At 67.4% G+C, this 56,024-nt stretch carries 51 protein-coding genes and 2 pseudogenes; 32 read left to right on the top strand and 21 right to left on the bottom strand.

Translation table 11 applies throughout. From position 1 onward, the window contains the following. Positions 1–60 precede the first annotated feature (60 nt). Complete coding sequence (locus ABDZ36_RS11390; protein ID WP_211312076.1) at positions 61–1,524, top strand: DHH family phosphoesterase; 1,464 nt, start codon at positions 61–63, stop codon at positions 1,522–1,524. On the opposite strand, the gene ABDZ36_RS11385 is transcribed toward ABDZ36_RS11390, so the two are convergent. From ABDZ36_RS11385 to ABDZ36_RS11375, 3 genes are read right to left on the bottom strand one after another with little or no spacing between them, the layout of a single operon-like run. Next, a complete protein-coding gene (locus ABDZ36_RS11385) occupies positions 1,521–1,811 on the bottom strand; it encodes a PRC-barrel domain-containing protein (RefSeq protein ID WP_211312075.1) in 291 nt (96 codons plus the stop codon). The two genes, ABDZ36_RS11390 and ABDZ36_RS11385, sit on opposite strands and share 4 nt — an antisense overlap. Positions 1,812–1,836: 25 nt before the next feature. Next, a complete protein-coding gene (locus ABDZ36_RS11380; RefSeq protein WP_211312074.1) occupies positions 1,837–2,964 on the bottom strand; it encodes a pyridoxal phosphate-dependent aminotransferase in 1,128 nt (375 codons plus the stop codon). Positions 2,965–3,007: 43 nt separating this feature from the next. Continuing rightward, entirely contained in the window at positions 3,008–3,925 is a 918-nt protein-coding gene (locus ABDZ36_RS11375; protein WP_211312073.1) for a DUF7544 domain-containing protein, read from the bottom strand. Positions 3,926–4,023: 98 nt separating this feature from the next. On the opposite strand from ABDZ36_RS11375, the gene ABDZ36_RS11370 reads away from it, so the two are divergent. Continuing rightward, entirely contained in the window at positions 4,024–4,887 is an 864-nt protein-coding gene (locus tag ABDZ36_RS11370) for a ZIP family metal transporter (protein WP_211312072.1), read from the top strand. A 113-nt stretch (positions 4,888–5,000) separates the two neighbouring features. On the opposite strand, the gene ABDZ36_RS11365 is transcribed toward ABDZ36_RS11370, so the two are convergent. Further along, positions 5,001–6,557 carry a uracil-xanthine permease family protein gene (locus ABDZ36_RS11365; RefSeq protein ID WP_211312071.1) on the bottom strand — a complete coding sequence of 519 codons (1,557 nt, stop codon included), beginning with the start codon at positions 6,555–6,557 and terminating at the stop codon, positions 5,001–5,003. A 218-nt stretch (positions 6,558–6,775) separates the two neighbouring features. Between ABDZ36_RS11365 and ABDZ36_RS11360 the strand changes: the two genes are divergently transcribed. The 3 genes from ABDZ36_RS11360 to ABDZ36_RS11350 all read left to right on the top strand — a co-directional run bounded on the left by ABDZ36_RS11360 (position 6,776) and on the right by ABDZ36_RS11350 (position 8,897). Continuing rightward, positions 6,776–7,042 (top strand): hypothetical protein, encoded by a 267-nt coding sequence (locus tag ABDZ36_RS11360; RefSeq protein ID WP_211312070.1) that lies wholly within the window; start codon positions 6,776–6,778, stop codon positions 7,040–7,042. Positions 7,043–7,121: 79 nt separating this feature from the next. Continuing rightward, positions 7,122–8,228 carry an NADH:flavin oxidoreductase/NADH oxidase gene (locus tag ABDZ36_RS11355; RefSeq protein ID WP_211312069.1) on the top strand — a complete coding sequence of 369 codons (1,107 nt, stop codon included), beginning with the start codon at positions 7,122–7,124 and terminating at the stop codon, positions 8,226–8,228. A gap of 42 nt (positions 8,229–8,270) precedes the next feature. Then, a complete protein-coding gene (locus ABDZ36_RS11350) occupies positions 8,271–8,897 on the top strand; it encodes a DUF7547 family protein (protein WP_211312068.1) in 627 nt (208 codons plus the stop codon). A gap of 15 nt (positions 8,898–8,912) precedes the next feature. On the opposite strand, the gene ABDZ36_RS11345 is transcribed toward ABDZ36_RS11350, so the two are convergent. Beyond that, entirely contained in the window at positions 8,913–9,326 is a 414-nt protein-coding gene (locus ABDZ36_RS11345) for a Zn-ribbon domain-containing OB-fold protein (RefSeq protein WP_211312067.1), read from the bottom strand. After that, positions 9,323–10,477, bottom strand: a complete 1,155-nt coding sequence (locus ABDZ36_RS11340) for a thiolase family protein (protein WP_211312066.1) — start codon at positions 10,475–10,477, stop codon at positions 9,323–9,325. The genes ABDZ36_RS11345 and ABDZ36_RS11340 overlap by 4 nt, the downstream gene beginning before the upstream one ends. A gap of 156 nt (positions 10,478–10,633) precedes the next feature. On the opposite strand from ABDZ36_RS11340, the gene ABDZ36_RS11335 reads away from it, so the two are divergent. From ABDZ36_RS11335 to ABDZ36_RS11315, 5 genes are all read left to right on the top strand, one after another. Then, positions 10,634–11,314: an ArsR/SmtB family transcription factor gene (locus ABDZ36_RS11335; protein ID WP_211312065.1), complete on the top strand. Its 681-nt coding sequence runs from the start codon at positions 10,634–10,636 to the stop codon at positions 11,312–11,314. 59 nt (positions 11,315–11,373) lie between these two features. Then, positions 11,374–13,227 carry a DEAD/DEAH box helicase gene (locus ABDZ36_RS11330; RefSeq protein WP_343749318.1) on the top strand — a complete coding sequence of 618 codons (1,854 nt, stop codon included), beginning with the start codon at positions 11,374–11,376 and terminating at the stop codon, positions 13,225–13,227. A 231-nt stretch (positions 13,228–13,458) separates the two neighbouring features. Beyond that, complete coding sequence (locus tag ABDZ36_RS11325; protein ID WP_211312064.1) at positions 13,459–14,496, top strand: zinc-dependent alcohol dehydrogenase family protein; 1,038 nt, start codon at positions 13,459–13,461, stop codon at positions 14,494–14,496. Positions 14,497–14,656: 160 nt separating this feature from the next. Then, the gene (locus tag ABDZ36_RS11320; RefSeq protein ID WP_211312063.1) at positions 14,657–15,697 is read left to right on the top strand and encodes a PAS domain S-box protein; all 1,041 of its coding nucleotides are present in this window, start codon (positions 14,657–14,659) and stop codon (positions 15,695–15,697) included. Between the two features lie 7 nt (positions 15,698–15,704). Then, on the top strand, positions 15,705–16,424 hold the full coding sequence (locus ABDZ36_RS11315; protein WP_211312062.1) for a response regulator: 720 nt from the start codon (positions 15,705–15,707) through the stop codon (positions 16,422–16,424). 7 nt (positions 16,425–16,431) lie between these two features. On the opposite strand, the gene ABDZ36_RS11310 is transcribed toward ABDZ36_RS11315, so the two are convergent. Next, the gene (locus ABDZ36_RS11310; RefSeq protein ID WP_211312061.1) at positions 16,432–17,436 is read right to left on the bottom strand and encodes a glycosyltransferase; all 1,005 of its coding nucleotides are present in this window, start codon (positions 17,434–17,436) and stop codon (positions 16,432–16,434) included. A 361-nt stretch (positions 17,437–17,797) separates the two neighbouring features. On the opposite strand from ABDZ36_RS11310, the gene ABDZ36_RS11305 reads away from it, so the two are divergent. From ABDZ36_RS11305 to ABDZ36_RS11295, 3 genes are read left to right on the top strand one after another with little or no spacing between them, the layout of a single operon-like run. Further along, the gene (locus ABDZ36_RS11305) at positions 17,798–17,980 is read left to right on the top strand and encodes a hypothetical protein (protein WP_211312060.1); all 183 of its coding nucleotides are present in this window, start codon (positions 17,798–17,800) and stop codon (positions 17,978–17,980) included. Between the two features lie 31 nt (positions 17,981–18,011). Beyond that, positions 18,012–19,247 carry a bifunctional sugar-1-phosphate nucleotidylyltransferase/acetyltransferase gene (gene glmU, locus ABDZ36_RS11300; protein ID WP_211312059.1) on the top strand — a complete coding sequence of 412 codons (1,236 nt, stop codon included), beginning with the start codon at positions 18,012–18,014 and terminating at the stop codon, positions 19,245–19,247. Further along, positions 19,240–20,463, top strand: coding sequence for a glucosamine inositolphosphorylceramide transferase family protein (locus ABDZ36_RS11295; protein ID WP_211312058.1), 1,224 nt, complete (start codon positions 19,240–19,242; stop codon positions 20,461–20,463). Before glmU ends, ABDZ36_RS11295 begins: the two co-directional genes overlap by 8 nt. Here ABDZ36_RS11295 and ABDZ36_RS11290 read toward each other — a convergent pair. Continuing rightward, complete coding sequence (locus ABDZ36_RS11290) at positions 20,460–21,704, bottom strand: hypothetical protein (protein WP_211312057.1); 1,245 nt, start codon at positions 21,702–21,704, stop codon at positions 20,460–20,462. The genes ABDZ36_RS11295 and ABDZ36_RS11290 overlap by 4 nt on opposite strands. 6 nt (positions 21,705–21,710) lie before the next feature. Further along, entirely contained in the window at positions 21,711–22,505 is a 795-nt protein-coding gene (locus ABDZ36_RS11285) for a polysaccharide deacetylase family protein (protein ID WP_211312056.1), read from the bottom strand. 81 nt (positions 22,506–22,586) lie between these two features. Here ABDZ36_RS11285 and ABDZ36_RS11280 point away from each other — a divergent pair, with 81 nt between their 5' ends. The 3 genes from ABDZ36_RS11280 (at position 22,587) to ABDZ36_RS11270 (ending at position 25,643) form a co-directional block, all read left to right on the top strand. Beyond that, entirely contained in the window at positions 22,587–23,795 is a 1,209-nt protein-coding gene (locus ABDZ36_RS11280) for a glycosyltransferase family 4 protein (protein WP_211312055.1), read from the top strand. Further along, a complete protein-coding gene (locus ABDZ36_RS11275) occupies positions 23,792–24,802 on the top strand; it encodes a glycosyltransferase family 2 protein (protein WP_211312054.1) in 1,011 nt (336 codons plus the stop codon). The genes ABDZ36_RS11280 and ABDZ36_RS11275 overlap by 4 nt, the downstream gene beginning before the upstream one ends. An 82-nt stretch (positions 24,803–24,884) precedes the next feature. Continuing rightward, complete coding sequence (locus ABDZ36_RS11270; protein ID WP_343749317.1) at positions 24,885–25,643, top strand: glycosyltransferase family 2 protein; 759 nt, start codon at positions 24,885–24,887, stop codon at positions 25,641–25,643. Here the strand turns inward: ABDZ36_RS11270 and ABDZ36_RS11265 are convergent. Continuing rightward, positions 25,640–27,637 (bottom strand): hypothetical protein, encoded by a 1,998-nt coding sequence (locus tag ABDZ36_RS11265; RefSeq protein ID WP_211312053.1) that lies wholly within the window; start codon positions 27,635–27,637, stop codon positions 25,640–25,642. The two genes, ABDZ36_RS11270 and ABDZ36_RS11265, sit on opposite strands and share 4 nt — an antisense overlap. A gap of 120 nt (positions 27,638–27,757) precedes the next feature. Between ABDZ36_RS11265 and glmM the strand changes: the two genes are divergently transcribed. Beyond that, entirely contained in the window at positions 27,758–29,089 is a 1,332-nt protein-coding gene (gene glmM, locus ABDZ36_RS11260; RefSeq protein WP_211312052.1) for a phosphoglucosamine mutase, read from the top strand. Here the strand turns inward: glmM and ABDZ36_RS11255 are convergent. From ABDZ36_RS11255 to ABDZ36_RS11245, 3 genes are read right to left on the bottom strand one after another with little or no spacing between them, the layout of a single operon-like run. Beyond that, a complete protein-coding gene (locus ABDZ36_RS11255) occupies positions 29,086–29,805 on the bottom strand; it encodes a DUF7847 domain-containing protein (protein ID WP_211312051.1) in 720 nt (239 codons plus the stop codon). The two genes, glmM and ABDZ36_RS11255, sit on opposite strands and share 4 nt — an antisense overlap. A gap of 37 nt (positions 29,806–29,842) precedes the next feature. After that, positions 29,843–30,757: an NAD-dependent epimerase/dehydratase family protein gene (locus ABDZ36_RS11250; RefSeq protein ID WP_211312050.1), complete on the bottom strand. Its 915-nt coding sequence runs from the start codon at positions 30,755–30,757 to the stop codon at positions 29,843–29,845. 30 nt (positions 30,758–30,787) lie between these two features. Continuing rightward, positions 30,788–31,336, bottom strand: coding sequence for a metal-dependent hydrolase (locus tag ABDZ36_RS11245; protein WP_211312049.1), 549 nt, complete (start codon positions 31,334–31,336; stop codon positions 30,788–30,790). A 76-nt stretch (positions 31,337–31,412) separates the two neighbouring features. Between ABDZ36_RS11245 and ABDZ36_RS11240 the strand changes: the two genes are divergently transcribed. Continuing rightward, positions 31,413–31,745 carry a DUF8044 family membrane protein gene (locus ABDZ36_RS11240; RefSeq protein ID WP_211312048.1) on the top strand — a complete coding sequence of 111 codons (333 nt, stop codon included), beginning with the start codon at positions 31,413–31,415 and terminating at the stop codon, positions 31,743–31,745. On the opposite strand, the gene ABDZ36_RS11235 is transcribed toward ABDZ36_RS11240, so the two are convergent. Beyond that, complete coding sequence (locus ABDZ36_RS11235) at positions 31,736–32,371, bottom strand: DUF7982 domain-containing protein (protein WP_211312047.1); 636 nt, start codon at positions 32,369–32,371, stop codon at positions 31,736–31,738. The genes ABDZ36_RS11240 and ABDZ36_RS11235 overlap by 10 nt on opposite strands. A gap of 135 nt (positions 32,372–32,506) precedes the next feature. Between ABDZ36_RS11235 and ABDZ36_RS11230 the strand changes: the two genes are divergently transcribed. The 3 genes from ABDZ36_RS11230 to ABDZ36_RS11220 are packed head-to-tail and all read left to right on the top strand — an operon-like array spanning position 32,507 to position 36,845. Next, positions 32,507–33,571 (top strand): DUF1616 domain-containing protein, encoded by a 1,065-nt coding sequence (locus tag ABDZ36_RS11230; RefSeq protein WP_211312046.1) that lies wholly within the window; start codon positions 32,507–32,509, stop codon positions 33,569–33,571. After that, positions 33,568–35,334, top strand: coding sequence for a glycosyltransferase family 2 protein (locus tag ABDZ36_RS11225; RefSeq protein WP_211312045.1), 1,767 nt, complete (start codon positions 33,568–33,570; stop codon positions 35,332–35,334). Before ABDZ36_RS11230 ends, ABDZ36_RS11225 begins: the two co-directional genes overlap by 4 nt. Further along, on the top strand, positions 35,331–36,845 hold the full coding sequence (locus ABDZ36_RS11220; protein ID WP_211312044.1) for an oligosaccharide flippase family protein: 1,515 nt from the start codon (positions 35,331–35,333) through the stop codon (positions 36,843–36,845). The genes ABDZ36_RS11225 and ABDZ36_RS11220 overlap by 4 nt, the downstream gene beginning before the upstream one ends. A 134-nt stretch (positions 36,846–36,979) precedes the next feature. On the opposite strand, the gene ABDZ36_RS11215 is transcribed toward ABDZ36_RS11220, so the two are convergent. The 3 genes from ABDZ36_RS11215 to ggt all read right to left on the bottom strand — a co-directional run bounded on the left by ABDZ36_RS11215 (position 36,980) and on the right by ggt (position 40,259). Beyond that, entirely contained in the window at positions 36,980–37,672 is a 693-nt protein-coding gene (locus tag ABDZ36_RS11215; RefSeq protein ID WP_211312043.1) for a DDE-type integrase/transposase/recombinase, read from the bottom strand. An 88-nt stretch (positions 37,673–37,760) separates the two neighbouring features. Next, positions 37,761–38,378, bottom strand: coding sequence for an IS6 family transposase (locus ABDZ36_RS11210; protein WP_211312042.1), 618 nt, complete (start codon positions 38,376–38,378; stop codon positions 37,761–37,763). 282 nt (positions 38,379–38,660) lie between these two features. After that, on the bottom strand, positions 38,661–40,259 hold the full coding sequence (gene ggt / locus ABDZ36_RS11205; protein WP_211312041.1) for a gamma-glutamyltransferase: 1,599 nt from the start codon (positions 40,257–40,259) through the stop codon (positions 38,661–38,663). Between the two features lie 153 nt (positions 40,260–40,412). On the opposite strand from ggt, the gene ABDZ36_RS11200 reads away from it, so the two are divergent. From ABDZ36_RS11200 to ABDZ36_RS11180, 5 genes are all read left to right on the top strand, one after another. Further along, entirely contained in the window at positions 40,413–41,297 is an 885-nt protein-coding gene (locus tag ABDZ36_RS11200; RefSeq protein ID WP_211312040.1) for a ParA family protein, read from the top strand. Further along, on the top strand, positions 41,294–41,710 hold the full coding sequence (locus tag ABDZ36_RS11195) for a DUF7970 domain-containing protein (RefSeq protein WP_211312039.1): 417 nt from the start codon (positions 41,294–41,296) through the stop codon (positions 41,708–41,710). Before ABDZ36_RS11200 ends, ABDZ36_RS11195 begins: the two co-directional genes overlap by 4 nt. A gap of 108 nt (positions 41,711–41,818) precedes the next feature. Then, complete coding sequence (gene rdfA, locus ABDZ36_RS11190) at positions 41,819–42,436, top strand: rod-determining factor RdfA (RefSeq protein ID WP_211312038.1); 618 nt, start codon at positions 41,819–41,821, stop codon at positions 42,434–42,436. A gap of 43 nt (positions 42,437–42,479) precedes the next feature. Next, positions 42,480–44,441: an archaea-specific SMC-related protein gene (locus ABDZ36_RS11185; protein ID WP_211312037.1), complete on the top strand. Its 1,962-nt coding sequence runs from the start codon at positions 42,480–42,482 to the stop codon at positions 44,439–44,441. 358 nt (positions 44,442–44,799) lie between these two features. Then, complete coding sequence (locus ABDZ36_RS11180; protein ID WP_211312036.1) at positions 44,800–47,859, top strand: FAD-linked oxidase C-terminal domain-containing protein; 3,060 nt, start codon at positions 44,800–44,802, stop codon at positions 47,857–47,859. 62 nt (positions 47,860–47,921) lie between these two features. Here the strand turns inward: ABDZ36_RS11180 and ABDZ36_RS11175 are convergent, their stop codons facing one another. Together ABDZ36_RS11175 and ABDZ36_RS11170 are read right to left on the bottom strand one after the other, a co-directional pair. Next, entirely contained in the window at positions 47,922–49,292 is a 1,371-nt protein-coding gene (locus tag ABDZ36_RS11175; RefSeq protein WP_211312035.1) for an endo-1,4-beta-xylanase, read from the bottom strand. A gap of 136 nt (positions 49,293–49,428) precedes the next feature. Further along, a pseudogene (locus ABDZ36_RS11170) lies at positions 49,429–50,181 on the bottom strand (transposase domain-containing protein). 169 nt (positions 50,182–50,350) lie between these two features. On the opposite strand from ABDZ36_RS11170, the gene ABDZ36_RS11165 reads away from it, so the two are divergent. Then, positions 50,351–50,620 carry a hypothetical protein gene (locus tag ABDZ36_RS11165; RefSeq protein ID WP_211312034.1) on the top strand — a complete coding sequence of 90 codons (270 nt, stop codon included), beginning with the start codon at positions 50,351–50,353 and terminating at the stop codon, positions 50,618–50,620. On the opposite strand, the gene ABDZ36_RS11160 is transcribed toward ABDZ36_RS11165, so the two are convergent. Further along, positions 50,621–51,580 (bottom strand): 3-hydroxyacyl-CoA dehydrogenase family protein, encoded by a 960-nt coding sequence (locus ABDZ36_RS11160; RefSeq protein WP_211312033.1) that lies wholly within the window; start codon positions 51,578–51,580, stop codon positions 50,621–50,623. It lies immediately after the preceding gene. A 210-nt stretch (positions 51,581–51,790) separates the two neighbouring features. Here ABDZ36_RS11160 and ABDZ36_RS11155 point away from each other — a divergent pair, with 210 nt between their 5' ends. Continuing rightward, positions 51,791–52,129: a thiolase C-terminal domain-containing protein gene (locus tag ABDZ36_RS11155; protein ID WP_211312032.1), complete on the top strand. Its 339-nt coding sequence runs from the start codon at positions 51,791–51,793 to the stop codon at positions 52,127–52,129. A gap of 14 nt (positions 52,130–52,143) precedes the next feature. Here the strand turns inward: ABDZ36_RS11155 and ABDZ36_RS11150 are convergent. Further along, positions 52,144–52,266: pseudogene (locus ABDZ36_RS11150) on the bottom strand (IS5/IS1182 family transposase); the annotation flags it as partial. Positions 52,267–52,570: 304 nt separating this feature from the next. On the opposite strand from ABDZ36_RS11150, the gene ABDZ36_RS11145 reads away from it, so the two are divergent. The 4 genes from ABDZ36_RS11145 (at position 52,571) to ABDZ36_RS11130 (ending at position 55,880) form a co-directional block, all read left to right on the top strand. Then, positions 52,571–53,590 carry a tripartite tricarboxylate transporter substrate binding protein gene (locus tag ABDZ36_RS11145; protein ID WP_343749316.1) on the top strand — a complete coding sequence of 340 codons (1,020 nt, stop codon included), beginning with the start codon at positions 52,571–52,573 and terminating at the stop codon, positions 53,588–53,590. Positions 53,591–53,600: 10 nt separating this feature from the next. Further along, entirely contained in the window at positions 53,601–54,098 is a 498-nt protein-coding gene (locus tag ABDZ36_RS11140) for a tripartite tricarboxylate transporter TctB family protein (protein WP_211312031.1), read from the top strand. Next, positions 54,099–55,598 carry a tripartite tricarboxylate transporter permease gene (locus ABDZ36_RS11135; protein ID WP_211312030.1) on the top strand — a complete coding sequence of 500 codons (1,500 nt, stop codon included), beginning with the start codon at positions 54,099–54,101 and terminating at the stop codon, positions 55,596–55,598. Positions 55,599–55,736: 138 nt separating this feature from the next. Further along, entirely contained in the window at positions 55,737–55,880 is a 144-nt protein-coding gene (locus ABDZ36_RS11130) for a hypothetical protein (protein ID WP_211312029.1), read from the top strand. Positions 55,881–56,024: the final 144 nt, after the last annotated feature.

The following is a 56,024-nucleotide window of genomic DNA, read 5'->3' as shown; positions in this document are numbered from 1 at the left end:
GTTCCGGGCTTGCACCCGCTGTCGGGAGGGTTAAGTGACGCCGCGCGGTAGCGTTCGACCATGAGTAGCCGGGCTACGATCTCGTCCATGTCGACGTATGCGATCCTCGGTTGCGGGAGCGTCGGACACGCGGTCGCCGAGGAACTCGTCGAACGCGGGAAGGACGTGCTCATCGTCGATCGGGATGAGTCCCGGGTGGAGGCGCTGCGCGATCAGGACCTGAACGCACAGGCCGCGGACATCCGCGACGATGAAGTCGCCGAGCTCGTCGCCGACCGCGACGTCGTCCTCGTAATGGCCTCCGACGTCGAGGCCAACGAGGCCGCGGTGCAGAATATTCGCGAACGCGACGACGAACAGTTCCTCGTCGTCCGCGCGAGCGACCCGGTCTCAAGCGACGAACTCACCGACCTCGGTGCCGACGTCGTCATCAACCCCTCCTCCGTCATCGCGGACGCCGCGCTTCACGCCCTCGAATCTGGCGAGCTCGAGTACAAAGCCCGCGAGCTAGCGGAGGTCATCGAGGGGACCGACAACCGGTTCGCCATCGTCACCCACGACAACCCCGACCCGGACTCGATCGCCGCGGCGGCGGCGTTGCAGTCCATCGCCGACCATCTCGGCGTCACCGCGGACATCCTCTACTTCGGCGAGATCGGCCACCAGGAGAACCGGGCGTTCGTCAACCTCCTCGAGCTCGAGCTCACGCCCTACGACGACGTCGACATCGACGACTACGACACGATCGCGCTCGTCGACCCCGCAAAGGCCGGCGAGATGCAGGTCGAGGGGTCGATCGACATCTTCATCGACCACTACGAGGCCGACGACGAGGTCGACGCGGAGTTCGTCGACGTCCGCCCGAATGTGTCTGCGACCTCCACGATCCTCACGAAGTACATCCAGGAGTTCGACCTCTCCGTCTCCCAGGAGGTGGCGACGGCGCTCCTCTACGGGATCCGCGCGGAGACATTGGACTTCCGCCGCGAGACGACGCCCGCGGACCTGACGGCCGCGGCCTACCTCTATCCGTTTGCCGACCACGACGTCTTAGAGCAGGTCGAGTCGCCGAACATGAGCCCGGAGACCCTCGACGTGCTCGCCGAGGCGATCACGAACCGCGACGTCCAGGGGAGTCACCTCATCAGCGACGCGGGGTTCATCCGCGATCGCGACGCCTTATCGCAGGCCGCCCAACAGCTCCTCAATCTGGAGGGGATCACGACGACTGCCGTCTTCGGGATCGTCGACGACACCATCTATCTCGCCGCGCGCTCGAAGGACATCCGCATGAACATCGGCAAAGTCCTCCAGGACGCCTTCCACGACATCGGCGAGGCCGGCGGCCACTCGACGCAGGGCTCCGCCGAGATCCCGCTCGGGATCTTCACGGGGATCAAGACCTCGGAGGAGAACCGCGAGACACTGCTCGGGCTCACGAAGGAGGCCGTAAAGCGCAAGCTCTTCGACGCGATGGGCGTCGATCAGGAAACGACGTCCAGTACGCAGAACGGCGGCAGTTAAGCCAGTGCGGCGTCGGTTTCGTCGTCCGTTTTGAGGCGCTCGATGACGTCGTTGATGAGCACGACATCGCCGACGGCACGTACCCACCGGTATGGGACGATGACACCACGCCGGCCGGTGTCGTAGTCCGCGAACAGATCGGGGTTGAGCTCGCCGAGCGCGAGCCCGTTGACGACCTCGGCGTCGAGGTCGAGGCGGATGTCCTCGATCTCGCCGACGAAGACGCCGTTGTTCGAGTAGACCTCGCGGCCGACGAGCGTCGTGAGTTCCTGGGGTGTGTCGTCCATGTCCGCCCCGAAGGTGCGCCGCCTCTTAACTCTTGGAGCTATCGGGCGCGTCGAGGAGGCCCGCGAGGGTGCGAAGCGCGGCGTCCATGTCGGTCGGCGCGCGCCCGAGGCTGACGCGGAGGCGCGCGTCGTCGTCGAAGAACCGCCCGGGGACGAGCAGGAGGCCGTTCTCCCACGCGCGCTCGACGAGGTTGTCGGTGTCGACGTCCGTCGGTTCGAGGAAGGCGAACGTGCTGCCGTCGGCGACGAACCCCTCGATGTCGTCGCGTTCGGTGACGAACTCCGCGAGCAGGGCCGAGTTCTCCGCGAGCAGCGCGCGCTGGTCGGCCAGCAGGTCGTCGATGTGGTGGAACGCACGCATCGCGTACGCCCGCGAGACGTCGGCGACGCCGGGGACGTGGTGGGAGACCTCGCGGGCGCGCTTGACGAAGTCGGCGTCGGCGACGAGCCAGCCGATCCGCAGGTCGCCGAGACCGAGGAACTTCGTGAGCGATCCCGTGACGACGGTGTTCTCGATCCCGGCGGCCGTCGGCCCACCGAGCGCGCCGTCCTCGCGGCGCTGTCCGTCGGTGACGAACGGTGCGTACACCTCATCGACGAGGAGGCGCGCGTCGTAGTCGCCCGCGTGGGCGGCGACGTCGGCGAGCGTCTCGCGCTCGGCCAGTCGTCCGGAGGGATTGTGGCGGTTCGTAACGGTGACAAGGCGCGTGTCGGGCGTGAGCGCCTTCTCGATGCGCTCGGGGAGGAGACGGAAGTCGTCGGCGCGGAGGAAGCGATCGACCGCAGCGCCGAACGCCGCCGGCGTCCGCCGATGCGGTTCGTAGCCGGGCTTCTCGACGAGCGCGCGCAGGCGCTCGTCCTCGTGCTCGCCCGCCGGGTCGGCGTCGAGCGCGGCGGCGGTCGCGAGGAAGTTCGCGTGGCTCGCCCCGGCGGTCACGAGGACGCATTCGGGATCGACGCCGTACTGGCCCGCGATCTGCATCTCCAGGGTCGCACCGATCGGCGGGTCGGATCGCCCCTCCAGCAGTGGTGGAACGGTCGTCGGGCGCTCCTGCGTCTCGGTGACGCCGCGAAGCCCGGTCGACCCGAGGTCGTACATCGCGACGCCGGGGCGACCCTGCAGCCACTCGAGATAGTCGATGTGGGGAAACATACAGTCGGATTTCACGCCCGCCGCCCAAAGCCGTTGTCGCTCGCTACGCCGGGTAGGCGTACGGGACGTCGAGGCGATCGAGGACGAGCAGCGAGTGGGCGCGGAGATACGCGGTCGCGGGCCCACGGAGACACACGAGGTAGCAGGCGGTGCCGACGCCGGCGAGGGCGACCGCGACGAAACCGGCCGCTGTGCCGAGCTGCCCGCCGAAGACGGTCGCACCGTAGGCGAACGCGAACGGCAGGGCGAACGCGCCGGCGACGACGCTCCCCGCGACGACGTACGCGACGCCGAGACAGGCGCGCACGACGATGTAGATGCCGAACTCGCCGGGTACGGCGGCGAGTGCAGGCCAGAGGGTGCGCCACCCCGATCGGATGCCGTTCTCACCGTGCGCCATCAGCGGCACGACGAACGACGTCGTGATCGCCGAGGCGACGAGCGCGCCGACGATGAGGAAGCCGACGACGGGCACACAGATGACCGTGAGCAGCAGGGCGACGGCCGAGCCACTCCGGGCGGCGGCGAGCACGCCCGCGACGAACGCGCCGAGCGGGACGACGACGAGCGCGCCGAGACAGACCCGAAAGACGAAGAGTCGAGCCCCATCGCCGACGTGTGCGACGACGGATCGCCGGAGCCCATCGCCGCCCGACTCGACGAAGTCGACGAGGACGAACTCACAGACGGACGCGAGCAGCCCGAGCACGAGGACGACGGCGAGAACGACCCCGAGGAGCGCCAGCGTTCGCGGGGAGAACGGCGAAACGGGGGTCGTCGGGGGCTCCATGGCGTTCAGCGGGAGCATGACGACACCGACGCCGGGCGGTCTGACCGACGTCCCACCGGCAAAGACGGCGAGGAGCGTGAGTCGAAGCCAGACGCCCGCACGGACGGGGCGGAGCAGGTCGCGCGTCTCCGTGTACGCACGGCGGAGCGTCTCGACGGCGTACCACGACATACCCGGATCTGGATGCGACAGGGGAAAAAGACGACGACCATCGCGGCTCCGTCGGCGAGCGGGCAGCCCTAAGTCGCGGCGACGTCTACCGTTCGGTCATGGCCGGGATGGAGGGGCTCGCGTTCGTCTTCCTCGCGGGGCTCGTCACCGACCTCGCGACCGGTCTCGGCGCGCTGCCCTTCCTCGCCGTCGACGAGATCTCGGATCGCGCGACGGTCGCGCTCTGGGGCGTCGCTTCCGGGATCATGCTCGCCGCCTCGGTCTTCGGCCTCGCGCGCGAAGGGCTCGCCTACTCGTCCGGCGTCCCGGTCCTCCTCGTCGCGGGCGCGCTCGTCGGCGTCGTCCTCGTCGAAGTCTCGGATCGCCTGCTCGAACGACTCGATATCGGTGGCGACGACGCCGACGTCGACGGCGGCGCGATCAGCCCGGACGTCGATCCCGCGGCCATCGCCACGGGCGACCTCCGCACGCTCGTCCTCGTCCTCGGCGTGCTCACCGTCCACTCGTTCCCCGAGGGCGTCGCGGTCGGTGTCTCCTTCGCCGAGCTCGGCCTCGGCGGCGGTATCGACGTGCTCGGGCTCGCCGTCCCGCCGCTCGCCGTCCTCATGACCGTCGCGATCAGCGTCCACAACATCCCTGAAGGGCTCGCGGTCAGCATCCCGCTGAAGGCGATGGGCGTCGACGTCCGGCGGATGGTCGGTGCGGCGGTTTTCTCCAGTCTCCCGCAACCGATCGGGGCGGTGCTCGCCTTCGCGTTCGTCCGCGTCGCCCGCGCGTTCCTCCCCTTCGGCTTCGGCTTCGCCGGCGGCGCGATGATTTATCTCGTCCTCACCGAGTTCGTCCCCGACGCCCTCGAGGCCGGCGCGGACCTCCCGTATCGCGGCGTGCCGGCCTTCCTCGCGGGCGCGCTCGCCGGCGCGGCCGTAATGGTCCCGCTACTGTTCGTACATGTGGGACCGTAGACGCACGACAGACACGACCGCCGAGCGTGAGTGAAATCGGCGTCCACGCCGGGACATATCCGATGGCGAGGGAACGACGGCGAACACAGGAAGAAGGCGGGTAGCCGGTGCTCCTAATCGCCCTTCAGGTAGCGCTCGGTGGCGGAGTCGAAGGCGTCGTCGTTCTCGGTGAGCTGATCCCACTCGTCGAGGCCGCGCTCGGCACGGGTGCCCTCGACGGTGTTGTCGAGGACGAAGGCAACGAGGCCGCCAACGGCCATCCCAGTGCCACCGACGACGTAGACGGTGTCGGAGACGACTTTGAGGCCGAGGAAGGGCCCGAGGATCGGCGTGCTCGCCATGCCCTGCTGGAAGGCGATCGCGCTCTCGATGTTGCCCATGTAGGCCGGGATGGCGAGGCCGCAGAACAGGGCGAGGCCGACGATGAAGACGTTGCGAGAGCTATCGAGGTCGACGTGTTTGAGGTTCGAGAGGCCGACGGCGGCGATCTGGCCGAACATCGCGATGTAGAGACCGCCGACGATCGGGTCGGGGATGGTGGTGATGAGCGCGCCGAAGTAGCCGATGAAGCCGACGAACAGCATGAGGACGGCACCGATCTGGATGACGTAGCGCGAAGCGACGCCGGTCAGCCCGATCGCGCCGATGTTCTCCGAGTAGGACGTCGAGCCGTTGCCGGTGCCCATGATGCCCGCGAAGACCGTGGCGAGGCCCTCGGTCCCGATGCCGTGGTCGATGCGGCGCGCGGAGGGCGCGCGCTCGCCGGCGAGGCGCGCGACGGCGTGGTAGTCGCCAAAGGACTCGATCATGGAGGCGACGACGCCCGCGAACATCCCGACGATGAAGGACGTCTGGAAGGTCGGCATCCCCCACTGGAGGGGCATCGGGACCTGCACGAGGCTGGCGTTCGCGACGGTCGAGAGGTCGACGAACGCGGCCGACCCGCTCGGGATGATCCCGACGACGGAGAGGACGGTGGCGATCGCCCACGCACCGACGATCCCGAGCAGCACCGGGTAGAGCCGGAAGACGCGATGCGAGCGATCGAGATACTGGCTGAAGAGAACGATGAGGACGACGGTGAGCCCGACGAGCCACCACGCCTGGTTCGCCATCGTGACCTGGGGAGAACTGAACAGCGAGAGTCCGATGAGCGCGATGGTGGGCGCGATGACGATCGGGGAGAGGTACTGTTTGAGCCACCCCATGACGCCGAAGTAGCCGACGGCCATCTCGACGATCCCGCCGACGATGATCGCGCCCTGTAAGGCCACGATCGCTTGCTGCCACTGTCCCGGCCCGGTGCCGACGAACCCGATGATGGCGATGGCGGGCGCGAGCATCGAGAATGTCGCCCCCTGGACGATCGGATAGCGGTTCCCGACGATCGTCTGGAGTAGCGTGCCGACCCCCGAGACGACGAAGAACGTCCCGATGTAGAGCGGTTGCCACCTCGAGGGCATCCCCATCGCGCCGGCGAGGGCGAGCGGGACGGCGATGTTCGCGCCGACCATCGTGAGGTAGTGCTGAAGGCCGAGGAGCACCGACTCCCCGGTCGGTGGCTTCTCGTCGACCCCGTACTCGACGTCGCCGGATCGTTCGACCGACTCGGTCCCGGGTTCGCCCGCCAACCCCTCTGGCGGCGCGTCCGGGTGCGTGTCTCCTGCCATGTGTGCGTACCACCACATCGGTACCTGCGCCGCCGCTTAAGCGTGTTGTGTCGACGGACGAGACACCGTTCCTTCGGTCGTCCGCTGCGTCCCTCCGCCGTGTCCGACTCCATCGTCCGTTCTTCTCCAAAGACGCACAGATCGGGCGCGTCGAGGGGGCGACTAGTGATCGACACTCGGCCGTAAGGCCGTAGTGGACGCGCTCTCTCCTTTGGAGCATGAGCGACGACATCGATGTCGAGGTGGAAGTCGAAGTGGAGATCGACCGGGACGAACTCGAAGTCGAGCTCGGCTCCTCCAGCGAGGCCGAAGCCGAACTCGACGTCGCGGGCGCGGAGGTCGAGGTCGAAATCGAGGTCGAGCGACACGGTGACTCCGGTGACGAGGACGATGACGTCGAGGAGAGCGACGCCGAGGGCGGTGACGACGACGGCGATGCTGACGACGACACGGATCCCGTCGAGGCCCATCTCGACGACGCGTAGCGCGGCCCACCAGCGCGGGTCTCGGCAAACGGCCCCGCGTCCACTACCCCTTTTCGGGGCGCGCGGTTATCCCCGCGTGATGACGCACCTCTTCGACTCTCTCACGCTCCGCGAGACGGAGATTCCGAACCGAATCACCGTCTCCCCGATGTGTCAGTACTCCGTCGAGGACCGCGACGGCCTCGCGACGCCGTGGCACCACGTCCACCTCGGATCGCGCGCCGTCGGCGGTGCCGGCCTCGTCCTCTCCGAGGCGACCGCCGTCGAACCCCGCGGGCGCATCACGCCCGAAGACCTCGGTATCTGGAGCGAGGAGCACGCGGACGCGCTGAAGGAGACGACCGACTTCGTCAAGAGCCAGGGCGCGGTGCCCGGCATCCAACTCGCCCACGCCGGCCGGAAGGCCTCCAAGACCCGTCCGTGGGAGGGTAGTGAGCCCCTCCAGCCCGACGAGGGCGGCTGGGAGGTCGTCGGCCCGAGCGACGAGCCGTGGCCGTACGAGGCGGAAGCCCCGCCGACGAAGGCGATGGATGCCGACGACATCGACGACGTCGTCGAGGCCTTCCGCGAGGGTGCCAAGCACGCCCTCGACGCCGGCTTCGAGGTTGCCGAGGTCCACGGCGCGCACGGCTACCTCCTCCACGAGTTCCTCTCGCCCGTCACCAACGACCGCGACGACGAGTACGGCGGCAGCTTCGAGAACCGCGCGCGCCTCATCCGCGAGGTCACCGAAGCCGTCCGCGAGGTCTGGCCCGACGAGAAGCCCGTGCTCGTCCGCCTTTCCGGGACCGACTGGATCGACGACGAGGAATCGTGGACGGTCGAGCAGTCCGCGCGCCTCGCCGACGTCCTCCACGAAGCCGGCGCGGACCTCATCGACGTCTCCTCCGGCGGCATCAGTCCCGCCTCCTTCCCCGACTGGGCCGGCCCGAACTATCAGCTCGCGCTCGCTGAGCACGTCCGCAAGAACGCCGAGAGCGATATTCGGGTGGGGACCGTCGGCGGGGTCACCACGCCCGAGCAGGGCGAGGCAATCGTCCGCAACGATCGCGCGGACCTCGTCATCATCGGTCGCGAGTTCCTCCGCGACCCGTACTTCGCCCTCCACGCCGCCTACGAACTCGGCTACGAGGACGAGATCGACGTGCCGAATCAGTACCTTCGCGGGTTCCACGAGCGGCTCTGAGGCGGCGGTAACGCTATCCGTTCGGCCGTCCCGCCTACGCGTATGACCGACGACACCGCCGATGACCTCGCGGCGCGCGTCGACGCCCTCGAAGATGCCGTCGCGGACCTCCGCGTGGCGCGGGACCGGCGCGGCGGGCGCGCTCCGCGACGCGGCCCTTTCTCCTTCCCGCGCCCGCCGACGCCCCGCGAGTTCGTCCGCTTCGCCGTCGACGACGCGATCCCGGCGACCATCGCGCTCCTCGAGGCACAGATCCGCGCGCTCGAGGCGTTGCGCGCCGCGCTCCGGCTCGTCGAACCGGGACGCGAGAACGCGAAACCACCCGCCGGCCGCGAGACACTCGATCGACTTGACGCCGCGCTGACGGACCTCCGCGACGCCGTCTCTGGCGACGCGCTCCCGGAGAACGGCGCGGCCCGCGACCTGCTTGAAGACGCGCGTGCACTCACCGCCGACCTCGAAGCCGAAGTCGAGGCGGCGCGCGAACCGCGTCGAGAACGGGAAGCCGGTGAGACAGCCGGGATCGCGGTCGACGACGCGGACGACGCGTCAGAGGAGCGCGAACGGCGCACCGAGCGCGTCGAGGACGAACTCGATCAGCTCCGCGACGAGTACGACGCGGACGACGAGGCCGATGCGTCGGATGGTTCGGGTGGGGACGACGCGTAGTCAGTCCGTCCCGAGTCAGTCCTCCTCGACGGGCTCGAACCGATACCCGTCCCACGTCTGACTCTCGGGTTCGCGAATGCCCGCCTCAGGGTCGCGGAGTTCCTCGCAGTAGACGGGCGTCATCGCGTCGCCGCTCTCGACGTCGCCGGTGGTGAGTTGGCCGAGCGCGCGCACCGTCTCGCCGTCGACGGTGGTGAGTTGGCCGAGCGCGCGCACCGTCTCGCCGTCGACGGCGAACTCGACGATGCCGAGGTGGTTCGGCTCGCGAACGCCCGGCGGCGTCGCGGTGCTCGTCGTCCATGTGACGAGCGTCCCGGTTTCGTTTTCGAGGTCGACGGTCTCGGTCTGTGCTGCGCCACACTCCGGGCAGACGGTGTGGCCGGGATACGTCATGTGGCCGTTCTCACAGCGGTAGGCGTCGAAGCTCATTTTGCGGCCTCCACGATCGTCGTCGTGACGCAGTTCCCGAAGCCGCCGACGTTGCAGGCGAGGCCGACGTCCGCCGCGACCTGTCGTGCGTCCGCTTCGCCCGTGACCTGCCGGTGGATCTCGTACACCTGTGCGACGCCGCTCGCGCCGAGCGGGTGGCCCTTCGACTTGAGACCCCCGGAGGTGTTGATCGGGAGTGCGCCGTCGCGTGCCGTGACGCCCTCATCGGCCGCCGTCCATCCCTCGCCCTTCTCGAAGAAGCCGAGGTCCTCCAGCTGGAGGACTTCGAGGATCGTGAACATGTCGTGGAGTTCCGCGACGTCGACGTCGTCGGGGCCGAGCCCGCTCATCTCATAGGCGTCCGCGGAGGAGTCGACGACGCCACCCATGACGGTCGGGTCGTCGCGCTCGTGGACGACGTGGGTGTCCGTCGCGCCGCCGATACCCGAAATTACCGAGTAGTTGTCAGTGTACTCAGCGGCCACGGATTCGGGGCAGAAGAGGAGCGCGGCGCTCCCGTCCGTGATCGGGCAGAAGTCGTAGAGGCGCAGCGGATCGGCGACGATCGGCGACTCCAACACCGTCCCCTCATCGACCTCCTTGCGGAACTGCGCGTGTGGGTTGTCGACGCCGTTTTCGTGGTTCTTGACAGCGACCTTGGCGAGCGACTCGCGGGGCGCGTCGTACTGCTCTAAATAGTGCCGGGCGGTCATCCCCGCGAAGCTCGGGAGCGTGACGCCGTGCTTGTACTCTGCCGGATGCGTCAGCGAGGCGATGACGTCCGTCGCCTCCGCCGTACTCCGGTGGGTCATCTTCTCGCCGCCGACGAGCATCGTCAACTCGCTCGCGCCCGACGCGACGGACTGCCAGGCGGCGTAGACGCCCGCGCCGCCGGATGCGCTCGTCTGATCGACGCGCTGGGTGTAGGCACCGAGCGCGCCGAGGTCGTGCGCGAGGGCGTTCGGGATCCCGGTCTGACCCTCGAACTCGCCGCTGGCCATGTTCGAGACGTAGAGGTGGTCCAACTCGTCGGCGTCGATGCCCGCGTCAGCGAGGCAGGCCTCGCCCGCCTCCGCGAGTAACTCGCGGACCCAAGCGTCGCGCTGCCCGAACTGGGTCATCGACGCGCCGATGACGGCTACCCGGTCCATGCCCGAACGGTCGGGGACGTGGGTCTTAGGGGTTCGGTTCCATCCTGCCTCCCATCGGCGGTGTCGGTCGATGCGTCCCGTGCACTCCGCGAGCCGGACCGCCTGCCACGTCCCGACGCGAAGCTATTTGTCCCCCGCGTGCCGTCAGTTCCGACGATGGGTAGCCTGTTCCCGTTCCGCACCGACGTCGAGGCGGACGCGGGGAACCCCCGACTCGTCGGGATCGACGAGGATGCCGCGGACGAGGTGTTCGACGCCCTCGGCTCGCGTACCGCCCGGCGCATCCTCACCGCGATCTATGACGACCCCCGCCCTGCCTCCGACCTCGCGGACGACGTCGACACCTCCCTCCAGAACGCGCGGTATCACCTCGACAACCTCAGCGATGCCGGCCTCGTGACGGTGGCCGACACCTGGTACTCGGAGCGCGGCACCGAGATGAAGGTGTACGCGCCCGCGAACGACGCCGTCGTCGTCTTCGCCGGCGACAACGACCAGAAGACGGGCGCGTTCGACGCCCTCAAACGGTTCCTGGGCGGCGTCGTCGCCGTCGGCATCGCCGCGCTCGTCGTGCAAGCCCTCCTCGCGCCCGGCTCGCTCCTCCCGACGTTCGGGTCCGCGGGCAGCGAGACATCGCCCGCGACGACGCCGAGCGACGGGGGCGGCTTCAGCACGATGGACGTCCAGCGCTCGACCACGACGACCACCACGACTGATGGCGGCCACGGCTTGCTCGCTCTCCTCGCGGAGCCCGGCGTCGCGTTCTTCCTCGGCGGGCTCTGCGTCCTCCTTGTCGTCACGACGCTCTGGTACGTTCGGACGCGTCGGCGCGGCTGACTGGTCCGCCCGCGGCGACGACGCAAACCGTTTCAACGCGAGTCGCCTACCGCGAGGTAGTGAGCGACGAAGCCGATCCGACACTCTCCCTCGATGCCTTCTACGACGCCCTGGAGTCCGTCGGCCGCCCGATCGTGACAGCCGGCCGCCTCGCGAGCGTCCTCGGCTGGACGCAGGCAGAGGCGAGCGACGCGCTCGACGCGCTCGCCGAGGCGGACGCGGCCGTCCAGCGCGTCGACGTCTCGAACGATCCCGTCGTGTGGTTCCCGACCGACTGGGCGCACACGACGGAGCGCGAGCGCGTCGTCGTCTTCCCCGAGCACCGCGAGGTCGTCGTCGACCAGCCCTCGCAGTTCACGCGCGCGCAACTCGCGCAGTTCGCGACGCTCACCGACACGACCGGCGAGAACGCCTATCGCTACCGGGTGCGCGAGGAGGACATCTGGGGCGCGCCCCACGACGACGTCGAGGCGTTGCAGCGCACGCTCCGACAGGCGCTCGGCGATCGCTACCCCACGTTGGAGGAGTTCGTTACCGACCAGTGGCGTCGCGCCCGCCAGTTCCGCCTCTACACGCACGACGAGGGGTACGTCGTCCTCGAGGCCTCCTCCCCGGAGATGATGGGGAACGTCGCGGAACAACACCTCTCGGAGGGGACGATCCGCGCGCCGATCACCGACACGGAGGCGTGGGTCGCCGCGGAGGCCGTCGCGACCGTCAAGCGCGACCTCTACGAGGCGGGCTACCCCGTGCAGGACGACCGGACGCTCGACGAGGGTACCGAAATCGACCTCGACCTCCGCCTCTCGCTGCGCGACTACCAGCGCGGCTGGGTCAAGCGCTTCGTCGAGTCGGGGTCGGGCGTGCTCGTCGGCCCGCCGGGGAGCGGCAAGACCGTCGCCGCGCTCGGCGTCATGGACGAGATCGGCCGCGAGACGCTGATCCTCGTCCCCGGCCGCGAGCTCGTCGGCCAGTGGCGCGACAGCATCCTCGAATACACGACGCTCGGACAGGCCGACGTCGCCGAGTACCACGGCGGCGTGAAGGAGATCGGGCCCGTGACGATCGCGACGTACTCCTCGGCGGGGATGGAGCGCCACCGCCGGCTCTTCGACGAGAAGCGCTGGGGGCTCGTCGTCTACGACGAGGCACACCACATTCCCGGCGACGTCTTCCGCCGTACGGCGGACTTGCAGGCATCAGCGCGCCTGGGGCTGTCAGCGACCCCAGTACGGGGCGACGACCGCGAGGCGGACATCTACACGCTCATCGGGCCGCCGATCGGCACGGACTGGGAGGCGCTCTTCGAGGCGGGCTTCGTCCAGGAGCCCGAAGTCGAGATCCGCTTCGTCCCGTGGGCCGACGACGAGCACCGCTACGAGTACGCGAGCGCGGACGGCCACGAGCGCCGGATGCTCGCCGCGTCCAACCCCGCGAAGGTCGATGAGGTGCGCGCGATCCTGGAGGCGCACCCGCAGGCGAAGACGCTCGTCTTCGTGGACTACCTCGATCAGGGCGAGGCGCTCGCGGACGCGCTGTCGCTCCCGTTCGTCAGCGGCGACACCCCGCACTCCCGGCGCGAGCGCATCTTCCACGAGTTCCGCGCGGGCGAGCGTGACGTCCTCCTCGTCTCACGCGTCGCCGACGAGGGGATCGACCTTCCGGACGCCGAGCTGGCCATCGTCGCCTCGGGACTCGGAGGGTCGCGCCGGCAGGGCGCACAGCGCGCGGGGCGGACGATGCGGCCGGCGGGGCGCGCGCTCGTCTACGTGCTCGCCACGCGCGGTACTGAGGAGGAGGACTTCGCGCGGAACCAGACGCGCCACCTTGCGGAGAAGGGCGCGCGGGTCAGGGAGGCGGACGCGGAGGCGAACGATAGTGAGCCTCCGCGGAACGGCGAGCGGGAGCGATAGCGACACGCGAGCGACGCGGAGACGCACGCGGATGCGAGCGCTAGCGAGCATCCGCGGAACGAGCGAGCGGGAGCGATAGCGACCCGTGAGCAGCGCTAGCGAGTCTCCGCGGAACGGCGAGCGGGAGCGATAGCGACACGCGAGCGACGCGGAGGCGAGCGGGAGGCCGCCTTCGCGGCGTCGTCCGCCGGGGCGGGTGGCTTTTTGCCCCGGCCGGGTGATCCCTCGCACATGGACGCAGCCGTCTACCACGGCGAAGGCGACATCCGCGTGGAGGAAGTACCCGATCCCGAGATCGAGGAGCCGACGGACGCGATCGTGCGCATCACGCACACGGCGGTCTGTGGCTCCGACCTCTGGTTCTACCGGGGCGAGCGCGACTACCCGACGCCGGGGCGCGTCGGCCACGAACCGATGGGCGTCGTCGAGGCCGTCGGGGACGACGTGACGCACTTGCGGCCGGGCGATCGCGTGCTCTCGCCGTTCGCGATCTCCTGTGGCGAGTGCGAGTTCTGTCGGAAGGGGCTCTACACGTCCTGCGTCGAGGACGAGGGGTGGGGCGGCGAGCACGACGGCGCACAGGGCGAGAAGGTCCGCGCACCCTACGCGGACGGGACGCTCGTCCGGATCCCGGAACGCTACGCGGACGACGAGGATGTCCTCGAATCCCTCCTCCCGCTGACGGACGTCATGTGCACGGGCCACCACGCGGCCGTGAGCGCGGGCGTCGAGGCGGGTGACACGGCGATCGTCGTCGGCGACGGCGCGGTCGGGCTCTGCGGCGTGCTCGCGGCCAAGCGCCTCGGGGCGGAGCGCATCGTCGCGATGGGCCACCACGAGAATCGGTTGGAAATCGCCGAGGAGTTCGGCGCGACGGAGACGGTCGCGGCGCGCGGCGAGGCGGCGATCGAGCGGGCGCGCGAGCTCACGTACGGCGGGGCGAATCACGTCCTAGAGTGCGTCGGCGCGGAGTCCTCGATGGACACGGCGTTCGCGGTCGCACGTCCCGGCGGCACCGTCGGCTTCGTCGGCGTTCCGATGGGCGTCGACGAGGCGGCGTTCCTCGATGATGCGTTCGGGAAGAACGTCGCGCTCCGCGGCGGCGTCGCGCCCGTCCGGCAGTACATCGACGACCTGATGGCCGACGTCCTGCAGGGGACGCTCGACCCGTCGCCGATCTTCACCAAAACTGTCGATCTCGACGGCGTGCCGGAGGGGTATCGCGCGATGGACGAACGCGACGCCGTCAAGGTTATGGTGAAGGTCTGACCGACGACAGCGTCGCGACCACAAATTCACGCCCTAAAGGGCAGGATTCTCTCGCGACCACAATAGCTATCCGCGTGACGGTCGAAACGTATCGGTAGCTAGTCCGTCCATGTCATCATCAGGACCGCCGTTCGACGCTGAAGACTCCGTAAACTCGTCCGTGTTCGACGAGAGCGGCAACGTCGAACCGGGCGTCCTCGATAAGGACTTCTTCGAGGTGTTGGTGGAGAACGGCTCGGACGCCATCGTCTCCATCGACGAGCAGAGTCGAATCCTCTTCGCGAACCGATCGGTGGAGCGGGTTTTCGGCTACGAACCCGACGAGCTCGTCGGCGAGCCGCTGACGACGATCATGCCCGAGCGCTTCCGCGACGCGCACCATGCCGCGATCGAGGCGTACCTCAGGACGGGCGAACGCACGCTCGACTGGCAGAACGTCGAACTGCCCGCCCAGCACAAGGATGGCCACGAGGTCCAACTCTCGATCACCTTCGAGGAGCACCGCTACGAGGGGCAGCGGGTCTTCTCGGGAATCATGCGCGACGTCACGGAGCGCGTCGAACGCGAGAACGAACTCCAACGCCAGAACGAGCAGCTGGAGCGCTTCGCCTCCATCGTCAGCCACGATCTGCGCGATCCGCTCCAGACGGCGAAGGCCGATGTCGCCATCCTCGACTCCCAGTACGAGAACGAACCGCTCCTCGACGAACTCGACGACACGCTCGACCGGATGGACGAACTCATCGAGGATGTCCTGACGCTCGCCAAGCAGGGCAAGAGTATCGGCGACACCGCCCGCGTCCCGCTCGAACGCGTCGTCGAGGACGCGTGGGCCACCGCGGGTACCGACGAGGCGACGCTCGACATCGAAGGTAACCTGCTCGCCGTGAAGGCCGACCGCGAGCGCTTCGAGACGCTCCTCCAGAACCTCTTCCGAAACGCCGTCGAGCACGTCGGCGACGACGTGACGGTCCGTGTCGGCCTGCTCAGCGGCGGGTTCTACGTCGAGGACGACGGTCCCGGCTTCCCCGAGGACGCCATGGACGACCTCTTCGAGTACGGCTTTACGACGAGCGACGCCGGAACCGGGTTCGGCCTCTCGATCGTCGAGCAGATCGCCGACGCCCACGGTTGGTCGGTCGAGGCGATGAACGGCGAAGACGGGGCTCGCTTCGAGTTCCGCGATGTGGTGATGTCCTGATCCGACAATGTGTACTGCAGACTATCAGTCCCCGTGTAGTGACGCTCGCATCCTGACCGACGGCGGTATCGACGCCAGTACCGATGATGGTACTGACGCCGGTACCGACGCCGATACCGACGCCGGCGAGAAGCCGGTCGTCCTCGTCGTCGACGACGAGGAGCGCATCCCGCAGGCGTTCGCGCTCTGGCTCGGCGACGACTACGACGTCCGAACCGCGACTGACGGCGAGGAGGCCATCGAGCGCCTCGATGACGCCGTCGACGTCGTCCTTCTCGACCGGCAGATGCCGGGGCTCTCCGGCGACGAGGTCCTCGATCGCATCCGCGAGGGGGGGTACGGCTGTCGCGTGGCGATGGTTACGGGGGTCGACCCGGACTTCGACATCGTCGACATGCCGTTCGACGACTACCTCACGAAGCCGGTCGGCCGCGAAAAGCTGCGGGAGACGGTCGATCGCCTGCTCTCCATCGACAACTACGACGAGGCTGTCCAGACGTATTTCGCGCTATCGAAAAAGCGCGCGACCCTGGAGGCCGAGAAGACCCGCTCGGAACTCGAGGAGAGTGACGACTACGCGGCCCTTCTCGACGAGCTCGACGAACAGGAAGCGCGGATGAACGGGCTACTGGGACAGATGAACCCCGACCAGCTCGACACGCTCTTTCGCGACCTCTCCGTCGATGCGGGACCCGATTCCGGAACGCCCGGCTCCGCCGACCCCTGACGGCTTTCTACCGTCGACACGACGCGACGAGGCCTTCGGCGAACCCCACGCCGTACGCGACGTACTGCACGATGAGGAGCAGCGGTGCGAGAAGTGCGAGTGGCGTCCGTCGCTCGCGGGCGACGGCGCGCGCCACGGACACCGCGACTGGGAGGAAAGCGAGGAGCGCGAGCGGGACGTAGCGCGGTCCGCAGCGGAGATCGCGGAGCGCGGCCGCACCACCGCCGAGGAGCGCGAGCGTCGGGAGCGGCGAGTACCACCGGACGAGTCGGCGGTGGCGACACTGGATCCGCGCCATCGCGTCGCCGTAGCTGCGGCTCTTGTGCGCGAACGCCCGGAGCGTCGGCGAGAGATGGTGACGAACGACGATCGTGGGGTCGTAGCAGAACCGATAGCCGTCGCGGGCGAGACGGTAGTGGAACTCGGCGTCCTCGCCGACGTTGACGGTGTCGTCGTAGCGATACTCGTCGAAGATGGCGCGGCGATAGCAGACGTTGCAGGCAGCGACCGAGCGCACGAGACGAACGTCGTCGATGGCGCGCGACTGCGGGCTGCCGCCGGAGCCGAACGCGGTGCGCTGAAAGCTCCCCACGACGCAGGCGAACACCGGGTCGTCCTCGAAGGCGACGTTCGGGCCGCCGACGCCGGCGATATCGGGGTCGTCCGCGTACGCGTCGAGGCGCGCGACGTGGTCGACGAGCCACGTCGGCGGCACGCGACAGTCCGAGTCGGTGAACGCGACGTAGTCGCTCTTGGTCGCCTCGATCCCGCGGTTCCGACACGCGCCGATCCCCGCGCCGTCCGCGACGACGAGGCGGGCGTCGAACCCGGCAACGACGTCGCACGTCGCGTCTGTTGAGCCGCCGTCGACGACGACAACCTCGTACCGGTCGTCGGGGTAGGTCTGTCGGTCGAGCGACGCGAGCGTCTCCGCGACGGTGTCGGCCGAGTCGTACGTCACGACGATCACGCTCACGGTCGGGTCGGCCGACGCCGGGTCGCGTTCCGTCATCACCTGACGCTACGTCGCTTGCCGGAATAACTGTGCGGGGGCCACCAGACTCACGACGCATGTCGACTGTATCGACGAGCGCGCTCGGGGCAGATCCCGCCGCCGGACAGCGATCGGTCACACAGTACCGGTCGTCTCAGGGTGTATAGCCGATATGTGGCGATATACTCGCTCCGTCGGCGCGAGGGGACGTTTGTGTCGCGCCCCTCGCAGACACGTCTATATCGACGGCCGTCGAATAGATGGTGATGAACGGAGACAGCGAACCGACTGACGAACTCACCAGGCGCGATTGGCTGAAGCTCGCCGGCGTCGCGTCCGTTACCCCGCTCGTTGGCCCCGCGACGGGGGCGCGAGCGCCATGGACGTCGGATCGGTCGCGTACGGCTACGGTGGCGGTGCAGTCCGCGTCGCACCGGCGTTCCTTGGCGGGCTCGGGCACGCGGCGGCGGCCGTCTCGCTCCCCACCCCGGTCGCGCACTGGACGCTCGACGAGGATGGCGGACGGGCCATTCGCGACGCCGCCGGTACCGCGGTCGGATAAGCTAATGTGGCCCTCGCCCGACGGATGAGATATGCAGACAGTCGTCCTCGCCGCGGGTCGCGGCACTCGGATGCGGCCGTTGACCGACCGCCGACTGAAGCCGATGCTCCCCGTCGCGGGTCGACCGCTCGTCGCACACACCGTCGAGGCCGCCGCCGAGGCGGGCGCGTCGCGCGTCGTCCTCGTCGTCCAACCCGACGACGACTCCGTGAGCGACTACTTCGGCGACGAGCACGCGGGCGTCGAACTGGCGTACGCGACACAGACCGAGCAGCGCGGTACCGCGGACGCCGTGCGCGCGGCCGCCCCGAAGCTTGCTGATGCGCCGTTCGTCGTGCTGAACGGCGACGCGCTCTACGACCACGATTCGCTCGCGGCACTCTACGAGCGCGCGCCCGCCGTCGGCGCGTTTCGAGTGGCCGATCCGACGCAGTACGGTGTCCTCCTCACCGACGAGGCGGGCGAGCGCGTCACGGGCGTCGTCGAGAAGCCCGCCGATCCGCCGAGCGATCTCGTGAACACGGGCGCGTACGCCCTGCCGGCCGAGGCGAAGCGGTGGCTCGACGTCGGCGAATCCGAGCGTGGCGAGCTCGAGTTCACGGACGTCCTCGCGCAGGCCTGCGAGGCGTTTCCCGTGAGCCCGGTCGCCTTCGAGCGGTGGCTCGACGTCGGGCGGCCGTGGGAGCTGCTTGAAGCGAACGAGTGGAAGCTCGACGAACTCGATGGCCGCGTGGACGGCGACGTCCACGCCGACGCCGACCTCGCAGGTGACGTGGTCGTGGAGGCCGGCGCGACAGTCCGCTCGGGCGTCGTGATCGAGGGGCCCGCCTACATCGACGCGGGCGCGACCGTCGGGCCGAACGCCTACGTTTGCGGTGCGACGTACGTCGGCCCCGAGGCGAAGGTCGGGCACGCCGTCGAGGTGAAGAACAGCGTCCTGATGGCGGACGCGCACGCCGGCCACCTCGCGTACGTCGGCGACAGCGTGCTCGGGCGCGCGACGAACCTCGGGGCGGGCACGAAGGTCGCGAACCTCCGCCACGACGGGAACGCGGTCAAAATGCTCGTCAAGGGTGACGTCGTCTCGACCGGCCGGCGGAAGCTCGGCGTCGTGCTCGGCGACGGCGCGAAGACGGGGATCAACACGAGCCTGAACGCGGGCGTGAAACTCCCGACCGAGGGCGCGACCCGGCCCGGCGAGACGGTGCTGTTCGATCCCGAGAGCGAGAAGGGTCGCCGCGAACGCGGCGCGCGCGGCGATGAGTGAGGGCGACGGCGGGGGCGGACGGGTGGGTGGGAGCGGCCGAGATAGGGGGGTCGGACGAGATGGTGGGAGCGGGGGAGAGAGCCGGGACGGCCCAGACGGCGCGCCCGCGCCCCATCCTCGGGGTCGTCACTCCCCCGGCGACGCGCTGCGCGCCCTGCGCACCGCGCTCGGGGCGTCGCCGGTCGTCGGAAACGTCGCGTGGCGACTCGGCGAGGTGCTCCACCACATGCACACGGAGACCCAATCCGGCACCGTCGACCCCGACCGGATCACGGGCCGCTACGACGGTCCGGACGCCCCGACGTACCCGCGCGGGGGGCCGGAGAGGGACCCGCTCGATCCGGAGCCCGCGCCGGGCGTCACGAACCCGGTGCTGACGGTCGCGGACGTGACGGACGTCGAGGGCGCACACTGCGTCGCCGATCCGTTCCTGCTCCCCCAGGGGGACACCTGGCACCTGTTCTTCGAGGTGTACGCCCACTACCGCCGCCCGACGGCCGTCATCGCGCACGCGACGAGCCCCGACGGGGCCGACTGGACGTACGACGGCGTCGTCCTCGAAACCCAACACCACCTCTCCTACCCGTACGTCTTCCGGTGGGACGGCACGCACTACATGGTCCCCGACGCGTGGTCGAAGGACCCCGCGGCCCCCGCGCCCGTGATGCTCTACCGGGCGCGCGACTTCCCGCGCGAGTGGGAACCCGTCGCCGAGATCATCAGCCCGCCCGCGGGCGCGGACCGCCACGACTGCACGCTCGTCCGGTGGGAGGGACGCTGGTGGGCGCTCTGTGGCGACGGCCGCAATCTCTACGCGTACCACGCGCCGTCGCTCGACACGGCGGAGTGGACGCCACACGCCGCGAACCCCGTGGTCGAGGGCCGTCCCGCGGGCGCGCGACCAGGCGGCCGGCCGATCGTCCACGACGACCGGATCCTCGCCTTCTACCAGGACGGGACCGATCATTACGGCGGGCAGGTGCGCGCCTACGAGATCACCGAACTGACGCCTGAGACGTATCGCGATCGCGAGGCGACGCGCTCGCCGGTCGTGACGGCGAACGGGGAGCGATTCGGGTGGATCTCGGGGTTCACCCACCAGTTCGATCCGTGGGACGACGGCGAGGGGTGGTGGTGTGCGGTGGACGGCAACCCGGGGCTCGGCTGGCAGGTGACGGGGGATCACCACTGGGCGATCGGGATGTACCGGGCTTAGGCGAGTCCGGTACCGGCGTCGCCGAGGACGCGCAGTCGCCCCCCGTTTGCGACGCCCGACGCGACGCTCACGTCGGCCCGAGAGCCGTAGTACCACGAGCGCGAGTCGCTCGCGCCGGGCCCGGTGACGCGGACGACGTTCTCGGTGACGGTCCCCCGGGTCGTGCCGGGTGCGACGAGGTGTTTGTTCGCGAAGCCGCTCGCGAGCTCGTAGACAGATGGGACTCGTCCGGCGTCGACGACGACGTCCCCGACGTGTGTGACGCCCGGTCCGGCGAGGCGGACGAGCGCTGCCGGGACGCTCGGCTGTGACTCGGGCTCCCAGTGGAGGCGGCCCGCGTGGAGCCGGCCGTCCGTCTGCTCGACGAGCGTCCCCGCGGTGCCACCGACGGACACGTCCTCGATCGTAAGTTCGCCGCCGGCCTGCCGCAGGATGGTCGTCGGCGCGCCGCTCGCGTTCGCGTTCGGGTACGCGATGACGGTCCCAAAGTGGTTCGCGGGCCCGTAGCCGGAGCGCCAGTCGAGCAGCGCGCCGGCCGCGCCCGCGTCGCAGTCGTCCGCGCGGAGGAAGTCGTAGCGACACTGGAAGGGCCCGACGCCCGCCTCGACGCGGAGAACGCTGTTCCCCCACTGGCGACAGTAGAGCCGGCCGACGTGGACGTCCGCGGGGTCGTCCGCGGGATCGTCGGTCGCATCGACGTAGTGGATCGCGACGCCGGTGGTCTTGCGGACGCCCGGCCCGCGCAACTCGAAGCCGTCGAGCGCGACGCGCTGGACGGACTCGGCGCGATCGAAGCGCACGCCGTCCGTTTCGGCCGTCCGGATGTGGAGGACGGAGACGCCCATACCGAATCCGTAGACCCCCGTGTTCGGATAGGGGCGGATCGGTCCGACCTCCGTGACCGTCGTCGGCGGGAGGTAGACGCTCCCGCCGCCGATCGCGCCCACGGCATCGAGGGCGTCCTGTACAGGCGTGCTCGACGCCGCGGGGTCGAACGCCGCACTGCCGATGCCCGCGGCCATCGCGACGACGTGTCCGTCGCGCAGCGCCGCGAACGCGCCGTCGTCGATCGGCGCGCCCTCAGCCATGGATTCGTCCCCACCGTCGGCGTCGGTTCCGGTGCCGTCCACGCCGAATAGCGACGCACACCCGGCAGTCGAGCCCACGAGCGCAGCGGCGAGCGAGGCGCGGAGGACGGAGCGCCGTCGGGGGCCGCCGGCGTCGGTTCGTTCGGGACACACTACCGCCTACGTCTCCGCCCGCGCCGATAACCCTTCGCCCCGGACGGCGCGCCGGAGTCGCTCGGCTGTCTCGGTGAGTTCCCAGCGGACGACCGAGAGGGGCCGCCCGCCGTCGATCCGCGGGATCAGCGCGGGATCGGTTTGCCGCCCGACGAGGCCTTCACCGGCCGTCGCGTAGTCGTGTGACGCGCGGACGGCGTCGACGGCCGCGGGCGAGTGATCGCCGTACGGGTAGCAAAAGCGCGTCACGTCGCACCCGAAGCGCGCTTCGAGTGCGTCCCGCGCCCCGCTGACCTCCTCGTGGATTGCGTCCGGGTCGAGGCGATCGAGGTGGGCGTGCGTGCGCGTGTGATTCCCGACAGTGACGAGGTCGTCGGCGAGGAGCCCGTCGATCTCCTCGGCATCGAGATACGGGACGCCGTGTCCGCTCCGGCCGCCGATCCGATCGGCGATGACGAACACCGTCGCGGGCGCGTCGAACTCGCGGAGAATCGGGAGCGCGTCCGCACGGAAGTTCCGATAGCCGTCGTCGAAGGTGAGCGCGACGCGCGGCGACGTCCCCGCCTCGAGCACCGTGGGGAGGTCGACGAAATCGTAGCGCGTATCGAGCCACGCGAGTTGGTCGCGGAACGCCGCCGTGCTGAACCGCCGGCCGTCGGTGTTCCCCTCGCGCCCACCCACCGAGTGATACATCAACACGGCGTTGCGCGTCGCGGGCGTACAGACCTTCGCCCGCGCGTCCGCCTTCGCACACCCCCGCCACGCGACCCGTTTCGCCGCCGCGAGTACGTCCCCGAACATAGGTCCCGAACGCTCCCACCCGATTAATCGTTTTCTCCCGGTCGCCGGAAACGTTAACCCTCGTCTGAGCGACTTACGGATATGTTTGGGGACGACTCGTCGGCCGACTACCGCGCGCTCGCCGTCGCCGCCGAACACCCGAGCCACGTCCATCAGGTCCGGACGCCGTTCAACCACCGCTCGCTCGACGCGCTCTGCGAGGCCGGTGTCGACCTCGATGTCGTCTCACCCTCGCCGATCGCACCGCCCGTCGGGCCGTACTCGGAGTACAAACACGTCCCGCGGACCGAACGCTGGGGGCGCTATCGCGTCCACTACCCGCGCTACCTTTACGCGCTCCCGAAGTCGCGCTTCTACCACGTCTCGGGGAACTCGATGCGCCGTCGGCTCGCGACATTCGTCCCGGAGACCTTCGAGACGCCCCACGACGTCGTCCACACCTGCGGCGTCTATCTCGACGGCTACGGCGCGCTCGACTACTGTCGCGAACACGACGTCCCGCTCGTCGCGATGACGCACGCCGGCGACCTGCGCAACTACGACGCGTTCAGCGACGCGGTACAGGCGAGGATCCGCGAGACGATCGACTACGCGAGCACGGTGCTCACCGTGAGTGACGAACTCGCTGGCGTCGCGCGGCGCTTCGCGCCCGCCTCGAAAGTGGAGACCGTCCCCATCGGCGAGGACCCCGCGAAGTTCCCGACCGACCGGCGCGACGCGATCCGTACCGAACTCGGCCTCGACCCCGACACGCGAGTCCTCCTGTTCGTCGGGCGCTTCGAGGACGCGAAGGGCGTCCGTGAGCTCGTCACGGCGCTGAACCAACTGGAGCGGGACGATGTCTATCTCGCCGCGATCGGCCACGACGGCGACCTGCGCTGGTGGTTCGTGGACGAACTCGGTGAGATGCACCACGGGACGCACGCCTTCTGGCGGCTGGACCCCGTCGCGGTGCGCCGCTGGCACGTCGCTGCGGACCTCCTCGTCCACCCGAGCCACACCGAGGCCCGGCCGACGGTGATGTACGAGGCGATGGCGGCGAAGACACCGATCCTCGGCACGACGGTCGGCGGCGTCCCCGAGATGGTCGCGGACGGCGAGACGGGCATCCTCGTCCCGCCGCGCGACGCGGACGCGCTCCACGACGCCCTCGACGCTCTGCTCGACTCGCCCGACGGCCTGCGCGCGATGGGCGCGCGCGGCCACGAGCGCCTCCTCGCCAACGACTGGACGTGGGAACGACACGCCGAGCGCCTCCGCGAGGTCCACCGCGAGGCGATCGATGGATGAACGACGGGACGGACGCGGCGACGGACGAGGCCGGCACCGACGCGGCACCGACGCGCGACGCGGCGACCACGCCGACGGATGCACAGACAGCCAGCGGCGAGACGCCGCGCGTCAGCGTCGTGATCCCTGCCTACCGGCGCGCGGACGTCCTGCCGCGCGCGATCGACAGCGCGCTCGCGCAGACGATGGGCGACCTCGAAGTGATCGTCGTGGACGACGGCTCCCCGGACGACACCGAGGCGGTCGTCCGCGCATACGACGATCCGCGGGTCCGCTCCGTCGCCCACGAGACGAACCGGGGCGTGAGTGCTGCGCGCAACACTGGGATTGACGCCGCCCGCGGCGACTACGTCGCGTTTCTCGACTCCGACGACGAGTGGCTTCCGCGGAAACTCGAACGCCAACTCGCCACGCTCGACGAGCGCGGCGAGGGCTGGATCGGCGTCTACTGCGACTACGCGACCGTCGGGGGCGGCCTCGGCGCGCGCCTCGCCGCGCTCGTCTCCGCACGCGTCTTCCGCGCCGACGCACCCCGTGAGGGCGGGCGCGAACTTGCCGCATCACTCCTCTCGATGCGCGTCTTCATGGGGCCCGGCTCGACACTGCTCGTCGCGCGCGATGTGCTTCGCGGGATCGCCTTCGACGAGGGGCTCGCCATCTACGAGGACTGGGACCTCGTGTTGCGCCTCCTCGCGCGGGGGAACCTCGCGTTCGTCGACGAACCGCTCGCGGTCGTCCACGACACCGGCGACGCACCCGCGGACGCCTACGCCCGCAACGACCGGCGGTATCTGGAGCGAAACGCCGACCTCGTCGCCGACCTCGAAGCGCGCGGCATCGACGTCCGACGCATCCACCGCATGGGGCTCGTCGGACACTACCTCGGCGAGGGACGCTTTCGCGACGCCCTCGCATATCTCGATCCGAGCGTCCTCGCCCGCCCCGGCGACCTCCTGCGCCTCGCGTGGTGGACGTGCGGCGCGCTGTGGGCGACGCGCCGGCCGTAATCCATCGACGCGCCCTGCATCACCGACGCGTCGGGTGCGAGCGACTAAGTAGCGTCCCGCCGTCCTCTCCGTCGACTAAGCCGTGTCCGACTACCCACCGGTTTCCGTTGTGATCCCGTACAGCGAACGCTACACCCCGGAGTGGATGCTCGCGGAGGCGACGGACTCCGTCGACGCGCAGGTTGTCGAAACGGAGACGCTCGTCATCGAGGGGGCGGACGGCCCGGCCGCGGCGCGCAACCGAGGCCTCGAACGCGCCACGCATCGCCACGTCGCGTTCCTCGACGCCGACGACACGTGGCACGACGACAAGCTCGAGCGCCAACTCGACGCGATGGCCGCGGCGGACGTCGGTCTCTGTGTCGAGGGCGAGCCCCGCACGATGGACGACTTCGTCTACGACGTCTTCGTCGGTGATCTCACCTCTCTCATGTCCTCTGTCCTCGTCGACACCGAGCGCGTCGCGGCGCGCTTCGACGCCGACCTCGAACGCGGCGAGGACCTCCTCTATATTTTGGAGGCCGCGACGGCGGCCGGCGTCTGCCTGCGTCCCGATCTGTTCACGCGTCGTCACCACCCCGAAAGCGTCACCGCGAGCGGGATGGACGTCGAGGCCTCTCTCGCCCACTCGAAGCGCTTCGCCTACCGCGTGAGCGAGCGCGTCCCCGAGGCCCACCCCTACGTGTCGATCTACTACACCCAACTGTACACGGATATCGGACGCTCGCACGCCGCTGCGGGCGACGACGCGCGCGCTCGTGACTACTACCTCCGCGCGCTCCGGATCAACCCCCACCCGTACACGCTCGCGGCGCTCGCTCGGACGTACCTCCCCGGTTAGCCCGGTCGACCGGCCGTCGGAACGGTGCCGTTGCCGAACAGCGCGCTCCCTTCGCGCGTTTCGAGGACGCGGACGCCGTCGCTACTGAAGACGACGTCGTGGGTCGCGACGGCGTGCTGATAGCGCTCCTCCGAAACCGTGTACCACTGGAGCTGCGCGGAGATCGCCACGTCTCTCTCGGCGGTCGGAACGAAGTGGCGCGTCCACGCGTCGCGGACGACGATGTGTTCGGCGGAAGTGGTGACGCCGTGCGGGGTGACGCGCAGTGCGCCCGCACGCGCCTGGGGGCCGGGGACGGACGCGAGCGCGCGCCGTGTCGCGATGTCCGAGGCCGCGGGCTCGTCCACTCGCAGGAGGTAGTCCGCGACGTCGCCGATCGCCGCGTACTCGCTGTCGCTCATCGCCACCTGTGCGGTGCGCTGCTCGACGTAGACGGGCGGACCGTCGAGGTCGTCCGCACTCGATCTGGTGAACGCGCCCGCGGTGCCGAACGCCGCGACGAGGACGACCGTGGCGACGAGGACGACACGATAGCGCGCGCTGCCGCGTAACAGACGCGCGAGCCCGAGACCGAAGGGGAGGACGGCGAGCAGGACGACGACGAACTGGAGGCGTTCACCCTGCGGGAGCGTCACCGGGAGCGGGAGGAGGACGACGGCGAGGACGAACGCGGCGGCGAGGACGCTCGCCCCGTTGGCGTACGACTCGACGCGGTCGAGGAACTCGTAGCCGCCGAGGAGAAGGAGCCCGGTGGCGAGCGTCGCGTAGACGCCGACCGGCGTGGCCAGCCACGCGAGCGCGCGCCCGATCGAGTCGTCGGGAAGCGTCACGCCGTAGCTGAAGACGACCGACGACGCCGCGTTCACGGTGTCGCCGAGCACCTGCGCGGCGATGGAGACGATGGCGTAGAGCATCAGGCTCGGCGAGTAGACGAGGTAGGCGAAGAGACAGCAGAGACCGAGGACGATCGGGAACGTCCACCGGAGGCGCGCCCATCCCCACGATTCCGTCGCGAGGGCGTCCCATCCGAGGCGGCCCGCGAGGACGCCGCGGAGGAGGGCGACGCCCGCGACGGCGAAGAGGACGCCGACGAGCAGGACGTACGTGAGGTGGTGTGCGAGGACGAGCACCGCGACGAGGACGACTGCGTAGACAGCGTGTTCGCGCCGCCGCGCGGTGTGGCGGGCGGCGCGGCGCGCGAGGACGGCGTAGAAGCCGACGGCGAGGAGCGCGAGCGCGAACGACTGCGGGAAGAAGTAGAGCGCGTCGTACGCCGGGAGATCGAGGATCGTGAACGCCGCGGCGACGCAGAGCGCGGTGCGACGATCGTCGAGCAGGCGGACGCCGACGAGGTACGTCACGGGGACGAGCGCCGCGTACGTGAGGACGCCGGTGAGGACGATCGCTTCGTACGGTGCGAAGCCAGTGACGAACGTGATCGCGCCGGTGAACACGTGGAAGACGGGGAAGAGGTCGTAGCCGTAGGGGAGCAACGCGCTTTGCCCCGTCGCGAGCAGACGATTGAGCGCGTCGACGTGCGCGAAGACGTCCGTCCCGCCGAAGTAGAACCCGGTCGTGAGGTATTTCGCGACGACGGGAACGGCGAAGACGGCCGTGAGCGCGAGCAGCGTTGATCCGGCTTCGGGATCGCCGGCGAGTTGGTCGGCGACGAGCGCGTACGCGACGAGAAGGAACGCCGTGACGGGGAGGAGGCGCGCGCCGAGTTCGATCGTGGCGGCGATCGCTCCCAACCCACAGAGGACGACGAGTTTCGACGCGACGGAGGCGGAAAGGAGCGCGTCCCGATTGCCGGGGTCGCCCCGCGTCGCGGCGTAGGCGGCGAGCGCGATTCCAGCACCGACGAGCGCATACGTCGATCTGATGGCCGTCGGCGGCTTCAGCACGCCCGTCGCGGCGAGCGCGAGTAGGAGACCGCCAACCCCGCAGCACGCGAGGACGGCGAGCGCCAGCACGGCGCGACGGCGCGTCAGCATACCACGACCCACCGCGGGCGGGCGCAAAACCCTGCCGGTGGTCGCCGATCGGTGCGACGCCGCACTCGCCCTCGTCGGCGCGTCGGGAAGCCTTAGGGTCCGGGGTTCCGTCACCCCGGCATGGAGCGACGGAGCTACTTCGGGACGAGCGGGATCCGTGGGCGCGTCGGCGACGACGTCACGGCCGACCTCGCGCTACACGTCGGGCGCGCGCTCGCGGCCAAGGCGGAGACGGTCGTCGTCGGGCGCGACCCGCGGCCGAGCGGGACGATGCTGGTAGACGCGCTCGCCGCCGGCCTCGCCGAGTGCGGTTGCGATGTCGTCGACATCGGGCCGGCCGCGACGCCCACGGTCGCGCGGGCCGTCGCGTGGCGCGACGCGGACGCCGGCGTCGCCGTCACGGCCTCGCACAACCCACCCGCGTACAACGGGCTGAAATGCTGGCAACCTTCGGGACAAGCCTTCGACGGCGCGATGCAGGACGAGATCGTCGAGCGCCTCGTCGCCGAGTCGGACGACCTCGCCGCGTGGGACGAGACGGGTGCGCGCCGCGAGTGGGTGAGCGCGCGCGAGCGCCACGCCGAGGCCATTACGTCGTCCGTCGACGTCGACCCCGAGGACGCCCCGAACGTCGTCGTCGACCTCGGCAACGGCGCGGGCGGCGTGAGCGTTGACGCGCTCACCGCGCTCGGCTGCGACGTCGAGACGCTGAACGCCCAGCCGGACGGGCGCTTCCCCGGCCGGCCGAGCGAGCCCACGGCGGCGAACTGCGAGTCGCTCTGCGACCTCGTCGCGGCGACGGACGCCGACCTCGGGCTCGCGCACGACGGCGACGCCGACCGAATGATGGCCGTCACGGGTGACGGGACGTTCGTCTCCGGCGACGCCCTGCTCGCCGTCTTCGCTACGGCGCTCGCCGACGCGGGCGACCGAGTCGCCGTCCCCGTCGACACCAGCATGCTCGTCGCCGACGCGCTCGCCGACGTGGGTGCGGATGTCGTCTACACCGAGGTCGGCGACGTGTACGTGGCCGAGCGCGCCGTCGCCGACGACGTGGCCTTCGGCGGCGAACCGAGCGGCGCGTGGATCTTCCCCGACGACACCCTCTGCCCGGACGGGCCGCTCGCCGCCGCGAATCTCGTCGAACTCGTCGCGAACGGCCCCGGGCTCGCCGAGCGCATCGACGCCTTCCCGTCGTACCCGATCCGGCGGACGAGCCGCGACGTCGCGGATAAGACGGCGGTCATGGAGCATCTCCACGACACCGTACGCGACGCGTACGACGACGTCGACACGCTCGACGGCGTTCGCGTCGATCTCGGCGACGCGTGGTTCCTCCTCCGGCCGAGCGGAACGGAGCCGATCATTCGCGTCACCGCTGAAGCCCGCGACGCCGAGCGCGCGGACGAGGTCTTCGCGGAGGCACGAGGGCTCCTCGACGAGGCGGCCTAGCGCTCATCGGCGACGCGCGCGTTCGGTGCCACGTCATCCGTGTCGCCAGCCGTGCCGTCAGCGCCGGCCGCGTCGTCGGTGCGGAACAGCCCGAACATGACAGCGTCGGACGCGGCGACAACCGGCCCCGTGAGGAGCGTCGAGGCCGCACTCGCGACCCGCAGTGCCGGCTGGAGAGCGGTCGGGTCGGTCAGGGAGGTGGCGGGCACCATCGAGAGGACGACGGCACCGCCGACCGCGAGGCCGACGAGCGAGACGACGAGCCAGACGCCGAAGACGGTCCATGTGTGCCCTTCAGTCAGATCGAAGCTCCGGCTCAGCGCCGCTATCGGGCCGCTGTCTTCGAGCATCACTGTCGCGGCGACGAGCCGGAGACGGAGCGTGAGGTAGATCCCCGGGAGAACGAGGAAGAGGTAGCCGATCACGACTCCGATCCCGGCGACGATGCCCGCGACGAGGACCAAGAGGAGGCGAACGCCGAGCGAGTTCGACGCGTCGCTGCCGTCGAGACCGAGCGTGCGGGCCGCGAGTACGATCGCGAGGCCGAGGACGATGATGGAGCCGAAATTGCCGAGCGTGCTCGACAACGCGGTAACGAGTGCGAGCACGACGTAGATGGCGACGATACCGGGCGAGTCGCGGAGGACGCCGAGCGCTGCACGGAGGATGTCGAGCGCGCCCGCGTCGTCGTCGGGGAGGGAGGCGGTCGAGGACATGACGGCCCTACCGGGCGGCGCGACAAAGCCGCTGTGGCTATCCGAGCAGGTCGTCGAGGCCGTCGGCGAGCGATGTCTCCGCCTCGAACCCCAGTTCTTCGGCCGCCTTCGAGACGGCCGCCACGCTCGCGCGGATGTCGCCCGTGCGGGCGTCGCCGTACACGATGTCGGCGTCTGGCGCAACCCGATCGCGGATCAGTGCGGCGAGTTCACGGATCTCGACGGCGCGCCCCGTTCCGGCGTTGTACGCCGTCCCGGTGCGTTCGGTCGTCGCGGCGGCGAGGTTCGCGCGGACGATGTCCGAGACGTGAACGAAGTCCCGCGTCTGCGTGCCGTCGCCCTGCACCGTGATCGGGCCGCCCGCCCGCGCCTGCTCGACGAATTTCGTGATGACGCCGCTGTACGGGCCGCCGCGCTGCCCGGGCCCGTAGACGTTGAAGTAGCGCAGCGCGACCGTCTCGACGCCGTAGAGGTCCGCATATAGCCGACAGTAGTGGTCAGCGGCGAGCTTCTCCAGCCCGTAGGGCGAGCTCGGCTCCTTCGGGGTGGACTCGTCGATCGGCACCGTCTCGGGCGCGCCGTAGATCGCCGCGCTGGAGGCGAAGACGACGCGCGCGTCCGCCTCGCGGGCGGTCTCAAGCACGCCGAGCGTCGCGTCGACGTTCACCGCGTGCGTCGTCTCCGGCTCGTCGACGGAGCGCTCCACGCTGACGATCGCGGCCTCGTGGAAGACAACGTCGACGCCGCGCATCGCCTCCTCGACGACCGAATCGTCGCGGACGTCGCCGTCGATGACCGTCGCGTCGTCGGGGACGCGTTCACGCGCGCCAGTAGAGAAATCGTCGAGGACGCGGACCGTCGCGCCGCGCTCGCAGAGCGTCCGCGCGAGGTGGCCACCGATGAACCCCGCGCCGCCGGTCACGAGCGCCGTCGCCTCGGACAGTGGTATCATACAGCACGTTCGCCGCCGGCGGGCAAATCCTTATCGACGCCGTCGATCCGGACGCGCCCCCTCGACGTGCCCCGCACGCCATACGTGGTAGCAGAAGACGGCCCCGAGGAGCGCGCCGACGGCGAGCTGGACCGCGAACGCCCGGGAGAACTGCGCGCCGAGCGCGGCGGCGATGAGTTCGCCGAGGTTCCGCGGCTCCACGTACGGCGGCGGCGTCAGCGGCCACAGGAGGAAGCCGAGTTCGCCGTAGTCGCCGGCGAGGAACGGCCCGACGGCGTCGAGCGCGAGGTGCGAGAGGACGCCGAACCCGAACGCGAAGCCGGCTTCCCGGCGCGCGCGACGCCGACAGACGACGGCGACGACCAGGAGGAGGGGGAGGACGAAGACGAGCGAGTGGGCGAGCGAGCGCCCGGAGGGGAGGACGCCGACTACCCACGCGAGCGGCTTATCAATTAGGTCGGGGAGCTGCGTGCCGACCACGAGTGCGCCGAGCGTGAGCCGATCCGCGCGCCACCACGCCCGCGGACGGACGACGAGGTAGGCGACGTACGCGAGTCCGAGATGTGCCCACGGCCACATATACGGTCCACTACGACAGCCGCCGACATAACGCGTGTCATTGTCGACATGACGCGTGGTATCGTCGACAGAACGCGTGCCATCGGGTATTAAGCCGTCCGCGGCCGTCGTCTCGATCATGCCGACGCTGCGACAGCGCCGCCTCGTTCGTCAACACGCCGCGCTGACGCTCGCCGCGCTGCTCGCGCTCGCGCTCGGCGACGCCCTCACGCTCCCCGTGGCGGTCGTCGCGTCGCTACTCGCGCTCCTCCTCGCTGCCGAATTCACCGCGCCCGTGTACGCCCGGCCACCGTGGCGCGCGCGTCTCCGCTGGGTCCTCCTGCTCGGCGCGCTCCTCGTCGTCATCCTCGGCGTGACGCACGTCGCGGCGGTCGTCCGAACGCTCGATCCGGCACTCGCCTACTCGTAGCGGTACGTCAGCCGGACGCCATCGCCCCCCTCGTTCGCGGCGTCGACGATCATCGGCCTGTCGTGGGCTCGAGCAAGCCCAACCGCGAGTAGCGACGCGATCGGCGCGTCCACCGCGGTCGGGTCGCCCACCGCGTCCGTCACGACGACGGCCGCAACTCCATCTGTCTCGACCGGCCGGACGTCCATCGCGAGCTCGAAGCGGCCGGTCGCGACGTCGGCGAGGCGCGCCGTGACGGTGTCGGGAGCCGTCGCCCCATCGAGCGGATCGCGATCGAGCGACGCGAGCAGGTGCGCGCCGACGGGATCGAGTGGTACATCTTCGATGTGGAGGCGGACGCCGTCGGTCGTCGGGACGTACCGTCGCGTCGCGTCCTCGTCGATGTGCGCCTCGATGTCGGCGCTCCGCGCTGCCTGTATCGCGGCCGGAACCGAGCGCGGGGTCGCGTCGCCGGCCGTGAGCACGATGTCGAGGACGCCCGCGACGATCGCGACGCCGCCGATCGCGAGCACGTCCGTTCGCCACCCGCCCGTCGGCGGCCGGAACGCCGGCAGGTCGAGCGCGACGGTGAGACAGCAGACGCCGATTAGCGCCGCGAGCGCGCCGCGCCGATACCGGCCGCTCACCGCCCATCTCCCCCGCGCCCGCGTTCGTTCGTGTTCCGTCGCCGGGTCACGCCTCGACGCAACGGCGGCCGACGATTTAGCTGTTTGTAGGTGCGACCGGCGGATTTTTGCTCGCCGGCGTCGACATCTCCGGATATGCCAGCGCGACGCGTGCGAGCAGCCGACTCTGATCTCCTCGCGGTCCTCGTCGCGACGCTCGTTCTCGTCGCGCTCGCCTTCGTCCCTGCGCTCGCGCCGCTCCGTCCCCTCGCGCTCCCAGCCCTTCTCGTTGCGCCCGGCTACGCGTTCGTCGCGGCGTGCTACCCGAGTCGCGCTCCCGCCGATGAATCCACGCCCGAGGGGCCGGACGATCCGCGCCTGTCGACGCTCGGCCGACTCGCCCTCTCGCTCGCCGGCAGCGTCGCCGTCGTCGCTGCGGTCGGCCTCCCGCTGGCGCTTCTCGGTCGCTTCGCCGCCCGCCCGGTCGTCGCGGGCATCGGCGCGCTCGTCGCCGCCCTCCTCGTCGTCGCCTGGGCCCGCCGCCGTCGCCAGGTGAACGCGTTCGGCGTCGATCCTGCCGCCGCGCGCTCGCGTGTCGCATCTTGGAGCCACGGAACCAGCACCGACGCCGTACTCACCGTTGCGTGCGTCGTCGCGCTCGTCGTGACCGGTGGTGTCGTCTACGCCGACACGACCGCCACGAACGCCGATCCGGCGAGCGCAGCGCTCCTCGGGCCCGTGAACGACAGCGCGAGTACCGATACGGGGACGCTCACTGTTGGGACGACGACCACGTATCGCGTCGCGGTTTCGAGCCCCGGGACGCGATCCGTGAACGCCACCGTCGTTCCGGTCGTCGAGACGTACGGGCCGAACGCGACCAACGGCACGACGCTCCCGGCACCGACCGAACGGCGTGTCCTGACGGGGCAGACACGGATCGTCGATGCGAACGCGACCGCGGCGATTGACGTACCCGTCCGGCCGACCGAGCGCGCGCCGAACGCACGCCTCGTCTTCCTCGTCTATCGCGACGACGTCCCGGCGGAGCCGACGATTGGGACCGCCGCAAGCGAACTCCACCGGTGGGTCGCCATCGACGCCGCCGATGCGGGGACCGATGTCGAAAACGCGACCGGCGACGCGCCGGACACAGGGAATGCGACCGGCGACGCACCCGCCACCGCGGCTGCGTCGCTCGCGGGGGTGCCCGCGGTATGACAGCCCCGACCACGGCCGACGTAACGCTCGAAAAAACGGTCGTCATCGAGGGATTCACCCACCCGGTCGTCCGCCTCGCCGTCCGATCGACGGCTGAAGACGCGCTCGTCACCCGGCTCGTCGATCGACTCCCCGCCGATCGGCCACTCGCCGTCACGTCCAGCGAGACTGGCCTCGTCGGGGGTCGACTCGAAGCCACCGTCGCGCTCGCGCCGGGCGGGACGGCCGCGTTCTACTACGGTCTCGGTGGCGACGCCGACAGGGACGCCCTCGATGGGGACACGTTGCCCGCCCCCGAGGTCGCACACGTTGGCGCGTTCGCCGGCACCGACCTCGACCCCGCACTCCGCTGGCGCGGGCCCGACGACGATTGGCTCGCGCTCGCACTCGTCGATCCCGCGGACGCCGATATCGTGAGTGATCCGAGCGCAATCGAGGGCCTCGTCGTCGACGGGTTCCACGCCGAGCGTGACACGACCGCGGCCCCCGCCCTCGGCGTCGTCGCTACCGGCGACCATGCCGATGCCGTCTATCGGACGATCCTCCGGGCGCACGCGCACGGCCTCGACGTCTATCTCACGGCCGACGACACTGATTCGGAGACCGTCCGCCTCGCCGCACGCCTCGGTGCGATCGTCGTTGCTCCACCAGACCCAACCGACGAGATCCCCGAACATGCCCGAGAGCGTGCGCTCGCCGCCGCAGCCCGCGCCGCCGGTCACCCTGGCATTATCCATCAACCGCCGTCGTGCCCCCGGATCGACTACGCCCGAACGCTCGACGCGTTCGCCGCGAACGGCTGGGAGGTGCGCGCCGTCCCGGAGGCGAGCGCCCGAGCCGCCGGCGGTCCGGACGTCCTCGTCGCCATCCCCGCCTATCGCGCCGAAGCGACGATTGGCACCGTAGTTCGCGAGGCGCGCCGCTACGCAGATCAGGTGCTCGTCGTGGTCGACGGCAGTGGCGACGACACCGCCGAACGCGCCCGCGAGGCCGGCGCGGCCGTAGTCGAGCACGCACGGAACCGAGGGTACGGTGGCGCGCTCAAGACCATCTTCCGCGAGGCCGCCCGCCGCGGTGCGGTGCACACGGTGACGCTCGACGCGGACGGCCAACACGATCCCGCTGACGTTCCATCGCTTGTCGCCGCCCAGCGCGACGGGCACGCTGACGTCGTCATCGGCAACCGGTTCATGGCCGGCGCGACGACCGACATGCCGTTCGTCCGCACGATCGGCCTCGGCATGGTCAATCTCCTCACGAACCTCAGTATGGGCCGCTTCCTCCCGGATGATTGGGTGCGTGACACGCAGAGCGGCTACCGGGCATACACCGTAGAGGCGGTCCGCACGCTCGCCGACGCGCGCGATATCGGCGACGGGATGTGGGCGAGCACCGACATCCTCTACGCGCTCGATCGCGAGCGCTACACGTTCGCGGAGGTGCCGACGACGATCCGTTACGACCTGGAGGGGACGAGCACCGAGGGCGCGCTCGAACACGGTCTCGGTCTCTTTCGGAACCTCGGCGGGATCCTCGAACACACCCACCCGATGGTGCTCGTCGGCCTCCCGGGCGCGATGTGCGTCCTCCTCGGCAGCTTCCTCGGTGCCCTCGACGTCCAGCGCTTCATCACGACCGGGACGGTCTCCATCGGACTCACCGTCGCGGTGAGCGCCTTCACCGTCTTCGGCGTCCTCCTATTGTTCACCGCGGTCCTCATCCACACGATCAACACGCACCCGTCGCTGCGGGAACGCGAATGACCGGGCACGACGGCGACGACCGGCACACGGCCGACGCACCGGCGTCGCTCGCGTCCCGTTCGCCCGCGCTCGGCGTCGTCACGCCCGACACCCGGCAGGTCGACTTCGCCCGCGCGGGCGTCCTCCTCACGGCCGTCGAGGCCCTGAGCGCGCTCGTCGGCTTCGCGGGAACCGTCTACTTCGCGTGGGTGCTCGGCGCGAGCGCGCTCGGCGTGTTCTTCCTCTTCGACGCCGTGTTGAGCACCGTCGCCACCGTCGTCGACTTCGGCCTCCGCGACGCCGTCGAGAAACGCGTCAGCGAGGGCGAACACCCCGGCGCGACGCTCGGTGCGGCGCTCGTCCTCAAAATCGGCCTGCTCTGTCCGTTCGTCGTGCTCGCCTACCCGCTCGCCCCCGTTATCGACGGCTACGTCGGCGCGCCGCTCACCGCCGCGCTCGTCGTCGGTGTCCTCGCCTACGAGTTCGGGCTGCTCACACTCTACGTCCTGCGCGCGGAACTCCGCGTCGCCGAGACCGCGCTCCTCTCCTTCGGACGCCTCCTCGTCTACGTCGTCGTCGCGATCACCCTCGTCCAGTTCGACTACGGCGTTCGCGCGCTCGTCTACGCCTTCGTCGTCAGCTACCTCGTGCTCTGCGTGCTCGGTGCGGCGCGCGTCTCGACGCGCCCCGCCCGCCCCGGCCGCGCGCAGTTCCGCTCGCTCGTTCGCTACGCGAAGTACAACGGCATCAGCGCGCTCGGCGGCTACGTCTACAACACGATGGACCTCCTCGTCGTGGGCTACGTCCTCGCGCCGGCGTTCGTCGCGGCCTATGAACTGGCGTGGCGCGTCACGACGATGCTCCTCCTCGTGACGAACGCCGTCTCGAACACCGTCTTCGCGCAGTTGAGCGCGTGGCACACGCGCGGCGAACACGAGCGCGCGGGCGACACCGTCGCCGAGGCCCTCACCGCCTCGCTGTTCTTCGTGATCCCGGCAGCCGTCGGCATCCTCCTCTTCGGTCACGACATACTCGGCGTCGTCTTCGGCCCCGAGTACGTCGTCGCCGCGCTCGCGTTCGTCGTCCTTGGCGCGGAGAAACTCGTCACCGCCGTGAACGTCGTCCTCGACGCCGCCGTTCGCGCCTTCGACCACCCGCATGCGGGTGCCGTCGCCACCGTCGTCTCCGCGACGCTGAACGTCACGCTCAACCTCGTGCTCGTGCCGCGCTACGGCCTCGTCGGTGCCGCCGCCGCGACCGCGAGCGCCGTCGTCGTCCACACGCTGATCGTCGCGGGCGCGCTCCGCCGTCTCGCGCCGCTCCACGCGAACACCCACGATCTCGGCTGGTGTGCCCTCGCTGCGCTCATCATGGGTAGCGTCCTGCTCGGTGCCGAACGTGTGATCGGCCCGACTACGCCAGTCGGTCTCGCCATGCTCGTCGCGGCCGGTGGCGTCGTCTATCTCGGTGTCGTCCTCATCGATCCGACGCTCCGCGCGAAGGCCCTCCGCGTCGCCCGGAGCATCGGCTAAGTCACGCCGTGACCGAAACTATCGCTAAATGATGACGTACGCAAACCATCCTTTAATTCATGTGTTTGGATATATCATGATCTGATTGAGTTGGTTCGAGAAATAAAAAGATAATGGGAGTTTCGTGGTATTGTTCAGATTAGCTGATTTTGGCAGAAGGCTTGTGCGAGCAACCATGTTTCAGCGGTTGCTGGGTCGGCGTGGCGGAAGTGGTTTGCAAACTGGTTTGTTCGTCGTTTTATCTCTTTGTAGAGTCGTTCAACGGCATTCCGATTCCCGTGTGTGACGTGTTGGAATCGGAGGCCGTGGCGGCGGAGTGCTTCTTGAAGCCACGGCGCTCCATCGACGAGAAACACAGCGTTAACGAGACGCAGGACGTCTCGTTCGCACACCAGAAATCCCTGATTTCTGGGGACGTCTTCGACGTCGTGTTTCTCGCGAAGCTCGCCAAAGAAGAGTTCTGACAGACCGCGGTTTTGCGCTGTACCAAGCTTCACATGAAGGAATTTGTTCGTGTTGGGATCGACAGCAGCATACAGCCAATATTGCTGGTCGTTGATCTGGATCACGGTTTCATCAACTGCGACGTGATCCGGGTTTTTGCCCCCGGATGGCTGTAGATCGGCCTTCTGCACCCAGTTGTGTACGGTGGATCGTGCACGGTCGACACCAAATCTATCAAGTTCAGATACGGTATTCGAAAGTGATAGTCCTGCGAGGTGGAGGCGAATACCGAGCTTCATCGCCCAGTTCGGTGTCGCTTCTCGCTCCACAAACGCTAACTCGAAGCAGTCGCTACCTCCGCTGAGGCGGCTGATTTCGGGCATAGATCACTCAGAAATTCGGCTGCCTCATCCTTCAATTCTAATCTGAGCAGTGCCGTTTCGTCCATCGTGTTTAGTTAAGCGAGTTCCACTAGACGGCGAAGGACTGCAACCACGTTTCGGCGGTCTCTGGATTGACGTGGCTGAAACTATTGCTAAACGAGGAAGTACGCCGTTTTATTTCTCGAAAGACGCGTTCGACGGCATTCCGATTTCCGTGACGAACGGTCTGAAATCGGAGGCTGGCTCGCTGGAGTCCGGCCGCTAGATGCTGGGCGTGATCAACGAGAAACACGGTGTCTTCGACGTCGTGTTTCTCACGAAGCTCTCGCAGAAACTGCTGTGTGAGTGCTGTCGTAGTTGTCGTAAACAGCCTCAAATGCAGAAATTCGTTCGTTTCTGGATTGACGGCAGCGTACAGCCAGAACTGCTGACCGTTGATCCGGATCACTGTCTCGTCGAGCGCGACGTGATCCGGGCTCGCATCGCTGGTGGGCTGTAGATCGGCCTTCTGCACCCAGTCGTGAACAGCCTTCCGCGAGCGTTCGACACCAAACTTCTCAAGTTCTGAGACGGTATTCGAAAGTGAGAGTCCGGACAGATGAAGTCGAATACCGACCTCCATCAGCTTGCTCGGTGTCCGCTCTCGCTCCACAAAATCCAAGTCGATCCAATCGCTACAACCGCTGAGGTGGGCGATCTCTGCCATAGACCAGCACAAAATCGCCGCGCCTCACTTTTCAACCTTAACTAAACACTAGCTTAACTCGAATACAAAGCACCATCCGCGGGCTCGATATCCGTCTCTCCACACAATCTATCTCGGTCCAATCGCTACGACCGCTTCGGGGGTAATTGCTGCGAGGAATCAGCTAAACACGACGGTATCCTCACAACTTTATATCATATAGAGTATTATCAAAGATTAGATGAGATCCTGTCGCTACGTGGTGGCGACTCCCCCTCGATTTGCTTGCGCCCGTTCGTGTCACTAGTATCCGGTCGCGGAACCATCCTTCCGCGGATCTGTCGCACCGGAGAGGACACCGTCATGTAACCGAGTGATCTGTGCACCGCCGAACTCACTCGGCGGGAGCACTTCTACGTCGTGTCCACGACGGGAGAGCTTTCCGAGCGTGCCATCCGCCAATCGCTCCTCGACTGCGATCGTCCCGTCTTCACGGTATCGCCAGCGCGGCGCATCCAGTGCGGCCTGCAGTGGCATCCCGTAGTCGATGAGATTCATCAACACCTGCACATGTCCCTGTGGCTGCATATAGCCACCCATGACGCCGAACGCCGCCCAATCGTCCGCAGCGAAGCGGACGAGGCCCGGGATGAGCGTGTGGAACGGGCGCTTCCCCGGTTCGAGTGTGTTCGGGTGGTCCGGGTCCAGTGTGAACGAGCTCCCCCGGTTCTGAAGGACGAGGCCAGTGTTCGGGACAACGACACCGCTTCCGAACTGCCCGAAGATCGAGTTGATGAGCGTGACTACGTTCCCCTCCTCGTCTGCGACGGTGAGGAGGACGGTGTCGCCGTCCTCAGGCGGTGCTCCCGGACCACCGATCGAGACATCGGATGCCCGCTCGTCGATCGTCGCCGCGCGTTCGGCCGCGTACGCCTTTGAGCCGAGCGCCGGGATGTCCGCGCACGTCGGGTCAGTTATGTAGTAATGGCCATCGTGGAACGCCCGCTTCAGCGCTTCCGCAAGATAGTGGATGCGCTCGGGCGACTCGTACGGATACGCACCGATGTCCAACTCCGCCGCGATGTTGAGCGCCTCGAGCGCGATTAATCCCTGATTGTTCGGCGGGAGTTCGTACACCGTCGCCCCCCGATACTCCGTCGACACTGGTTCGACGTACTCTGGCTCGAAAGCGGCGAGATCCTCGGTGGAAAGGAGTCCACCGCGCTCTCGTACCGTCCGCGAGATCCGGTTAGCGAGCGCCCCTTCGTAGAAGGCATCGGCACCATTCCGGGCGAGCGTCTGCATTGTGTCCCCAAGCGCTGGGAGTCGCACGACTTCGCCGACCCGCGGTGCACGACCGTCGATTGTGAAGGGAGTACGATCGCTTTCCCGCTCGAAGACTGAGAGTGCCCGGCCCCACGCGGCGGCGATGACCTCGGAGACGGGAAACCCCTCCGTCGCGTACTCAATCGCGGGAGCGAGAACTTGTGACAGACTCATTCGACCGCGATCCGCGACGAGTCGCTCCCAGCCACGAGCGCTCCCGGGGACAGTGACGGCGAGAGGGCCTTGCGACGGCATTTCGTCCCCAGCGGTCCGCTCTCGAACTGCCTCCCGGGTCGCCTCGGCAGGCGCGCCACCACAGCTCCGAAACGCGCCGACGTCGCCGTCAGCAGTACGATAGAGCGCGAAGACATCTCCCCCTAGCCCCGTGCTCATCGGTTCGACGACGTTCAACGTTGCAGCGGTAGCAACCGCGGCGTCGAACGCGTTTCCGCCCTCGCGGAGCAGGCTAACGCCCGCTTGTGCCGCAAGCGGTTGGCTCGTCGCTACGAGACCGTTTGACGCGTAGACGGTCGACCGACGCGATGTGAATCTGTCGAGATCCGGCTCCTGATCCATATGCTTCCAACGCAAGAAGTGAGTATAAATATGGTCCTGCTATCCCGCTAGTCACCCACAAATTATCCCGTCATCGCTCTATGGGTAATACCGAGCAGTATGACCGAAGAGATTGGCGAAAAATACTTGCCCCGTGGCGGTGAGGAACGCAGTATGGCGACGATCGCATACACGATCTGGAGCGAGGCAGGCGGGGTGGGGAAGACCACCTTCACCGTCACGCTCGCGGCCGCGCACGCCCGACACGGCCAACGCGTGCTCGTCGTAGATCTCGACCCGCAGGACGGCGGGGCGACCCACCACTTCGGGGCGACCGAGGACCGCGCGAACCCGGAAGTGGACAACCTCGTTCGCCACATGATCCAGCGGCCGAAGGGCGACTTCGACGACCTCGTGACGACGGTCGCGGACGGCATCGATCTCGTCCCGAGCCACAACATGCTGGAGTCGCTCGAACGCAACCTCCTGCGCGCCCAGCGCATGGAGGAGGATATGGGCGAGGAGTTCGTCCCCGAGCGCCAACTCCGCCGCGTGCTCGAGGAGAACGACGTGCCGGCACGCTACGACGCGATCCTCATCGACCCGCCGGCGACGGGCGGCCAACACGTCTACAACGCGGTGTACGCGGCGTCGAACCTGCTGATCCCGCTGGAGCTCTCGGCGAAGGGCCAGGAGTCCGTGGCGGGGATGCGCGACACCGTCGAAGGCATCGAGTCGGCGCTCGACGACGTGGAGATCGGCGTGCTCGCCGTCGTGCCGAACCGCGTCTCGAACACGAAGAAGCAGGCCGAGTACGAAGCGGCCCTCGAAGAGCAGGACTTCCCGGTCGCGCCCGTCGAGATCCGGGAGCGCCGCGCGATGCTGGAGGGGGCGTGGGACGAGCAGGTGACGCCGTACGCGTTCGCGATGGGGCGCGAGCGGGTGCGTGAACGCGAACTCGACACGCTCGCACAGTTCGACGAACTCGCACGGTACGTCTCCGCGCAGTTCGACGTGAACACGGACGAAGACGATATCCCCGAGGACGAACGACTATGAAACCCGGAGCAAGCGATCCATTCGCCGACGACGAAACCGAGACGGACCAGGAACCCACCGACGACGCCGACGGGCCGGCTGAAGCGGCCGAGACGGCTACTACGGACGCCACCGGAGAGGGCGACACGGGTGACGCGGCTGCGGGCAACGACGGGGCGGGCGACGTCCCGTCCGAGTTCGAGTTCCCGTACATCTACCGCCGCGATAAGGTGAAGGACGAGCGCCCGGACGTCCATCAGCTGTTCGTGCGCGACGAAACCGACACATTGGCGCGCGACGCCGAGCGCGACCTGGAGAAGTTACTCGGCGAGGACGTCTACCGTCTCGACGCGCGCGAGGCGATCTATCTCGCGGGAATGCGTCACCTCGACGACGCCGCCGACGTCCTCCGTAGCTGGGGGTACGATCGGTAAACGCGACGAGTGGACGGCAGCGTCCAGTCCGTTCGGGCTTACACGAATAGGGGTGTAAACTCCGACACCAATAGCACTATAATGGGCCTCGACTTATGCGAGGTATAGATGAGTTCGGATGGAGCTGCGTGCGACTGTAAGGTCGGGCGCGTCGCGGAGTCGTACGGGCTCGACGACGTCGGTGACGAGCTCGCCTCACTGTGGCGTGGCGAGAGCGGCGAGTCGTACAGCCTACGAGACCTCAAGGAGTACTTCAACCGGCGCGTGTTGGAGGCGGCGCTCCGCGAGGCGAACGTCGAAGTGCTCGATGGCGAGTTGGAGAACACGTATCGACTGCTCACGGACGACGACGTGAGCGCGGGGATGCGGACGCAGGCGATCGGGCAACTCGAACGCGACGGCGTCGACGTCGAGTCGGTTAGGCGGGATTTCGTCTCCCACCAGTCGATCCACACGCACCTCCGCGAGTGCCTGAACGTCGAGAAGAACCCGGAGCCGGCGGATCGCGTGGCCTCGACGCGGAACACGGTCGGTTCGCTGGAGACGCGGACGGAGAAGATCGCGGCGAACAACCTCGAGCGGCTCGCCGGCGAGGAGATCGCGATCGACGGCTTTGACGTCATCGTAACGACGCACGTCACATGCGACGAGTGCGGGCGGCGTCACGAGTTCGGCGACCTCCTGGCAGCCGGCGGGTGCGACTGTCATGTCGAGACAGCCGACTGAGACTGCAACACCTATAAGTCGGCAGGTACCGTACGGTGGTCGTATGCAGACGAGTCGGGAGACAGGTACGGGTGTCGACGTACATGTATCCAACATCGGCGGTATCGACGAGACGGCGCTTCGCCTCACGCCGGGCGTGAACGTGCTGGTCGGACGGAACGCGACGAACCGAACGTCGTTCCTGCAGTCGCTCATGGCCGTTTCGGGGAGCGAACGCGCCACCCTGAAAGGGGACAGCGAGGAGGGACGCGTCGAAGTCGACCTCGACGGGGAGACCTATACGCGCGTGCTGACGCGGCGCGGAAACGACGTCGACTTCTCGGGGGATCCGATCCTCGACGACGCCGAGGTCGCTGACCTGTTCGCGTTCCTGCTGGAGGACAACGAAGCGCGGCGTGCGGTGGCGACGCAAGGGAACCTGCGCGAGCTCGTGATGCGCCCGGTCGACACCGAGGCGATCAACGACCGGATCGACGAACTGGTCGCGGAGCGCGATCGGATCGACGACGAGATTGAGGACGCAAAGGCGGCGGGACGACGGATCCCGGACCTGGAGGAGCGCCGTGTCGAGTTGCTCGACGAAATCGAGGCGAAACGCGAAGCACTCGAGGAAAAACAGGCGGCGATCGACGACGCGGACGCGGACGTTGATAAGTCGCGCGAGGAGCGCGACGACCTCGAGGCCGCCCTCGACGACCTCAACGAGCAACGGGCGGAGCTCGACCGGATCGCCTCACGGCTGGAGAACGAACGCTCCAGCCTCGCGTCGGTGCGTGAAGAGCGCGAGGACGTCGCGGAGACCCTCGAAGAACTGGAGGGCGTAGCCGAGGACCGCGCGGACTACCTCGACGAGCAGGTGTCGACGCTCCGGGATCGAAAGCGCGACCTTGACTCGACGATCACGCAACTCCAGAGCCTCATCCAGTTCAACGAGGAGATGCTGGAGGGCGAACACACCGAGGTACTCCAGTTGCTCGCCGACGACGGCGAGGGCGGGACGGACGCGGTGACGGACGCGCTCCTCAGCGGCACGGAGCACGCGAGCGGGCGGTGTTGGACGTGTGGCTCCGAGGTCTCGATGGAGGAGATCGAGGAGACGCTGGATACGCTTCGCGAACTCGCCCGCGAGAAGCGCCAGGAGCGCTCGTCGGTGACGGACGAGCTCGAATCGGTCCAGTCGGAGCGCAACGAGATCGAGACGCGCGTCGAGCGTCGCGAGGAGCTCCAACAGCGCCTCGAATCGCTCGGCGAGGAAGCCGAGTCGCGCGAGGAGAACGTCGAGCGTCTCACCACGGAGCGCGAGGAAGCGGCCGGGGCAGTCGAAAAACTGGAGGAGACGGTCGAGGAACTGGAGGCGGGACGACACAGCGCGGTGCTCGACCTCCACCGTGAGGCGAACGAACTCCAGTTCGAGCTGAACGACCTGCAGGACGAGTTAGAAGACGTCGAATCCGAGATTGCGGAGCTCGAGGCGGAAGTCGATCGACAGTCGGAGCTGACGGAGAAACGCGAGACGCTGACGGACGAACTCGCGGAGCTACGGACCCGGATCGAGCGCTTGGAGACGGAGGCGGTCGAGTCGTTCAACGACCACATGGAGGCGGTGTTGGACGTCCTCGACTACGGGAACGTCTCGCGGGTGTGGATCGAGCGCGCCACCGAGCAGGTCCGCGAGGGTCGCCGAAAGGTCGAGCGGACGGCGTTCCGGCTGCATGTGGTCCGGATGGGCACGGACGGCACGGCGTACGAGGATACAGTCGATCACCTCTCGGAGTCCGAACGCGAGGTCATCGGGCTCGTCTTCGGGCTGGCGGGCTACCTCGTCCACGAGGTGTACGAGGAGTGTCCGTTCATGCTGCTGGACTCGCTGGAGGCCATCGACTCGAACCGGATCGCGGCGCTCGTCGATCACTTCCGCGAGTACGCGCCGTACATCGCCGTCGCGCTCCTCCCGGAGGACGCGCAGGCACTCGACGACGACTATCGGCGCGTGAGCGAGATCTAAGAGGGGGTTCCCAACAGCCGGCGTTGATATCTCCGATATCGGCATACAGAACGTTCTTAAAGAATCTCCAAATAAGATGTTCAAACATACTGGCCAGTAATACTGAGAAGTAGTGTTGTCTATAGATATTGTCTGAGACATTCACGCGGGCGGACGTAGACGCTGGCGCGCAACGAGATCAGGGATGCACCGAGCGACGCCAGCGCGCCGGCGATTGGCTGAACGGCGGCCCGCACGGAAGCCCATTGGTCTCCATCAGAGACTAACCCAAGAGCGGGGCGATCGGCGCACCACACACCCGTCGGCGCACCCAACGGCGCACTTTCATGACGGTAGCGACCACACTCTCACTAACGACATGACGACGCGACAGACCGACACGGCCCCGTCGGAGCCGGCGGCAGCATCGGATACGAACTACGACTACGCGGGCGAGGAGGTCGAACGCCCGGAACTCCTCGACGCACTCGACCGGCGCGCGGCGGGCGAGGTGCGTTTCGACTCGTACTCCCGCGAGCTGTACGCGACGGACGCGAGCGCGTACGAAGTGACACCGATCGGCGTCGTCTTCCCGGAGAACACGGCGGACGTCGCGGCGGTCGTCGAATACTGCGCGAAAGAGGACGTCCCCGTGCTCCCGCGGGGCGGCGGGACGAGCCTCGCCGGGCAGACGGTGAACGAAGCGGTCGTTCTCGACTTCACGCGGCACATGGACGGCGCGGCGGACGCCGATCCGGAGGCGCGAACGGTACGCGTCCAGCCCGGCATCACGCTCGCGCGGCTGAACGAGGGGCTCTCCGTCTACGACCTGAAGTTCGCGCCGGACCCCGCGGCGGGCGACCGGAGCGTCATCGGCGGCGCGATCGGCAACAACTCGACGGGGTCGCACTCGCTGAAGTACGGGAAGACGGACGCCTACGTCGAGGAGCTCGAAGCCGTCCTCGCGGACGGGAGCGTCACGCGCTTCGGTGAGGTGTCGGTCGGCGAGCTCCGCGAGAATGTGGACGCAGCGGGAGACATCGAGGCGCGCATCCATGCGAACGTGCTCGACGTCCTCGAGGACGAGCGCGCGGAGATCGACGCGCGCTACCCCGAGTTGAAGCGCAACGTCTCCGGGTATAACTTCGACATGCTCGTTGCGGAGGCCTACGAGGGGGTCGCGGAGGACGAGGCGCTGCCGGACGACGCGACGGTGAATCTCGCGCGACTGCTCGCGGGCAGTGAGGGGACGCTCGCGATCATCACGGAGGCGACGGTGTCACTCGAACCCGTCCCGGAGACGAAGGCCGTCGCGCTCCTCACGTACGACGAACTCTCGGCGGCGGTCGAGGACGTCACCGAGGTGCTCGAACACGACCCGGCGGCCGTGGAGTTCATCGACGACACGCTGATCGACCTCGCGGGCGACACCTCGGAGTTCCGCGACGTCGTCGAGATGCTGCCCGAGGGGACGCGCGCGGCGCTTCTCGTGGAGTTCTACGCCGAGAACGACGAAGCGGGCCGCGAGAAAGTGGACGCGCTCGTCGCCGACCGCGTCGGAACGTCGGCGATGGACGCCATCGAGGCCCACGGCGAGGAGGAGCGCGGGCGGGTGTGGAAGCTCCGAAAGGCCGGCAACCCGATCCTGCTCTCGCGGACGACGGACGAAAAACACCTCTCCTTCATCGAGGACTGTGCGGTGCCCGCCGAGGTGTTGCCCGAGTACGTCGCGGGCTTCCGGGAGATCCTCGCGGATCACGACACTTTCGGGGCGTTCTACGGCCACGCGGGGCCGGGTGTCCTGCACATCCGGCCGCTCGTCACGACGAAAACGGAAGAGGGGCTCGCAGCCTACGAGAGCATCGCGGACGAGGTGACGGACCTCGTCGTCGAGCTCGGCGGCTCGGTGTCCGGCGAACACGGCGACGGCCGCGCGCGTACCCAGTGGAACGAGAAGCTCTACGGGCGCGAGCTCTGGGAGACGTTCCGCGAGCTCAAGAGCGCGTACGACCCCAACTGGCTGCTCAACCCCGGGCAGGTCTGTGGCTACGATCCGGACGAGACGCTCCCCGAGGGCGTTCCCGAGCGCGCGCGGCGCGTCTCGATGACGGAGGACCTGCGCTACGACCCCGACTACGAGTTCGACGCCGGCTTCGAGCCCGAGCTCGCCTGGGAGAACGACAACGGCTTCGAGGGGATGGTCGAGCTCTGCCACGGCTGCGGGGGTTGTCGCACCGATCAGGACACGGGCGGCGGCGTGATGTGCCCGACGTATCGTGCAAGCGACGAGGAGATCCAGGCGACGCGCGGCCGCGCGAACCTCCTGCGCCAGGCGATGAGCGGCGACCTCCCCGAGGAGCAGTTCGACGTCGAGTTCATGCACGAGGTGATGGACCTCTGCATCGGCTGTAAGGGCTGCTCGAACGACTGCCCGAGCGAGGTCGACATGGCGAAGATGAAGGCCGAAGTCACCCACGAGTACCACCAGCGCGAGGGCGCGAGCCTCCGCGATCGCGTCTTCGCGAACGTCGATACGCTCTCGAAGCTCGGCTCCACGTTCGCGCCGCTCGCGAACCTCGCGACGAAGGTGCCGGGTTCGCGCGCGCTCCTCGAACGGACGCTCGGCATCACGTCGGAGCGCACCCTTCCTTCGTTCCGCGCACAGACGCTGCACGACTGGTTCGAGGCGCGTGGCGGCTCGCGCATCTCGGAGGCCGAAGCCGACCACCGTGTCGTCTTCTTCGTCGATACCTACACGAACTACAGCCACCCCGAGGTCGGGAAAGCGACGGTCGAGGTACTGGAGGCGGCGGGCGTCCACGTCGACCTCGCGGAGCGGACGGACAGCGGCCGGCCCGCCCACTCGAAGGGGTTCCTCGATACGTCGCGTGCGACGGCGGCGGAGAACGTCGCGGAGCTCCATCCACGCGTCGCGGAGGGGTGGGACGTCGTGCTCGTCGAGCCCTCGGACGCCGTGATGTTCCAGCACGACTACCTCGACCTCCTCACGGGCGAGCGCGTCGAGGAGCTCGCCGCGAACACCTACGACGTCATGGAGTACCTCGACGCCAACCGGCTCGTGGAGGGGCTGGACACCCGCGATCCGAGCGAGACGCTGACCTACCACGGCCACTGTCACCAGAAGTCGGTGAAGAAGGACCACCACGCCATTGGCGCGCTGCGCCGCGCGGGCTACGAGGTGGACCCGCTCGACTCGGGCTGTTGCGGGATGGCGGGCTCCTTTGGCTACGAGGCCGAACACACGTCGATGAGCGACGCGATCGGCGACGTGCTCTTCGAGCAAGTCGAGGAGAGCGACGGCGACCGGGTCGTCGCGCCGGGCGCGTCGTGTCGCACGCAACTCGGCGACCGTGACGAGGAGGCGGAGCGTCCGCCGACGCCGATCGAGATGTTGGCGACCGCGGTCCGGAGCGCGTAACGGCCGAAACCGGCGGCCGGCGACTCCACCGACAGGCACGTTTCAGGGGGCGGGGGGACGTATCAGAGTTCGACGCGGAGGCGCGTCTCGCCGTCGGGGTCCGTTACCGCTCGAACATCGCTGAACGTCTCCGAACCGGTGGCGACGCGGAGGTCGTAGCGGCCGAGGTCGGCGGTCGTCGTGAACTCGCCGGCGGCGTCCGTCGTCCCTTGGGCGTCGGTGAACCACTGATCGAAGACGAGATCGGTGTAGGCGTGGTAACCGGGTTTTTTCGACCAGTCCGAGCGGAACAGCGGGGCGTCGCCGGCCCAGTGTTGCTCGTCCCAGTAGCCCCAGACGCGAAACCCCGCGCTCGCCGGGTGGCTGTACACCGTTTTGAGCGTCCGGTAGAGATAGTCGCCCGCCGCGTCTTCGTCCGTGATGCCGGGCGTGTCGAACTCCGAGACGACGAGGTCGACGTCGCCGAGGCCGGCGAAGCGATCGAGGCGCGCGTACTGCTCGGCCGGACCGATGGATCCCTCGGGCGTCGTGACGTGTGACTGGAACGCGACCTCATCGGGTGGGGCCTCCCCACCGAGGAGGTACGTGACGAGGTCGGCGTACCGATCGCGGTGGTCGGGACGATCGAGCGTGAGGATGTCGTAGTCGTTGACGGCGAGCGTCGCGTCGGGGGCGGCGTCGCGCGCGATGGCGAACCAGCGACGCAGCGGCGGCGAGCGCGTCGGCGGGGCATCGGACAGCAGGTCCGTGAAGTCGTGGAAGCCGAGCTGTTCGTTCACCAGGACCCAGTCCGAAACGCCGTGATCGCCGGCGTTGTGACCGATGAGCGAGCGGATGTGGTCGTCGATGAGCCGCCGGAGACGCTCGGTGTCGCCGGCCTCGTAGGCGTCCCAAACCCCGTCGGGGAGGACGTCTTTCTCGTGGTTCTGCCAGACGACCGGCGCGCCGGCGACGGCCACGTCGTTCGCGCGCAGGAAGACGATGACGCCGTGTGTCCGCTCGTGACCGTCGGATCGCGTCCACTGTCGCCACTTGTAGGCGTTCTCGAAGACCGCCTCGTTGAACAGCCGAGAGACCCAGCGGCGATACGGGTCGCTAGGGTCGCTCGACCAGTGGCGCGCGACGTTGTACGCCGTCGAGAAGTCGTAGGCGTGCCGGTGGAGGCGAAGGCGAACGTCGGCGTTTGACACAGGCTCGCCGTCACGAATGACCGTAACGGTCACGTCGCTACAGCGATGGCGCTCGATGCGCTCCTCGGCTGCCTGCTCCCACTCCGACGGGTCATCGGCCCGCTCCCAGTCGCTCTCCGGGAGCGGCTCGAACGCAGGGGTGACGTTGTCCGCGGCAGTTGAGGAGGCGTGATTCGACCCGTCACCGCCCGCACAGCCGCTGAAAAGCGCCATCGAAGCCGCGAGGAACCTACGGCGGTCCATACAGGCGAGAGCGGGGCGAGGTGTATAATTCGTGTGGTAACTCGGCGAGGAGAACGCGAGTATATCGTCTGCAGCGATACTCAGTCAAAGACGCCGGAAGATGAGACCGGCCTTCTCAATGCATACGGCGTCGTGTTTAGTTAAGCGGGTTCCACCAGACGGCGAAGGCTTGCAACCACGTTTCTGCGGTTGCTGGACCGACATGGCTGAAACTATTTCTGAACGAGGAAGTACATCGTTTTATTTCTTGAAAGATACGTTCGACAGCGTTCCGATTTCCATGGCGAACCGTCTGAAATCGGAGTCCCGCTTATTGGAGTGCGGCCGCTAGATGTTGGGCATGATCGACGAGAAACACGGCGTTAACGAGACGCCCTGCGTCTCATTCGCACACCAGAAATCACTGATTTCTGGGGACGTCTTTGACGTCGTGTTTCTCACGAGGCTCCCGAAGACACTGCTGCGTTAATGCCGTTATAATCGCCGTAAACAGCCTGGAATGACGGAATTTGTTTTTGTCTTCGGATTGACGACGTTGACGAGACGCTTCGCGTCTCGTTCGCTAACCAGAAACCTATGGGTTTCTGGTAACGGCATACAGCCAGAACTGCTGACCGTTGATCCAGATCACCGTTTCGTCAAGCGCGACGTGATCCGGGCTTTTGCCTTCGGCTGGCCGTAGACCGGCTTCTGCACCCAGTTGTGCACGGTAGATCGCGTACGTTTGACACCGAACTTCTCAATTTCAGATATGGTATTCGGAAGTGATAGGACCCGCGAGATGGAGACAAATACCGAGTTTCATCGCCCAGCTCGATGTCGCTTCTCGCTCCACAAACGCTAACTCGAAGCAGTCGCTACCCCCGATGAGGCGGTCGATTTCTGGCATTGAGCATTAGCAAATCGTACCGCCTTACTTTTCAGCTTTAACTACACCAGTCTCAGTGTGTGAACTATTGCATGGCAGAGCCTTAACTAGACAGTGCCGAGGATTTCTACACGCCAAAAGAACCGAGAACGGTTCCCACTCAGATACTCGTAAGTCCGACGTGGTTCGCTTGAGCGGGGGTCGGGGCGGCCGGACGCGATTTCGAACCCAGCACGAAATCGACGGCGGCGACGGGTACACGGTCTACGGGCAGCTCGTCGACGCGGATACAGCTGCGGCCGAGAGGGCCATCCCCCTCGAAGTACTTGACGAAGCGTCGGTGACCGGCGACGTCACACGGGACGAGTACGTCACGTACGACGACGTCGAAGTCGATAAGGACTCGTTCATCCACAAGCTCCAACAGCTCCAGAAAAAGAACCTCTGGGCCAAGGTTTGACTACTCGTCGGCCCCAAGTCCGGCCTCGCCCGTGAGCGCGCGGCGGATGGCCATCACCTGTTCGTCGCGCGCCTGTGTGATCCCGCTCGGGTCCTCATCATACTCGAAGAACCCGGCGCCGTCCTCGATCCCGCCGCGCCCGCGTTCGAGGTATTCATCGAAGAGGTCGCTCGTCTCGTCGTCGTCACAGAGGTGGGGGTAGAGGTCGTCGCCAACCGTCTGCGTGAGATCGAGCCCGGCGATGTCGATCGTCTCGATGGGGCCGATGGCGGCCGTCCGAATCGCGTACCCGTCGCGGATCGCACGATTGACGTCCTCAAGCGAGGCGATGCCTTCCTCGGCGATATGGATGGCCTCGCGGAACAGCGCGTGCTGAATGCGATTCCAGAGGAATCCCGGGGCGTCCTTTTCGACGGTTAGTGGGATGCGGTCGACGCTCTCGACGAACGCCTCCATGCGCTCGAGCGTCTCGTCGCTCGTCAGCTCGCCACGGATTACCTCGACGGTCGGCAGGAGATACGGCGGGAACCACCAGTGACAGCCGACCACGCGCTCTGCGTACTCCGGGACGCCTTTGGCGATGTCCGTGATCGGGATCCCCGAGGTGTTCGAAGCGAGAAGTGCTTCGTCGGGTGCCGCGGGTGCGAAGTCAGCGAACACCTCGTGTTTGGTGTCGAGGTCCTCGGAGACTGTCTCGACGACGAGATCGACGCCATCGACGCCCGCCGCGGTGTCGAGAGTGAAGTCGATGGCATCGACGACATCGTCCGGCGACAGCTCGGTGAGCCCCTCCTCACGGAGGAAGGCGACGACATCTCGGATCTGCGCCTCGGCCTCATCAAGATTCGGTTGACGGTGGTCGATCAGCGTGACGTCTTTGTCTTGGATGACGAAGTGGGCGGCGAATCCGTGGCCCATGTTGCCGGCTCCAACGATCGCAACGTTTTGTGTCTGTAGCATCGATAACCACTGCGAGGGGGACTCTCATAATTATTCGGATCAGATAGGTCGTGGCGTCGGTTACCCGTCCATATCGACGTCAGTTAGTCCCTCTAGGCCGTAGTCACACTCCTACGCGAGTACGTCGTCGAAGCCGGCGAGCTCTTCCCATGTGGGGTCGTGTTCCTCAATCTGCTCTCGCCCACGTCGCGGTGAAGGGCCAGCGCGCTCATGCTCGCTAGCGATGATGTCGCCTCGGACGCGTCGTACCGGATTACGGGCACGGAGCTTGGGGCGGATGCACTGGCGCTTCAAGCTGCGAGTCGCTCATCGAGACGCCGGCGACGGCCGACGCGGCTCGGCGCGCTCGAGATTGTCGACCGGTCGATCGAGGAGGTGGACCTGTTGGAGGTGCACGACTGCTTCACAATCGCGGAGGTACTGGCGATGCAAGCATTTGGGCTGTCCGAGCTCGGCGAGGACGCGGGCGCGGCCCGCCGGGGAGAGACGACGGTAGAGGGCACGACGCCAGTGAACCTCTCGGGAACACGAATGATGTTAACACCATAGGATTTCGACACAGCCTCGGCCATATATTTCAGCCGACTCAGCGTTTCGCGGTAGCTGTGGCCGTCTTCGAGGTGAAGACGGTGTAGAACAACGTGCTTCTCCCACGCTTGTTTATCTAACTGCCAACACTGCTCAACGGGGGGTTGACCTCCATAGTCAGAGTCGAATTCCTCGACTTCACCTTTCTAACCCGTGATATCAGCCAATTATACCGCTATTCGACATGACAATTGTTTCAACGGATAAGGCGATAATATTCAGTGTACCACAAAATAGCCAGACGGCGGCGTGGTGCCCTCTATCGAAAGGTATATATTCTCTCCTTATTCTACATGATAGTTGTGTGTTGGGCACAATGACAGTGCAGAACACTATTGATCCAATGATGGTGGCACATAACGCTACTAATCAGGCAACGGATACGGCTTCGGAGGCGAGCCAATGACTGATTCACGTCTGTCTCGACGGCGATTCGCTCAGATCGGTGGTGGCGTCGGTATTACGGCGCTTGCCGGCTGTATGGGTGGTAGAGGATCCGGGTCCGGCACCAGCAGTGGTGGCTCCGGCAGTGGGTACCCGAGCGAACAAATCAAGATGATCTGTCCATGGGCTGCCGGTGGCGGCACCGACCGGACTGGCCGGAAGCTAGCATCGCTTGCCGGCGACTACATGGACACCTCGTTCTACGTCACAAACAAGACTGGCGGGAGCGGGAGTATTGGCTTCAATGCAATCGCCAACGCCGAACCCGATGGGCACACGGTTGGCGTAACGACCGTTGAAATCTGTACCATCTCGCACCTTGGCATCGCAGACGTCAACCCCACCGACCTCCGTGGCGTCATCCAGTACAACTTCGATCCGGCATCCATCACGGTTCCCAGGGATGCCCCCTACGACACTATCGGCGAATTCGTCGATTACGCAAAGGACAACCCCGGTGAGATCAAGATTTCGAACTCCGGTATCGGCGCGATCTGGCACCTTTCTGCCGCTGGGTTCGCACAGGAAGCCGGAATCGACGTCCGGCACATCGGCTACGACGGTGGCTCCCCGGCGACAAAGGCCGTCGTTAACGGTGAGGTGGAGGCGACCGCTGCCAGCGCCGCCGAAGTTGCCCCGCAGGTCAAAGACGGCGGGCCGCTGAAGGTTCTCGGTGTCATGGGTGACGAGCGTGTCAGCATCTTCCAGGAAGTCCCGACGCTCAAGGAGAAGGGCTACGACTTCACGATGGGTGCGTGGCGCGGACTCACCGTCCCAAAGGACACACCTGAGGAGCGCATTACGGAGCTCCACGACGCCTACAAGTCAGTGTACGACTCCAATGAGTTCCAAGAGTTCATGAACCAGAACGGATTCGGGCTCGTTTACCGCGACACCGAAGAGTTCGAGTCCTTCATGGACTCCGAATATGATCGTTTCGGCGAGATCATCGAAGGGCTTGACCTCGGCAACAAGTGAAACACACAGGATGTCGATTGAGGTAAAACACTCCGACGCGATCGCGTCCGTCCTACTACTAGCCGTCGCTGTGGGGGTTTACGTCGCCAGCAGTGGATATCCGAGCGGACCGACAGGTGCGCCGGGCTCGGCCTTCTTCCCTCGTCTCATCGCGGCAGCAATCGCGCTGCTTTCGATCGTTCAACTTGTGCAGACCGTCCAGAACGAGGCGGTCGAGCGCCACCACGTCAAGCGCGACCAAGTCGTCCGCGTCGTAATCCCACTCGTGCTCCTCGTCGCGTACGTCGTACTTATGCCACTCTTCGGGTTCCTCGCCGGGACAATCGTGTTCCTTACTGTGATGATGTGGTACTCTGGTGCACATGCGTTCCGGATCACAGTGCCAATAACTGTGTCTATCTCGCTTGTGTTGTTCTACGTCTTCGTAAACTTCCTGCATGTGCCACTCCCGGAAAGTTCCGTGTTCCCGATTTCACAGATGCTGCCCGGAATGTTAGGGGTGATCTGAATGGTTGATGTCATCGCGAACCTTCTCGCAGGAGCCGACCTCGTCCTCCAGCCAACGGTACTACTCCTCATAGTGGCTGGTGTCGCTATCGGGATTACTATGGGGTCTCTCCCCGGGATGACCGCAACGATGACCGTCGCGGTTCTCGTCTCATTCACCTTCGGGATGCAGCCTATTGAGGGACTGATGCTCCTCCTCGGGATTTATGGGGGCGCGCTCTACGCTGGCTCGATCCCGGCCATCCTCATTCGGACACCGGGCACGCCGAGCGCCGCAGCAACCGTGTTCGACGGGTTCCCGCTCGCCGAGCGCGGGGAGGCGGGACGCGCGATTTCGATCGCGACCGTTGCCTCGTTCGTTGGCGGCGCAGTGAGCGTGGTTCTGCTCGCGTTCCTCTCGCCGCAGATCGCGCAGATCGCCATCGAATTCGGCTCCGCTGAGTATTTCGCACTCGCCTTCTTTGGGCTCACGATCATCGCCAGCGTAAGTGGCGACTCACTCGTGAAGGGGCTGCTATCGGGGCTGGTCGGAATGCTGCTCGCCACTGTCGGCCTTGACCCGGCGCTCGGCTATCCCCGATTTACCTTCGGCTTTACGCCACTGACTGCGGGTATCCAGTTTATCGCCGTAATGATCGGACTCTTTGGCGTCGCCGAGGCCCTACGCCGTTATCGCATCGGGATCCACAGACAACAGGTCGAACAGACGATTGATGGGATTTTGCCGAGTATAGAGGATCTCCACGCCATCCGCGGCGTGACGTTCTTCTCCAGTGTCGCTGGCGCGATTATCGGTGCGATTCCGGGAGCTGGCGGTGACATCGCCTCGTTCGTCACGTACAATGAGGCGTCGCGCTGGCTGGGCGACTCTGAACCACCTTTCGGCGAGGGAAATATTCGCGGCGTCGCCGCCTCCGAATCTGGGAATAACGCAAGCACGGGTGGTGCGCTCATCCCGACGCTAACGCTCGGTATTCCAGGCGACTCCGTTACCGCGATTCTTATCGGAGCTCTCATGGTTCACGGCATCCGGCCAGGGCCGTCGCTCTTCCAGAATGAGTCACAACTCGTCTACGCTGTTTTCGTCGGGTTCTTCCTCGTCTACGTCCTGATTCTCGTCAGCGGGCTGGTCGGAGCACGCTACTGGGCGCGTCTCATCAACGTCCCTTCGCAGTATCTTTGGCCGGCTATTCTTGTCCTCTGTGTTGTGGGCGCGTACGCGCTCCGTGGCACGCAGTTCGATATCTGGGTGATGCTCGCGGCCGGTGTGCTTGGCTACGCGATGAACGCCGAGGGTTACCCGCTCGCTCCGATGGTGCTTGGGCTAATTCTCGGCCCGATCGCCGAGTCGAACCTTCGCCGAGCGCTTACCATTTCCGGGGGATCGATTGATATCTTCTACACGGACCCGCTCCCGCTAGCGATCCTCATGCTTGCGGTGCTCTCGCTTTCTATCCCGTTCATTCGGGCGTGGCTCGATGATCAGGGCGACGCTGTGTAGCCGTTCTCACACGGCTCACAATTCTTCGTAGAATCTATGCGTTCTCGCGAATGTAGGGATAAATGTATTCGAGTAGTCAGTAAACTATGTCTAACTGCCCTAGTGAGTCGTATGACTACTCGTGCGAATAGCAGGAGCATGCCCAATCAAAAGATGCTCGTCCTCCGCAAGGGGACGCACGGCGTACTCATTGAAGAAGATGCGGCGTCGATTCGCGATCAACAACCAAGGGGGACGCCGTTCTCAAGAGCACGCGACCTAATGAACGTCGTGTTTAGCTGAATTGAGGCGCTAAGCCCCCTTCCTCAACGCCCGAACGGGGTGAGGGCGTAGGGAGGGGATACAGCGTTCACGAGAGCATAGTACCTAGCGTAACTTCTGGAGGTATCCGCCAAGATACTCGTCGATCCACGAAGCCGCGAAACT

The sequence above is a fragment of the Halarchaeum salinum genome (genome assembly GCF_039520965.1).
GTDB lineage: Archaea > Halobacteriota > Halobacteria > Halobacteriales > Halobacteriaceae > Halarchaeum > Halarchaeum salinum.
Note: the sequence above shows the minus strand (reverse complement) of the source record. Positions and strands in the feature narration are given on the sequence as shown.

Bases quoted from the DNA above. Each gene is read 5' to 3' on its own strand.
- ABDZ36_RS11390 (WP_211312076.1), top strand. From the start codon at position 61: ATGAGTAGCCGGGCTACGATCTCGTCCATGTCGACGTATGCGATCCTC.
- ABDZ36_RS11385 (WP_211312075.1), bottom strand. From the start codon at position 1,811: ATGGACGACACACCCCAGGAACTCACGACGCTCGTCGGCCGCGAGGTC.
- ABDZ36_RS11380 (WP_211312074.1), bottom strand. From the start codon at position 2,964: ATGTTTCCCCACATCGACTATCTCGAGTGGCTGCAGGGTCGCCCCGGC.
- ABDZ36_RS11375 (WP_211312073.1), bottom strand. From the start codon at position 3,925: ATGTCGTGGTACGCCGTCGAGACGCTCCGCCGTGCGTACACGGAGACG.
- ABDZ36_RS11370 (WP_211312072.1), top strand. From the start codon at position 4,024: ATGGCCGGGATGGAGGGGCTCGCGTTCGTCTTCCTCGCGGGGCTCGTC.
- ABDZ36_RS11365 (WP_211312071.1), bottom strand. From the start codon at position 6,557: ATGGCAGGAGACACGCACCCGGACGCGCCGCCAGAGGGGTTGGCGGGC.
- ABDZ36_RS11360 (WP_211312070.1), top strand. From the start codon at position 6,776: ATGAGCGACGACATCGATGTCGAGGTGGAAGTCGAAGTGGAGATCGAC.
- ABDZ36_RS11355 (WP_211312069.1), top strand. From the start codon at position 7,122: ATGACGCACCTCTTCGACTCTCTCACGCTCCGCGAGACGGAGATTCCG.
- ABDZ36_RS11350 (WP_211312068.1), top strand. From the start codon at position 8,271: ATGACCGACGACACCGCCGATGACCTCGCGGCGCGCGTCGACGCCCTC.
- ABDZ36_RS11345 (WP_211312067.1), bottom strand. From the start codon at position 9,326: ATGAGCTTCGACGCCTACCGCTGTGAGAACGGCCACATGACGTATCCC.
- ABDZ36_RS11340 (WP_211312066.1), bottom strand. From the start codon at position 10,477: ATGGACCGGGTAGCCGTCATCGGCGCGTCGATGACCCAGTTCGGGCAG.
- ABDZ36_RS11335 (WP_211312065.1), top strand. From the start codon at position 10,634: ATGGGTAGCCTGTTCCCGTTCCGCACCGACGTCGAGGCGGACGCGGGG.
- ABDZ36_RS11325 (WP_211312064.1), top strand. From the start codon at position 13,459: ATGGACGCAGCCGTCTACCACGGCGAAGGCGACATCCGCGTGGAGGAA.
- ABDZ36_RS11315 (WP_211312062.1), top strand. From the start codon at position 15,705: ATGTGTACTGCAGACTATCAGTCCCCGTGTAGTGACGCTCGCATCCTG.
- ABDZ36_RS11310 (WP_211312061.1), bottom strand. From the start codon at position 17,436: ATGACGGAACGCGACCCGGCGTCGGCCGACCCGACCGTGAGCGTGATC.
- ABDZ36_RS11305 (WP_211312060.1), top strand. From the start codon at position 17,798: ATGGACGTCGGATCGGTCGCGTACGGCTACGGTGGCGGTGCAGTCCGC.
- glmU (WP_211312059.1), top strand. From the start codon at position 18,012: ATGCAGACAGTCGTCCTCGCCGCGGGTCGCGGCACTCGGATGCGGCCG.
- ABDZ36_RS11295 (WP_211312058.1), top strand. From the start codon at position 19,240: ATGAGTGAGGGCGACGGCGGGGGCGGACGGGTGGGTGGGAGCGGCCGA.
- ABDZ36_RS11285 (WP_211312056.1), bottom strand. From the start codon at position 22,505: ATGTTCGGGGACGTACTCGCGGCGGCGAAACGGGTCGCGTGGCGGGGG.
- ABDZ36_RS11280 (WP_211312055.1), top strand. From the start codon at position 22,587: ATGTTTGGGGACGACTCGTCGGCCGACTACCGCGCGCTCGCCGTCGCC.
- ABDZ36_RS11275 (WP_211312054.1), top strand. From the start codon at position 23,792: ATGAACGACGGGACGGACGCGGCGACGGACGAGGCCGGCACCGACGCG.
- ABDZ36_RS11265 (WP_211312053.1), bottom strand. From the start codon at position 27,637: ATGCTGACGCGCCGTCGCGCCGTGCTGGCGCTCGCCGTCCTCGCGTGC.
- glmM (WP_211312052.1), top strand. From the start codon at position 27,758: ATGGAGCGACGGAGCTACTTCGGGACGAGCGGGATCCGTGGGCGCGTC.
- ABDZ36_RS11255 (WP_211312051.1), bottom strand. From the start codon at position 29,805: ATGTCCTCGACCGCCTCCCTCCCCGACGACGACGCGGGCGCGCTCGAC.
- ABDZ36_RS11250 (WP_211312050.1), bottom strand. From the start codon at position 30,757: ATGATACCACTGTCCGAGGCGACGGCGCTCGTGACCGGCGGCGCGGGG.
- ABDZ36_RS11245 (WP_211312049.1), bottom strand. From the start codon at position 31,336: ATGTGGCCGTGGGCACATCTCGGACTCGCGTACGTCGCCTACCTCGTC.
- ABDZ36_RS11230 (WP_211312046.1), top strand. From the start codon at position 32,507: ATGCCAGCGCGACGCGTGCGAGCAGCCGACTCTGATCTCCTCGCGGTC.
- ABDZ36_RS11225 (WP_211312045.1), top strand. From the start codon at position 33,568: ATGACAGCCCCGACCACGGCCGACGTAACGCTCGAAAAAACGGTCGTC.
- ABDZ36_RS11220 (WP_211312044.1), top strand. From the start codon at position 35,331: ATGACCGGGCACGACGGCGACGACCGGCACACGGCCGACGCACCGGCG.
- ABDZ36_RS11215 (WP_211312043.1), bottom strand. From the start codon at position 37,672: ATGCCCGAAATCAGCCGCCTCAGCGGAGGTAGCGACTGCTTCGAGTTA.
- ABDZ36_RS11210 (WP_211312042.1), bottom strand. From the start codon at position 38,378: ATGGCAGAGATCGCCCACCTCAGCGGTTGTAGCGATTGGATCGACTTG.
- ggt (WP_211312041.1), bottom strand. From the start codon at position 40,259: ATGGATCAGGAGCCGGATCTCGACAGATTCACATCGCGTCGGTCGACC.
- ABDZ36_RS11200 (WP_211312040.1), top strand. From the start codon at position 40,413: ATGGCGACGATCGCATACACGATCTGGAGCGAGGCAGGCGGGGTGGGG.
- ABDZ36_RS11195 (WP_211312039.1), top strand. From the start codon at position 41,294: ATGAAACCCGGAGCAAGCGATCCATTCGCCGACGACGAAACCGAGACG.
- rdfA (WP_211312038.1), top strand. From the start codon at position 41,819: ATGAGTTCGGATGGAGCTGCGTGCGACTGTAAGGTCGGGCGCGTCGCG.
- ABDZ36_RS11185 (WP_211312037.1), top strand. From the start codon at position 42,480: ATGCAGACGAGTCGGGAGACAGGTACGGGTGTCGACGTACATGTATCC.
- ABDZ36_RS11180 (WP_211312036.1), top strand. From the start codon at position 44,800: ATGACGACGCGACAGACCGACACGGCCCCGTCGGAGCCGGCGGCAGCA.
- ABDZ36_RS11175 (WP_211312035.1), bottom strand. From the start codon at position 49,292: ATGGACCGCCGTAGGTTCCTCGCGGCTTCGATGGCGCTTTTCAGCGGC.
- ABDZ36_RS11160 (WP_211312033.1), bottom strand. From the start codon at position 51,580: ATGCTACAGACACAAAACGTTGCGATCGTTGGAGCCGGCAACATGGGC.
- ABDZ36_RS11155 (WP_211312032.1), top strand. From the start codon at position 51,791: ATGCTCGCTAGCGATGATGTCGCCTCGGACGCGTCGTACCGGATTACG.
- ABDZ36_RS11145 (WP_343749316.1), top strand. From the start codon at position 52,571: ATGACTGATTCACGTCTGTCTCGACGGCGATTCGCTCAGATCGGTGGT.
- ABDZ36_RS11140 (WP_211312031.1), top strand. From the start codon at position 53,601: ATGTCGATTGAGGTAAAACACTCCGACGCGATCGCGTCCGTCCTACTA.
- ABDZ36_RS11135 (WP_211312030.1), top strand. From the start codon at position 54,099: ATGGTTGATGTCATCGCGAACCTTCTCGCAGGAGCCGACCTCGTCCTC.
- ABDZ36_RS11130 (WP_211312029.1), top strand. From the start codon at position 55,737: ATGCCCAATCAAAAGATGCTCGTCCTCCGCAAGGGGACGCACGGCGTA.